Here is a 40,703-nt window from a genome sequence, read left to right as displayed (position 1 = left end):
GGCCAGTACGGCGATCAGCTGCAGTTCGGCGGCAGGCACTGCGTCGACACGTTCGTCGAAGCCGTCACCGCGCTGGCGTGCTTGTCGTGGATGCCGGGCGGAGTGACCTTCGCCGGGCTGCACTTCTGCGTCCGCCACGAGGAGTGTCACACCGCTGCCGCTGAGTCTGCAGGGAGGCGCTGATGGCCCAGCTCACCTATTACGTTGCGCCTTGGGACCGTGACGACAACGACGACCCGGCCTGGACGCCGGCGCCGGAGGATGTCCACACCCTCAGGTACGGCTACAACCTGGCCGACTTGCAGCGCCTCACCAGGTTCTCGATGGGCCGCACCTTCGGCGGCAGCCTCGACTACCACACCCGGCACGAAGTCGCCTGGTCAGCGATCACTGAAGCTCTCTACGCCGCAGACCAGCCTCCTGAGCCTGGTGAGCTGATCGCTGCCGGGCAAGCAGCGATCGCCGAGCACCTCCGTATCGACATGCGCCACCACGGTCGTAGCCTCCGCTACGCCAGCGGCCAGGCGCCCCGGTTCGCGGCCTACTGGACCGGCCTCGGCAGGCACACGCCCTCACCTGAAGAGCGGGTAGTGGATGCCACGGCGCTGTGGCAGATCTGGCCCCGCCTGACCGACCGGCACCGTGAGGCCCTGCTGGCGCTCGCCGCTCACGACGACTACCGGGCGGCAGCGGAAGCGCTCGGCGTCACCCCGGCCACCTTCAGAGTGCTGGTCAGCAAAGCCCGCCGCACCTTTTTCGCGCTATGGCACGAGGGCGAGCAGCCGTCTCGGGTCTGGGGGACCGACCGGCGAGTCGGCTCGTACGCAGATCCCTCCGAACGAGGGGGAGGTAAACGCGGCCCGGTCACCCGCGTCGCAGCCCGGCGCACAGGGCGACCCGTGCACGAACTCGTCCACGGCACGGCATCCACCTACAGCAACCACGGCTGCCGATGCGGCCCCTGCACCCAGGCCGCAGCCCAGAAAGCTCAACGAGGCCGCCGGGCCAGAGGCGTCCAAACCCGGCGCCGCATCACGGTCAGCCAACTCGCCGACATCCGCCGCCGCCAGGCCGCTGGCGAACCCCTGACCGTGATCGCTCGCGAGGTCGGATTCTCCGACGGCTACCTGTCGCGTCTCGTCCGAGGAATCCTCCAGCCTGCCCCAGACCCCGAGGCGGAGGTGACGCCATGATCCACACCGGGTACACCCGCAGCAGCCCCCGGCCCCGCGGAGACCACCATGCCCTGGATCTCGCGCTGCTCCACCTGCAGGAGCCCCGCCGTGCTGATCGTCACCGGCAGAGTCCCCGGCCGGACGCTGTACGCCGCCCTGAGCTGCACGATGTGCGCGCCGAAGCACCGGACGCGAGCGCAGGAAGCCGGGCCCGTCACGGAGGAACCGTACGGGCAGCCCGAGGAGCGGGAGCCGGAGCAGGCCGCCCTGTTCTGACCGCCGCAGAGCCCACACCACCGCCAGGAGCTCTCCCCGGCATGGCCGCGCACCGAAGACAGGCCCCGCTCCGGACCGAAACGACCCACTAGATCAACTGGAGCACCGAACGTGGCATTCAGCCGCAGGCCTCATCGCAAGAAGATGAGGCCCGCACGATTCGCCAGCCTCCGACTGGAGGTTTACCGGCGCGACGGCTTCGCGTGCCGGACATGCGGATGGGCCCCTCCCGTTCCGCAGGGGTACGACGGCAGCTTCGCCCTCTTCACCGTCGAGGAACGCCCTCCGAAGCGTGCGCAGATCCGCCCCCGCCAGGTGACTCGGCAGCTGGAACTCGACCACATCACCCCGTACTCCAAGGGCGGCAGCACGACCCTGAACAACCTTCAGGCTCTGTGCTCGCCCTGCAACAGCCGCAAGGGAGCGAAGCTCTGATGGCATGGGCCCGCGTTGACGACGCCTTCGACGACCACGAGAAAGTGCTCGCCCTGCTCGACATGGACCAAGGGGTTGCGGCGGTCGGCCTGTGGACGCTGTGCCTGACCTACGCCCACCGCAACACCCGTAAGAAGGGCAAGGTCCCCGGCTTCATCCCCACCACCCTGCCCCGCCGCTTCGCCGGCGCCGACGGCAAGGACCTGGCCTCCCTCCTCGTTCACGTCAGGCTCTGGGACCAGGTCGACGACGGGTGGATGATCCACGACTTCGCCGAGTACCTCCCCGACAAGGAGGTGAGCGCCGCGAGGTCGGCGGCCGGAAAAAAAGGAGCGGCCGCACGCTGGGGAAATAGGCAAATGGATGGCAATTTGCCATCGGGCGATGGCAAAAGCCATGGCAAACCGATGGCAACCCATGCCGAGCAGGGCGGCGAAGGGCCTACTGGCCCCCCTCGTGCACCCTCTTCTCCGGCAGGTGAAGGGGGTGATTGGCAAACCGATGGCTCGTTGCCATCCGGCGATGGCAATTTGCCATCCACTTGCCATGAATCCGATGGCAAACCCGTAGCAAACGATGGCTCGCGCGCGGGCGCGCGCTGGGAACGGGTTGATGTACGTACTACGGTGCTAAACCCCAATCCCAGTCCCGAGCCCGTTCCGCCTTCGGCGGGCACGGCTCCGCCGCGCCGCGCGCCCGCCCCGCCCGGTGCCGCCGACGAACACCCCGCCGCCGCCGTCACCGCGCAGACCCTCGTCGCCGAATACATCGACACCTGCCGCCACCGGCCCCCCAGCGACGTCCTTGGCCAACTCGGCAAACGCGTCAAGCAGCTGCTCGACGACGGCATCCCGCCCGACGCAGTCCGCGACGGCATGACCGCCTGGGCCGCCAAGGGCCTCAGCCCCAGCACGCTGCCCGCCGTGGTCAACGAGGTCATGAACGCCAACCCCCGCCCGGCCCAGCCCGGCAAATCCCGCAACGCCCAGATCCTCGACGCCGCCATGGAACGCGCCCTCGCCGCCGAAGCCGCCATGGCCGCCCGCACCGACCCCGTGAGAGGAGAACTCGCCTCATGACCCCCACCGAAGCCGTCCGCTTCGTCCGCCACGTCGGCCGCCTCTGGCCCCAGCAACGCCTCGAAGACGGCACCCCCGACGCCTGGTACGCCGCCGCCCTCAAGGACATCAACCCCGACGACGCAGCCGAAGCCGTCGACCGGCTGGTGAAACTCCACCCCTTCACCTCGCTCGCCGAGATCGTGAGCGAGGTCCGCCGCATCCGGGAGGAGCGCATCGCCCGCCACCCGGTCCCCACACCGCCCGCCGAGCTCGCCGACAACGCCCACGCCTACAAGGCCCGGCTGGCGGCCTCCATCGAGCGTCTCGCCAACGGCGCGCACATCCCCAGAGCGGCGATCGCGACCGGCACCGGCGCCCCACCCACCCCCGAGTACACCCAGGCCCGCGGCGCCGACCGCGACCCGCTCCGCGTCGCCGCCAACCAGGTCCCGTGCCCCTGGCAGCCTTGCCGGGCCGCCGTCGGCCAGTCCTGCGTCAACGCCGCCGGACGCCGCCTGCCCGGAGCCCCCGCCCACGAAGGGCGCCTGGTTGATGCCGGGCTCGCCGAGTGGCGCGACGTCAACGGCGTGCGCCGCGCCGTCCTCCTCGGAGCGACGCCGTGAGCACCGCCGACCTCGACCAGCTGGCCGACCGCATGCTCTGGCCTGCCACCCGCCTCATCGCCGCCGTCCACGACCGCGACGACCGCGCCTCCCACGACGTGCTGAACCGCCTCGGGCTCGTCGAGCTGCGCGCGCTCGCCGTCGTTCTCGCCGCCCTGGTGCCGGACGACCAGGCCCTCACCACGCTCGCCGACTGGACCCGCGGCGCACCGCCCGTCTCCGAACGGCAGGCCGCCGAGCACCGGGCCGCCCTGGAGGCCGAACTGGCGGATGCCGCGGCGCGGAGGCGAGTGGCATGACCCGCGCCGCCGTCCTCGACCAGCCCGCGCTCTGGGACGAACCCGCCGAGCCCGCATGCCCGCCGCGCCGCCCCACCCACACACCCCGGCCCCGCCGGACCCGGGAGAGCCAGGCGCTCGACTGCGAACCCGCGTGCCTCACCTGCGGGAAGGCCGAGGGTCGAGGGCTGTGCTCACCGAGATGCTCGGTCGTCTGCGTCCACGTCGCCCAAGCCGACCTGGTGGAGGTGTGCCTCGTCACCGTCCACGTCGTCGCGCGGGTCGTCGTCGGCATCCACGGATTCGAGCCCGGCAGGAAGCTCGCCGTCGTGACGTGCCCGTTCTGCGAGCGGCTCCACTGGCACGCCGCCCAGTACGGCAGGCGCTACCGGGTCGCCTCCTGCGGACGGCCGTACATCGTCACCCTGCCGCGCCCCCACATTGGCCCCCAGGAGGCGCTGAGAGCCACGGAGACAGGCGGAACCGCGTCGCGCACGCAACGGGCCACCCCCGAGCCTCAACGAGGCTCACAGGCCACCGCAGCCGCGCGAGGCGCAGCAGCCGCACGCGCCGCACTCGCCCGCCACACCACCCGCCTCACGCCCGCCTGACCCCGACCAGCACCACGGAGCACCATGAGCCTGCCCTGCCCCGTCCCGACCTGCACCCGCACCATGCCCGGCAACCTCACCGTCTGCCGGGCCTGCTCCACCGGCCTGCTCCGAGATCTCACTGACGTGCCCTCACTCGACCTGCACCTGGACCTGGCCCTCACCCGGCAGGCCAAACTCGGCACGTCCGGCGGCCGGGCCGAGGCCTCCGACGAGATCGACCCCGAGATCGGACTCACCCTCCGGCGAACCCCGCTGCCGTGGGACCAGCGGGCCCGCGAGGCCAGGGACGTCCTGCGGAGCGCGCTCGTCGGGTGGGTCCGCGTGCTCCTGGCCGACGACGAGCGACCCGGGCCGACCTGCCAGGCCTGCGACCACCCGAGCTGCGTGTGGATCGCCGCCAGCCGCACCCCCGCCGACACGCTGCCCGCACTCGCCCGGTGGCTCATCCGGCAGCGGCGCGCGCTCCTCGCCCACCCGGCCGTCGAAGAGGCCGTCGACGAGCTGGCGGACGCCGTACGGCAGGCCAGGCGTGCCATCGACCGGCCGGCGGACCGTGTCTACGCCGGGCCGTGCAACCAGTGCGGCCAAGACCTTCTCGCATCGCCTGGCGCACGCGCCGTCACCTGTCGGACCTGCGAGCTGGAGTACGACATCCACGGCAGGCAGAAGTGGATGCGCGAGCACATCAAGGACCAACTCGCCCACTCCACCGCCATGAGCGGCATGCTCCACCAACTCGGCGTGGACGTGCCCGCCTCGACCATCCGGTACTGGGGGCAAGGGCGCCGACTACCCTCCCGTGGCACCGACCAGCGCGGGCGCCCCCTCTACCGGGTAGGCGACGTCCTCGAATTGAACGCTCAGCGACTTGCCCGCTCTGCTCACCATCAGTAACCTGTGATCAGCTACGACACGAAGGCCCGCCAAGTGCGGGCCTTTCGCATGAGAACGGCACCCGTGATCGCCACATCGCACCCGCTCACTATCGTCCCCATCCTCGACGAGGACGACGTCATGCTGCTGCCCGCGATGTGGCCGGTGCGGCTCACGCCGGACGAACGGCGAGCGCTGGCAAGAGAACTGCTCGACCTCGACGAGCCCTGACCTCAGACGCGCACCCCTGGCGGGAGTGCGCCCGGCTCCGCACCCAGGCCCCCAACCGTGGCTGCGTGAGCCCCGCGGCCCGGCCCCGGCGACTGAGGAGCGCTGTGGGCCGGGCCGCCTCTCACCCACCGATCGTCAGCGCGAGCGGCTGAGCGACCTGCTCGGCGGTGTACTGCAAGCGCCCGCGGTGACTGACCTCGACGCCGTAGAAGCGATGGCCACCCGGGACGTCAGGGACGTTGAAGAGGAAGACGCACCCGTTGTGTCGATCCCACGACCCGTACGCCAGCCGCCCCAGCGCGATCGTGGTCGACGAGGCGTCTGTCACCACGACCTGCGCGCCCTCCTGGATGTCGGAGTAGCCACCGCGGGTGGAGCACCTGACCTCGTCCATCGTCGTGACGGCGGAGAAGTCCGCGACGGTTACCGTCCCGCTCACCGTCAGAGCGGCAGGCTGAGCAGGTGGCGGTGGCGACTGGCCACAGGCGGAGAGCAAGACCAAGGCGACCAGGGCGACGTATCGAGCGGGCGTTCTCACAGCCGGTACATCGAAGCACCAGGGCCCAGGGTTTCAGGGGCGCCCTATCGAACCGGGCGGGCTGTTCATCCCGGGGCCACATCGCCGGGGACGCACGAGGCGCCCGGCCCGTGCTCGCTCAACCTCTCAGCCACGAGGGTGCAGGAGGTGCGCGATGCCCCTGCGGGAGTGCCTCACCTGCCGGGGGCTACATCGGGGGACCGGGCCACGCTGCGGCCCCTGCACCACCCAGCAGGACCGAGCACGCGACGCAGCACGCGGAACCACCACCGAGCGCGGACTCGGGTGGTCCCACCAGCAGGCAGCCAAGCTCGTCCTCACAGACGCCACAACGTGCGCGATCTGCGGACTCCCACCGACCGAGGACAACCCGCTGACCGCAGGCCACATCATCGCCCGCGTCGACGGCGGAACGAACGAGCTGGACAACTACCAACCCGAGTGTCAGCGCTGCAACTACGGCAAGCGTCAGCATGGACGCTGACGCTCATCGGATCAACGTCCGCGGCGATCCGAAGCGGTTCAGCGGACCGCCGCGGCCCTGAGGGGCGGCCACCCCCACCCCAGGGTCCCGCCCCCGCTCCACCCACCCGCCAGCCGCCCACCCGTCCCGCACGGCAGGACGTGTGGTCGCTCACCAACGCTCGCGTCGAGCCAGCGAGCACGAGCGCTTCGCCCGTTGAGCCGAGAGCGGATCGCAAGATCACGATCGACTCTCCGAACCATGCGAAAGCGGACATACACACCCAGGGAGTACCCCCAGGGGGGTGGGGCGGTCACGTAAGCCAGAGCAGCGCGACCTGACCCGTGTTTCGTGCTTGCACTTTTATCGTCGAAATTCTCGATTCCGGGCCGGGGGTGACTTATGGCACCCGCCGGTCGCCCGCCCGTCCCCAACGAGATCAAGCGCCGCCGCGGGACCGCCCGCCCCGACCGGACACCAGACGTGGCGACCGTGGTCGCCCTGCCGATGGCCGACGGCATCCCCGAACCGCCCGCCGACTTCGGCCTGGAAGCGCGGCGGCTGTGGGAGCGGATCTGGCAGGACGGCGTCACCTGGATCTCACCCAAGAGCGACGCGGAGGCGGCTGAGCAGGCGTGCCGCCTGGCCGACGATGTCGCGATCGCCCGCGACCGGTACCGGGCGACCCGGGAGCCGGCCGACGGCCGGATGGTGGCGACCTTCCACCGGGAGCTCGCCGCGGCGCTCGGCGCCCTGGGGTTCGACCCGGCGTCCCGGACCCGGCTCGGCGTGGCCGAGGTGACCAGAGTGTCGAAGCTGGAGGCGCTGCGTGCCCAGAAGCAGCGTTGAAGGGTGGCCGCCGCGGTGGCTGACGCCGGTCCCGGCCGCCGACGTGAAGCGGGGCGACGGTGAGCACTGCGCCGACTTCATCGAGGCGCTGTGCCGGGTGACGAAGGACAGCGTGGCGGGTGGCGCCGGGTCGGCGATCGCCCTGCGGGGCTGGCAGCGGCAGGTCCTGGGGCATCTGCTCGCGCGCCGGCCGGACGGCCGATACCGGCACCGCCAGGCGCTCATCGGGGTCGCCCGCAAGAACGGCAAGAGCGCGCTCGGTGCGGGCCTGGCCTTGTACGGGCTGGTGATGGGCCCCGAGGGCGGCGAGGTCTACTCCTGCGCGGGCGAGAAGGAGCAGGCCCGGATCGTGTTCGGCACCGCGCGCCGCATGGTGGAGATGGAGCCGGAGCTCGCCGATATCTGCAAGTGCTACCGGGACGCGATCGAGGTCCCGGCGACCGGGTCGGTGTATCGGGTCCTGTCGGCGGAGGCCTTCACCAAGGAGGGCCTGAACCCGACGACGGTCCTGTTCGACGAGGTCCACGTGCAGCCCACCCGTGAGCTGTGGGACGTGATGGCGCTGGCCATGGGCGCCCGGGTCGAGCCGCTCATGGTCGGGATCACCACGGCGGGCGTGCGGACGGACTCCACCGGGTCGGACTCGCTGTGTTACGGCCTGTACCAGTACGGCAAGCGGGTCGCCGCGGGTGAGGTCGACGACCCATCGTTCCTGATGGCGTGGTGGGAGCCGGGCGACGCGGCGGCCGACCACCGAGGCCAGGACACCTGGCGGCAGGCCAACCCCGGCTACGGCGACCTGGTGGCGGCTGAGGACTTCGCCGCGGCGGTGTTGCGCACCCCGGAGGCGGAGTTCCGCACCAAGCGCTGCAACCAGTGGGTTTCCACGGCGAAGGCGTGGTTGCCGACCGGTACCTGGGCGGCGTGCGCCGATGAGCGGCCGATCCCCGACGGCGCCGAGGTGGTTCTCGGATTCGACGGCAGCTTCTCCAACGACAGCACGGCCCTGGTGGTGGTGGAGGTGGGCGACGTGCCGCACATCGACGTCGCGGCGTGCTGGGAACGCCCGCCGGAGGCGGGTCAGGACTGGCGGGTGCCGATCGCCGACGTGGAGGACGCGATCCGGGAGGCGTGCCGCCGGTGGAGTGTGCGGGAGATCTGCTGCGACCCCTACCGGTGGTCGCGCACCTACCAGATCCTCGAAGACGAGGGGCTGCCGATCGTGGAGTTCCCGCAGAGCCCTGCCCGCATGGTGCCGGCCACCCAGCGGATGTATGAGGCGGTCGTGAATCGGCAGGTCACGCACTCGGGAGACCCCAGGCTGGCGCGGCACTTCGACAACTGCACGATCAAGACGGACCAGCGGGGCAGCCGGATCATGAAGGACGCCCGCAACAGCCCTCGGAAGATCGACCTGGCCATCGCCGCCGTGATGGCGCTGTGGCGGGCGTGCGCCCCGGTCGAGGATGGGGCCGAGCCATGGGCAGCGTGGGTGTGAGGAGGACGCGGTGGTGACCCTGAACATCCCAGTCGAGCGGGTGGCCGAGCAGGCTCGTGGTTATGACCCGGCGCGGTTCTTCCTGCTGTGCCTGGCGGCGCTGCCGCTCGCGCTCGGCTGGACGGCTCGCGCGGTGTGGTTCGTGGCGTCGTTCGCGGTCGCAGCGGTCAGGGTCGGCTGGGAGTCGGGCCCTGCGGGAGCGTCGGATGAACGCGGCAGGGGTGCGCGGCGCTGATGAGTGTTCTGGAGCGGATCGCCAACGCTCGGGGCCGCCCTGCGGCGCGGTCGATCACGACAATCGACGAGTACGCCCTGGCGGTCAGCCAGTTCATGTACGGCGGGGCGCTGTACGGCGGCGGAGTGCAGCAGACGATCGCCGGGCAGGCCGAGCGGATCACGGTCGACCTGGCCGGGTTGGCGTCGGCGGCGTACGCCGCGCACGGGCCGGTGTTCGCGCTGATGGCCGTGCGGATGCGCGTGTTCTCCTCGGTGCGGCTGGTCTGGCAGCAGGTGCGTGGCGGCAACGGCCGGCCTGGAAAGTTCTTCGGGAACTCCGATCTGTCGCTGCTGGAGACGCCCTGGGTGGGCGGGACCACCCAGGATCTGCTCACCGCCATGATCGTGGACCTGGACCTGACAGGTAATTCGTACTTCACCCGGGTTGGTGGCGAGCTGGTGAGGCTGCGGCCCGACTGGGTGAGCATCGTGCTGGAGCCGCGCCAGTTCCGTGGCGGCACCCTTGGCTATCGCCGGATCGGCTACCTGTACCAGGAGGGCGGCCTCGGCTACGGGGACGGTGGCGGAATCCCGCTGCTGCCGGACGAGGTGTGCCACTTCACGATGGAGCCGGACCCGCTGGCCACCTACCGCGGTATGTCGTGGCTGACGCCGGTCCTGCGGGAGCTGCAGAACGACAAGCTCATGCAGGTCCATCAGCGGAAGTTCTTCGAGAACGGCGCGACGCCGAACATGGTCATCAGCTTGGACGCCGCGGTGAAGCCCGACATGATGGAGCGCTTCGTCGCGAAGTTCCGGGAGCGGCACGAGGGTGTGGAGAACGCCTACAGAACGTTGATGGTGGGCGGCGGCGCCGACGTGACCGTGGTCGGCGCCAACTTCGACCAGATGGCGTTCACTGGGGTCCAAGGTCGGGGCGAGACCAGACTGGCGGCCGCCGCCGGCGTCCCGGTGACGATCGTCGGCTTCTCCGAGGGCTTGCAGGGGTCAAGTCTGAACGCCGGCAACTTCGGCCAGGCGCGCAGGCAGTTCGCCGACGGCACCATGCATGCACTGTGGTCTTCGGCCGCTGGGAGTCTGCAGCAGATCGTCTCTCCGCCTCCGGGTGCTCGGCTGTGGTTCGACACCAGGGATGTGCCGTTCCTTCGCGAGGACGCCAAGGACGCCGCCGAGATCCAGCAGATCCGGGCCGCCACCATCAGGACGCTGGGAGATGCGGGCTACACCTCGGACTCGGTCAAGGCGGCCGTGGAGGCCGACGACATGTCGCTGCTGGAGCACAGCGGCCTGTACTCCGTGCAGCTGCAGCCGCCCGGAACGAGCACGGCGCCGGCCATCGGTGCTGGCGACGAAGGAGGCACCGGATGAGCCTCGACGAGGAGAGGACGAGGACGTGAGCGCACGCGAGGGACTGCTCAGGTCGGTTCCGTTCGAGATCGTCCGCGCCGAAGGCGACGACACCGACGACGGCCTGACTCTGCACGGCTACGCGGCCGTTTTCGGCCAGGCGACCCGCATCGACTCATGGGAGGGCATGTTCGACGAGTCGATCAGGAAAGGCGCCTTCCGTAAGAGCATCCGGGAGCGGACACCGGTCCTGCAGTTTGACCATGGCCATCACCCCCTCATCGGCTCCATCCCCATCGGCGCCATCCATGACCTGCGCGAGGACGATCAGGGCTTGGCGGTCTCCGCTCGCCTGTCGGACAACTGGCTCGTCGAGCCGGTCCGTCAGGCGATCGCCGAGGGCTCCATCGACGGCATGAGCTTCCGCTTCACGGTGATCCGTGAGGAGTGGCGCGACGTCAACGGCAAACTCGTCAGAGAGGACGAGCTTGGCCGCCTGCTCTGGGACCCAGGCGAGCGCGGCCCCCTTCAGAGGGAGCTGATCGAGCTGCGGGTCGCCGAACTCGGGCCAGTGGTCTTTCCTGCCTACGCGGGCACCAGTGTGGGTGTGCGCGCCCGTGAGGTCGCTGAGCTGATCGGCCGTGACCGGGTCCTGGCGCACGAGGTGCGCGCGTCGCTGGCCCGCGAGACGATTCCCCGCCCGGCCTCCGGCATCGAGGACCTGGGCGACCCGGACACCCGCCGTGAGGTGGCCCGCGCCATCCTCTTCGGCGACCAGGCTTCGGACGCGCCGCCCGATGATGGGCACCCGTCCGCCCCTGAGCCCCGCCAACGCGCGGGGCTTCTTCATGACGAGGGCGCGCCGCTCCCTGACGAGCACCCGCCGACGTCTCCCGACGCGCCGCCCCCCGGTGGGCACCCGTCGGCGCCCCCACCGAATGCCGACCGGCTCCGAGGCCAGATCCGCGAGATCGCGGGCCTGATGGCGGAGCGGCTGGCGACCATTCCGAAGGAGACGTAGTGGAGCTGTCCCACCAGCAGGCGGTGATCCGCCTGAAGGACATCAAGGCCGAGCTGGAGCGGCTCGGCGAGAAGCCGGAGCTCACCGCCGAAGACGAGCAGACCTTCGACGAGCTCACCCGCGAGTTCGCCGAGGTCGACAACCACCGCCGCCAGCTGGAGCGCAAGAGCGCGCTGGAGCGGGTGCGGGCTGCGGCCACCGCGACCGAGCGCGGCCCGGCCGCCCTGAAAATCGAGCGCGGCACGCCGTACGGCGCCGACGGGTACGACGCCGACCCGATCCTGCACCCCGACAGCGTCGACGACCTGAGGTTCCGCAACCCGTGGGACCTGTCAGACGTTCGGACCTGGGGGCGCAGCAAGGAGGAGGTCGGTGCCGAACTGCGCGCCCGCGCTCTGTGCGCCATCACCAAGATGCGCGGCGCGAACGACGCGATCCGGTCGACCGCCACGGACATCCTGGAGCGGTTCGACGACGAGGCGGGCAGCATCGCCCGCATGTGCCTGGCCACGAGCTCGCCGGAGTACCTGAGGGCCTGGAGCAAGATGGCCCGCGGCCTCGGCCACATGATCACCCCGGAGGAGCAGCGTGCCCTGGAGCGCGCGATGAGCCTCACGGACTCGGCCGGGGGGTATCTCGTCCCCTTCCAGCTCGACCCGACCATCATCCTCACCTCCAGCGGATCCAAGAGCGACATCCGCCGGGCGGCCCGCAACGTGGTCGCCACCGGCGACGTGTGGCACGGCGTCAGCGCGGGCGAGGTGACCTGGCGGTGGGCGGCCGAGGGCACCGAGGCGGGGGACAACTCGCCGACCTTTGACCAGCCCACGGTCCAGATCCACAAGGCCGACGGCTTCGTCCCGATCAGCATCGAGGCCCTGAGCGACGAGGCCAACGTCACCACGGAGGTCGGCCGGCTGCTCGCGGCGGGCAAGGACACGCTGGAGGCGGCGGCGTTCGCCACCGGCGACGGGTCCGGCAAGCCGACCGGCATCGTGACCGCTCTGGCGGGTGGTGCCAGTGAGGTGGCGCCCACCACGCCGGAGACGTTCGCGGCAGCCGACATCTACAAGATGGAGGAGTCACTGCCCGCCCGCTACCGGTCGATGGCCTCCTGGGTGGCCAACAAGAGGATCTACAACCTCATCAGGCAGTTCGACACCAGCGGCGGCGCGCAGCTGTGGGAGCGCATCGGCAACGGCCAGCCGAACGAGCTGCTGGGCTACCCGGCCCTGGAAGCCGAGGACATGGACGGCACGTGGAACACCTCCGCGACCGCGAACAACTACATCGCCGTCTTCGGCGACCTGTCCAACTACGTCATCGCCGACAGGATCGGCATGAGCGTGGAGTTCCTGCCGCACCTGGTCGGCGCCAACCGTCGGCCGACCGGCCAGCGCGGCTGGTACGCCTGGTACCGCGTCGGGGCCGACTCGGTCCACGACGGCGGGATGCGTCTGCTGAACCTGGCCACGACCGCCTGATCTGCGAAAGCGGTGCGGGCGGCCGGGAGGTCGCCCGCCCGCCGGGAGGAAATCTGATGATCAAGCGCAGTACCTCCTCGTTCGCCGCCGTGGTGGACGGTGTGCCGAGGGTCGTTCCGGTCGGCCACCTGGTCGAGGACGGCGACCCGTTGCTGGTCGGCCGTGAGCATCTGTTCGAGCCCGTGGAGACGCACCTGGCTCGGCGGGAACCGGCCGTTGAGCAGGCCACCGCGGCACCGGGCGAGCGCCGCTCGATCAGCGGTGTACGGCCCGGCCGCGCTCGCGGCAAGGCGTCCGAGGGTAAGGGCGAGACCGGTAAGGAGGCGGAGGAGTGAGGCGAACCGTCTACAACAGCGTCAAGGTCGTGCAGGTGATCGCTCCGGGCGCGCAGCGTACGAACGGCGCGGTGAACGGTACGGCCGTGGATCGGCTCCAGGCGGGCGTGTGGTTCAGGTCGGCGATGATCGTGGTCCACAGTGGCGCGATCACCGATGGGACGCACACGGTGACCGTCGAGGAGTCCGACAACGGCACCGACTGGACCGCCGTAGCCACTGCCGATCTTCAGGGCGCGCCGCCGGCCATTGGCGGGTCCGACGACAACAAGTTGTGGGAGATCGGCTACGTCGGCTCCAAGCGGTACATCCGCCCGGTGCTCACCACGGCCACCGCGACAACCGGCGGGTACGTGGACGCGCTGGTTCTGCTCGGCGTGAGGCCGGTTCAGAGGCCGTAGGGCCACAAGGTCGTGGGGCCGCCGGCGCGAGCGGCGGCCCCGCCATCTCACTACAGGAGTTCCATGTCTGATCCGTACCTGGTCGCTGGCCCTGCCACCATGGCGGGCATCCTGCACTCCCCTCCCCAGGATCTCTTCACGGAGTGGCTGGCCGCCGAAGAGATCGACCGGACCCGGGGCCCCAGACTCACGGTGTGGCCTGACCGCAGCGCTTCGTACGAGGTGTGGGACCTCGACGAGGAAGGCGCTCGCCTGGAGACAACCCACCCCGAGTCCCTTACCGTCGCGACGCTGCCCCCGATCAGCGGCGCTCCCGCCTGAGAGGTGATCCGCGGTGCCGTTCAACGACCTCGGCAAGAACAAGGCCCTCGACGGGCTCGACGAATCCGTATCTGGCGCCATCACCCACATCGGCGTCGGCAACCTGACCGACCCGGGAACGGGCACGAACTACGCGGGCACCGAGGCGACCGGCGGATCCCCAGCGTACGCCCGGCAGGCGGTCACGTGGGGCGCGGCCTCCGGCGGCCAGAAGGCCAACAGCGGTGCGCTGACATTCGACGTACCCGCGGGCAGCTACGGCTTCCTGCTGCTGTTCAATGCGAGCTCGGGCAACACGAACACCTACCTTGGCTACCTGCCGCTCAACGGGTCGGTGAAGGGCTTCTTCAGCGTGGACACCACGCTGACGAACGACCAGCTCTTGTCCGTCGCGCACGGGCTGGCCGACGGCGACAGGGTGCAGCTGTTCAACGTCTTCTCCGAGTCGCTGCCGACGGGCCTCACAGAAGGCACCGTCTACTACGTCGTCGGGTCGACCACGAACACCTTCAAGGTGAGCGCCACCTTCGGCGGGTCGGCGGTGGACATCACCGCGGTCGGCGGTGGTGAAGGTTTCTTCCAGAGGGTCGTCCCCGAGGTCTTCGGCTCGCAGGGGCAGATCACGGTGGCCATCGGCGCCCTGGTCCTGGACGCCACCGGCATCTGAACCCGGTAGGGGAAGGGGCGCGGTATGGCCACCCGGCGCAATCTCTGCACCAATCCTGCGCTGTCGGTGGACGCCACTGGGTGGGGCGGAGGTGCCGCACCGACCCGTACGGCGGTCACCGGATTTGTCCGGCCCTGGGCCGCCGAGTACGCAAGCGGGACCTTCGCCTCCAGTGCGGCGACTTCCACTGGGGCGGTCACGGTGGGCGCGACCTACACGGTGTCGGCCTACGCGCGGAGCAATACTTTCCAGGTCAATTCGGGCAGCATCTACATCGAGTGGATCAACGGCTCTGGCACCGGCTTCGGCTACCCAGCCGCGAGCTGGTCCGCCCCTTTCAACACGGTGACGCGCATCAGCGTCACGGCTGTCGCCCCTGAAGGCGCCGTCGCGGCTCGCGTCATCATCGATGGCATCAATTTCCCGATCAGCCCGGGGGATTTCACCGCCGTCTTGATCGAAGAGGCCGGGACCCTTGACGCCTACTTCGATGGCGACTCCGCTGGTGCATCGTGGGATGGCACTGCGGGATTGTCGTCCAGCACGCTGACGGACACGTCGGCGTCCGCCGTCACCGCCTACGGGGGCTTCACACTCGCCGGGGCGGCGGGGGCGCGGAAAGCCGCTCCCATCATCGGCCGGGCGGCCGTGAGCATCGCGGGCGCGAGCGCCACCCGCAAGGTCGCCCCCATGATCGGGGTGACGGGCGCGGTCCTGGCCGGCTCCGGAGTGGTTCGCAAGGTCACCGTGGCGGCAGGCGCGCCCTACGTGCTGCTGAGCGGCCGTCACGCGCAGGCGATCAGCCGGGCCGTGGCCGGCATCTCCTCTCTGGCCGCGGTCGGCCGGGGCGTCGCCGCGAAGGTCTCCCGCGTCGCCGACCTGGCGCCGCTGGCCATCGCTGGTTCTGCGTCGGCGCGGCACGTCGCGGCGCCGTCGAGCGTCGGTGGCGTCGCGCTGACGGGCGCCGCGGCGAATGGGCATCGGGCGACGTCGGCAAGTTCGGCCGGTTTTCTCTTGGCGGGGGCTGGGGCGCCGCGCCGGGTCGCCGGGGCGGCCGGGCGCGGAGTGCTGCTGCTGGCCGCCCGCATGGATCTCACGGTCGGGCTCGCGCCTGCTCGTCTCACATCCGGGTCTCGCCCGCTGGCGTCCTTCCGAGGAGGGGTCGAGTGACTTACGCGTTCGGTGCCGCCGTACGGCTCACGCAGGAGGTGCGTGTCGGCGGGGTGCTGACGACGCCCGCGTCGATCGCGCTTTCCGTGATGCTCCCGGACGGCACCGTCACTCCACTGTCGCCGGTCGCCGACGGCGTCGGCCTGTACCACTACGACTACGCGCCGACGCAGGCCGGGCAGCACATCGCCCGGTGGGTGACGACGGGCCCAGCAGGCTCCGACGAGGAGACCTTCGATGTCGCGGCTCAGTGGAGCGAGGCGGGGTTCGTCTCGGTAGCGGACGCGAAGGCGCACATGCGCAAGACGACGACCGAGGACGACGACCAGCTGCAGGCCTTCGTGGTCACCGCCTGCCAGATGATCACTGACCGGATGGGCCAGGTCACCCCGGCCACCTTCACCCACGACGTCACCCGGTACAGCAACACGATCATCCTCCCGAAGCGTCCGGTCATCGCGGTCACCACGGTGGAGCGGCTCCCCGGGGGTGAGGTGCTCCCGGCGGCCGATGGGGTGGCCGGGACGGCGGGCTGGTGGCTGGACGGCTCGGAGGGCGTGCTGCGGCACACCGGCAGCTTCGGCGGTCGGGTGCGGGTCACCTACCGGGCGGGTCGCACACCGCTGCCGCCCAACTTTCGGATGGCCGCCCTCGAGCTGGTCGCGCACCTGTGGCGGGGGTCGCAGCACAACCAGGCCGGCAGCAGGCCCGCGCTCGGCGAGACGGACGCCATCACGGCGTCCGTCAGGCCATTTGCCATGCCTTTCAGGGTGATGGAGCTGCTGGGCCTGAAAAAGCACCAGGAGCACGACGAGCCGCTGGTCGGCTGAGAGGGGCACCATGTCCACGATTCCTGCGGCGCTCGATGCCCTCGTCGCGATCGCCGTTCGGGCGTGGCCGGACGTGCAGGTCCTCGACGGCGGCCCGACGACCGAGGTCCGCGATGACGTGATCGCGATCGGCTACAGCGGTTCCCCAGAGGAGTCGGACGTGCGCAGCACGCTGACCCGGGAGCAGCTGGACATGCAGCCGGACCTGGAGCGCTACGACGTCATGTGTATGGCGTCGGCGTGGCGCGGTGACGCGTACCGTGACGGGCTTCCGGACGCGCGCACGACCAGGCTGCGAGCCTTCGAACTCGTGGAGGGGTTCCGCCGGGAGCTGGCGGAAGACTCGCGCCTGGGCGGGGCGGTGATGATGGCTCGCATGTCGACCCTCGACATGGTGGCCGACCAGACGCAGGCGGGGCCGGTGTGCACGATCCGGTTCATCGTGCACGTCGACGCGTTCACGGAGGCGTGACGGCATGGCGACGGGAAACCCAGCCGAGGAGATCCGCAAGCTGGCCAAGGACTTGGGGAAGATCCCGCCTGAGCTGCGTAAAGCGATACGGCCCGCGCTGAAGGCGGCGGCCGAGCCGATCGCCGCCGACGCACGGAGGCGAGCCTCCTGGTCGCGCCGCATTCCTGCGGCGATCACCTTGGGCGTTCGGGTGAGCGCACGTAATCCAGGCGTGTATGTCCGTGCCCGCCAGACGAAGGCGCCGATCGCGCGAATGTACGAAGGCATCACCGGTAAGGGCACCTTCCGGCACCCGTTCTTCGGCGACCGGAAGCGCTGGGTGACTCAGGCAACGCGCCCGTATCTGGCGCCGGCGGCCGAGGCGGGGATGGGCGGGGTGCTGGACGCGGCGGCCGCCGCGGTGGACCAGGTCGCCCGCGAGCAGGGCTTCCGGTGAGCTTCCGAGAAAGGAAACCAGATGACCTTCAGGCTGCAGTCGTTTTTCCAGCTAGAGGGCGAATTGACCTCGCCGCTGGATCTTTCAACGCCGACGAACCTCGTCAAGTTCGCCAAGCAGATGAATTTGAAGCAGGGTGCGGGCGCGGGCCAGGCCGACATACTGTGGTCCGATCAGCGCACGATCGCCGCGTCCGGCAGTGACGCCCTCGACCTGGCCGGATCGCTGACCGGCCCGTTCGGCACGACGCTGACGTTCGCCCGGATCAAGATGGTCGTCGTGCTCGCCGCGGCGGGCAACACGAACAACGTCAACGTCGTCATGCCCGGCTCGAATGGCGTGCCCCTGTTCCTGGCGGCCAGCGACGGCATCGCGGTGAAGCCGGGCGGGATGCTGTTCTGGTACGACCCGAGCGCGGCTGGGGTGGTCGTGACGGCCGGTACCGGTGACCTGCTGAACATCGTCAACAGCGGCGCCGGGACGAGCGTGACGTACGACATCCACATCGTCGGCGCGAGCTCGTAGGGGGTGCTCATGGAGACCGTGTGGATCTCGCACCCGCGACTGCCGGATTCCCCGCCGGTCGAGGTGCCCGCGTCGTCCCTGGCGCAGCATCAGCGGGCCGGGTGGGAGCAGACCGACCCACCCCCGCCACCCCCGCCGCCGGTCCTCGACCCGGACGGCACATCCGACCAGACCTCAGAAGCCCCGGCGCCTGCCGGGGCTTCTGCATTGCAGGACGAGTCGCCGAGGCGTCGGCGCGCGAGCACTGAGGAGAAGTAGACATGGTCGCCACGCCGATCACCCCCGCGAACAGGTTCTTTCGCCCCGGCATCACCCGGTGCTACTGGGTCGTATCTATCGCCAACCTCAACGCGCCGACCAGGTCGGAGCTGAACGCTGGATCCGACCTGAGCAAGGACATCGCTGACATCTCTGGGTGGATGGTCAGCGGTCAGAAGATCGATACCCCGGACTTGGACAGCCGCTTCGTCTCGAACATCCCGGGCCTAACAAGCGCTCAGGAGTCGGGGGTCACCTTCTACCAGGACCAGCCGGGCGTGGATGTGCGCGGCTTGATGCCGCGTGATGCGGAGGGCCACATTGTGTGGCTGGACGGTGGGGACGTAGCCGGTCGGCTGATGGACGTCTTCCCTGTACGTGTCCTGTCGGTCGGCAAGCAGCGGACCATGGGCGCGGAGGCGGCGCGGCTGGTGGTTCAGTTCTCCATCTCGGCTGAGCCCGCTGAGGATGTGGTGATCCCGGCGTGAGTCTGCGTGAGAGGCTGCTCGCCCGGCCGCGCCCGTTCGATACGTATTCGCTGCGGATCGACGACGACACCGAGCCGCGCAAGGCGCTGGAGGCGGCTCGGACGACCCTGCGGATCCTGCAGTTCCAGGGGGAGGCGGCCGATGAGTCGGCTGTGCGCGCGGCCAAGGCCGCCCTGGCGTCGGCGGAGGCCTCGCTGGCGGCCTGCTACGAGCCGGTGGTGCTGCGGGCGATGCGGCCGGACGACTTCGAGGCGCTGATCGGCAAGCACAAACCGCGGGAAGGGACCGAGGACCGGACCTGGAACCTCGATACCTTCCCGGAGGCCTGCTTCCGAGAGTGCGTCGAGTCCGACCTGACGCCGGCCGAGTGGGACCAGGTCTGGGCGGAAGTCCTCTCGGCCGGTGAGCGGGGCGAGCTGTGCACTGCGGCGATCCGGGTCAACGTTCGGGTCCCGGACACCACGCTCCCAAAAGGCTGGACGCAGACCCAGGCTTGACGATCGAGCTGGCGGTCTGCGCCGCCTACCGCATCCGCCACTCGGAGTTCCTCGGCTGGGATGCCGACGACCGCGACAAAGCAGTCTGGCAGTACATCCGGGAGCGGCAGGCGTGCCGGACCTGTGGGACGCGCCCTGACGAGTGGGACCCCGACAAAGGCGGCGACCACAACGCCTACGTAGCCGAGCCGGAGCGGTGTCGTGGGTGTGAGGTGCGGCAGGCGGCGGCGGCCAGCCTGACGGGCGATGAGGGACGCGGGGTGCACATCGTGCTCGTCCGCAACAAGGAGGTGAAGCCGCATGGCCATCCGTGACCTGATCATCGACATCAAAAGCCGCTGGGACGAGCGCGGGAGCCGTGCGGCCGAGGAGGCGCTGAAGAAGACCGAGGAGGCCGCCAAGCGCAGCCAGCGTGAGCTGGAGCGGATGGAACGCGCCGCGGCCAAGGCTCGCGCTGAGATGGAGGCGACGGGGCAGACCGTCTCGGTCTTCGGCGCGGCGGCGGTGGCCGGGATCGGCATGGCGGTCAAGGCCGCGGTCGACTGGGAGTCGGCGTGGACCGGCGTGACGAAGACGGTCGAGGGCACTCCGCAGCAGATGGCTGCCCTGGAGGGGGCCCTGCGCAGCCTGGCCAGGGAACTGCCGGCCAGCCACCAGGAGATCGCGGCGGTCGCTGAGGCGGCTGGGCAGCTCGGTATCAAGCGTGAGTCCATCATCGGCTTCACGAGGACCATGATCGCCCTTGGTGAGACGACGGACCTGTCGGCCGAGCAGGCGGCCACGGCCTTGGCCCGGCTGTCCAACATCATGGGCACCCCTCAGCAGGAGGTCGGACGCCTGGGCGCGTCCCTGGTGGCGCTGGGCAACGCGGGCGCCTCGACGGAGTCCGAGATCGTCGAGATGGCGCTGCGCATCGCCGGTGCGGGCAAGACCATCGGGCTCAGCGAGGGCCAGGTCCTGGGGTTCGCGTCCGCGCTGTCGAGCGTCGGCATCAACGCGGAGGCCGGCGGTTCGTCGATCTCCCGTGTCATGATCACGATCGCCCAGGCGGTTGACGCCGGCGGCCAGCAGGTGGAGCGGTTCGCCCAGGTCGCGGGCATGTCGGCCGACGAGTTCTCGACCGCATTCCGCGAGGACGCGGGATCAGCTCTGGGCGCGTTCATCGAGGGGCTCGGGCGGGTCGAGGCATCCGGCGGCAGCCTGTTCCAGACCCTGCAGCAGCTGGGTTTCAGCGAGATCGAGGTCCGCGACGCTCTCCTGCGCACCGCGCAGGCGGGCAGCCTGCTGACCGACTCGCTGCGACTCGGCGAGCAGGCGTGGACGGACAACTCGGCCCTGGTGGAGGAGGCGGCCAAGAGGTACGCCACGACCGCGTCGAAGATGCAGGTCGCCCAGAACAACGTGACGGACTTGGGCATCACCATCGGCGAGACGTTCGTGCCGGTGCTCGGCGAGGTGGCTGAGCACACCTCGGACTGGATGGCTCTCCTGCAGAGCCTCCCGGAGCCGGTGAAGGCGGCGGGCGGCATGGTGGCCGGCCTGACGGGGACGGTGGCGCTGGCGGGCGGGGCGGCGATGATCGCCGTGCCTCGCATGGTGGAGTTCACGAAGAGCCTGGAGGGGATGGGCCCGCGCGGTGCGGCGATGGCGTCCCGTCTGGGCGCCGTCGGTTCATTCCTGACCGGCCCGTGGGGGGCGGCGCTGGCGGCGGCCACCGTGCTCACGGTCATGTTCGCCGACGTCCAGGCGGAGGCGGCGGGCCGCGTCAAGGAGTTCACGGACGCGATCATCGAAGACCACGGCGTCGTGGCCGCTCTGACCAAGGAGAAGATCGCCTTCCGGTTGGTCGACGACGGCCTGATCGAGTCGGCGAAGCAGCTCGGCCTGAACCTGGACTTGGTGACGGGGGCGTTCAGTGGGAACAAGGAGCAGGCCGCAGCGCTCACCAAGCAGCTGGACGAGATGTTCGAAGCGCGGATGGGAAAGTCCTCTGGAATCGCGTTCCCATGGGATGAAGACGCGCGGAAGATCAAGAACGAGACGGACGCGATCCTCACCCTGAAGGACTCCCTTGGGGAGTACGGCCGCCAGCTGGACGCGGCCAAGGGCAAGGCCCAGGACCATGCTGACGTCAGCGGCAAGGCCGAGGTGAAGGTCACCAACCTGGAGACCGCCATGAAGGGCCTGTCCGTCGAGATGGGCGGTCAGGGCCGGGTGGCGGGTGACCTGTCCTCCTTCATGCAGGGCCTGGCCACCACGTATGGCCTCGTCGGGGATGACGCCTCGAAGGCCGCCCAGAAGATGCTGGACTCGTGGTCGAGCGCGTTCAGCCAGTTCGGCGACATGTCCAGCGTGCTGCAGGACCTCGGGTCGTCGGGTGGCGGCGGTTCCTCGGCTGCTGACCGGCAGGCGGCTGCTGTCGAGCGCTTGGCGGAGGTGCAGCGCACCAACGCCGACAAGATCAAGCGGGCGCAGCGTGATGTGGCGGACGCGCACGAGCAGGCTGCTGAGCAGTCGGTTGAGGCGCAGGAGCGGATCAAGGACGCCCAGGAGGCACTCACCGCCGCGGTGGAGGAGGCTGCCCGTAAGGAGGCGGACGCGGTCCAGGCGGTGGCGGACGCCCAGGAGCGGGTCGCCGAGCGCAGGGAGGCTCTTGCCACCGCGACGGAGGAGGCGGCGCGCAAGGAGGCTGATGCCGCCCAGAGTGTCGCCGACGCCCAGGAGAAGATCGGTGAGCGGCAGGAGGCGCTCGCCGCGGCCGCCGAACGGGCCGCGCAGCGCGAGGCCGACGCGGTCCAGAAGATCGCGGATGCCCGACAGCGGGTCGCTGACGTCGCGGAGGACTCCGGCCGGAAGATCGAGTCAGCCACCCGTCGCGTTGCTGACGTCCAGGAGGACGCGGCTCAGCGGGAGATCGCGGCGGAGCGGCGGCTGCAGGACAGCCACCAGCGCACCATCGAGGCTGAACAGGACCTGGTTGAGGCCCGAGAGCGGGCCGCGCAGCGCCTGGAGGACCTCGCCCGGTCGCAGGTTGCGGGGGTACTGGACGAGGAGGGCGCGCAGATCGCGCTGGAGCGCGCTCGCGAACGGCTCGACGAGGTCAACGCCGACCCGGAGGCGTCGAGCCTGGATCGGCGCGAGGCCGACCTGGCTTTCCGGCGCGCGGTAGAGCGGCTGGAGGAGATCAAGCGCCGCAACGCCGAGCTGCAGACCGAGCTCGCCGACGCCAACCGGGCGGGCATCGAGGGCAGCACCGAGGTCATCGGCGCCAAGGAGCGCATCGCCGCGGCGATCGAGGCCGAGCGGGAGGCCGAGGCAGCGCTGGCCAAGCAGCGCGAGGAAGCGGCGCGAGCGGTCGCCGACGCCGAGCAGGCCCTGGCTGACGCTCGCCGGGAGGCGGCCCGCCAGCAGGAGGATGCCGCACGGTCTCTCGCGGAGGCTGAGGCGTCGCTGACTGAGGTGCGCCTCGACGGGGCTAAGGACATCCTGAAGGCGCAGAAGGACATCTCCGACGCGCAGAAGGAAGCGGCGGACGCTTCGGCGGCGCTGGACCGGACGCGCATCGAAGGCGCGAAGGACGTCCTCAAGGCTCAGCGCGACATCTCCGACGCGGAAAAGGCCGCTGCGGAGGCGGCGGTCGAGCTGGACCGGACCCGTGCGGCGAGCGCGCAGGACGTCCTGAAGGCCCGTAAGGACATCGCGGACGCGGAGAAAGAAGCAGCCAAGGCCACCCGGGACGCGGCACGGGACATCGCGGACGCCGAGGAGTCGCTGCGGAAGGCTCGCCAGGACGCGGCGCGCGACACGGTGAAGGCCAACGCCGACGTGCGCGACTCGTGGGTTGAGCTGGGCGGCACGGTGGCCGTCACCACGACCCAGTACCTGGCGGAGCTGGAGAAGCAGGTCAAGGACCAGGAGAACTGGGCCGACAACCTCATCAGCCTGGCGGGCCGGGTGCCGGACGAGATGCTCAAGGAGCTCGCCGAGCTCGGGCCGGGCGGGGCGAAGGTCGTCCAGCTGGCCACCCAGATGTCTGGCGAGGAGCTCCAGCGGTTCATCGCCCTGCACGGGAAGAGCGGCAAGGAGGCGGGCGACACCTTCGCCGAGAACCTCGCCGCGGCGGGGCCCGTGCTGCGCTCGATCGCCCAGACCCGAGGTCAGGAGATCGCCGACCGGGTGCGTGAGGGCATGGACGGCGGGCGCACCAGCGTGTTCGAAGCGGCGCGGCGGATCGGCGTCGAGATCGACAACGGCATCGGTAAGAACCGCGAGATCACGGTTTTCGTGAAGACCGACTACCAGGATGATCTGTCCCGTGAGGCGTTGCGTGCGGCCGTCGGCCTCTCTCACGCCTCGGGCGGGATTGACCGGTACGAGAGTGGCGGTATCGAGCGGTACGCGGTCGGCGGGCTGCGCCGGCCGACGGGGCCGACGCTCGCCACCCGGCCCATGGTCCTGTTCGGGGAGGGCCGCGACGACGAGGCGTTCATCCCGTACGACTCGGCCTACCGGCCTCGGGCCGAGAGCTTGCTCGCGCAGGTCGCCTCCGACTTCGGCGGCATGTACCTGCGGCCCATGGGGGCTGTGACGGCCCCAGTCCAGCAGGTGGCCGCGCCACAGTCGCGCCGTGAGCCCGCCACCTTCAACTTCACGATCATCGCCGCTCCTGGGCAGGACACCCGGGCCCTGGCCGAGGATGTCTACCTGCTTTCTACGGCGCGGGGCTACTGATGGCTGGGGAGCTCATCACGGCGCCCTGGCAGCTGGAGTGGGGTGGCCTCCTGATCGGCACGGGCACGCCGTACAGCATCCAGAAGCTGCACGGCTGGCTGGACCAGCCCGGTCTTGACATGGGGACGGCGCCGAAGCCGACGCGGCCCGGATCCTGGGCGGCGCGGCCTCGCCCCCAGTCGAGGGTCGTGACGCTGGAGCTGGAGTTCCGTGCGGGTGTCGATCGGATGGACGAGGTGGTGGCGGCTCTCCGGGCGGCGACGCCGCGGGCGCTGACGGCGGATGAGGCCCCGTTGGTGGTCCGCCTGCGGGGCGAGACGTTGATGGCGTTCGGGAAGGTCTCCAATCGCCTGATCCCCGTCGACCACTCCTTCAGCCAGGCACTGACGCCGTCGGCCACGGTGCAGTGGTTGTGCGCCGACCCGCGGTGCTATGAGCTGACCGAGCGGTCGCTGACGATCACCCCAGGCACCTCCGGCAGCGGCGGCCTCGTCTACCCGCTGGCCTATCCGTTGACGTACGGCACGGCGGGCGGTGCGAACAACGGCACAGCGGCAAACGTAGGCAATGAGCCCACGAGTCCCGTGCTGACGTTCACGGGCCCGATCGCCACACCGAAGATCGTCAACACCTCGGCGGGCTACGGCTTGGAGTTCGCCGTGGATGTGCTGGCCGGGCAGACGCTGACGGTCGATACGGACGCGGGCACGGTGCTGCTGAACGGCTCTGATCGCCTCTACACCCGCAGCAACCTGTCGGTGCCGGTGGAGTACTTCGAGCTCTACCCCGGCGACAACGACCTCACCTTGCTCGCGGCCGCGTTCGGGACCGGGGCGAGTCTGACCGTGACCTGGAAGTCGGCCTACCTGTGAGGAGACGTCTGTGACGATCCGTACGTTGGCGCTGGCGAGCGCCACCACCAGCCTCCAGGACCACCGCCTGGCGCTGGGGGCCTTCCTCGCGCCAGGCGCGTCCGTGCTGGAGCGTCGGGCCGGGGTCTGCTACTACCCGGGGGCGGCGGACCTGACGGGAGCCTCCGCCCTGCAGGCGAACGTCGCGCCGTTCATCGCGGTGGTGGACGGCACCAGCAACAGCCTGCAAGGGCAAATCATCGTCGTGGTGGACGCGAACGAGTTGCTGACCTTCAGCGCGGGTGAGGCGTCCGTCGCGCGCACCGACAGGGTCGTGCTGCAGGTCAGGGACAACGCCTACGACGCGTCGGGCTCGACCGACGCGCGGGTGGTGGTCGTCAAGGGCAACACGAGCACGGGAGCGGCCAACCCAGTCCCCGCGAGCAGCATCCTGCTGTGGGAGGTGACCGTCCCGATCGGGGCGTCGTCGATCACTTTCGCGTCGGCACGGACCGACAAGCGGACCTGGACCGGAACCCCGATGCGAATCCCGGTCAACAGCAGCACCGAGCGGGACGCGCTGCCGACCATCCCGGGGCTGGAGGTTCTCCGGTTGGACACCGGTAGCGTTGAGCAGTACTGGGGTGGCGCGTGGAAGGCTGCTGGCGGCTCAGGAGGAGGCTCCCCGGTCTTCTCCAGGATGGGGACTCTCGCCACGGGAGCGGGAAAATCCCGCTACTACAACGACACGGGCAACACTCTCACCATTTCCGGGGTAAGGGCGTCGGTGGGGACGGCGCCAACGGGGGCATCAATCGTTATTGATGTCAATCTGGGTGGGACAACGATCTTCTCCACGCAGGCCAACCGGCCGACGATTTCCGCTTCTGGAAACACTTCAGGGTTAGTGACCAATATGAATACAACCGCGTGGCCAAACGGGAGCTATATGACGGTTGATATTGACCAGGTTGGTTCCACTGTTGCGGGCGGCGACCTTACTGTCCAGGTTCTGATTTAGGGGATGATCGAACCATGTCGTACAGGTCGGTGGCATCGGCTGCGGTAGACGCCACGTCGATTTCATGTTCAAAACCTTCGGGCACGTCCGAAGGTGACTTGCTTATCTCGTTTTTGGGTGCCGATAACGCGCCGTCAATTACTCCATCGCAGTCATGGAACTTCCTGGGTAGCGAGAGCACTGCCGGAGGTCTCGGTGGGAGTATTCGGTGGAGGGTCGCGGGAAGCAGCGAACCGTCTACATATACATTCAACCTAGGGGCAACCGTTGATGCAGTTCTCTTCATTGTCGCGGTGCGCGACCCGTCTCCTGGCGCGCCGGGGATGCAGTCGGTAAGTAGCCCTACCGGGACGCAGGTGAGCACCCCGTCGATTACACCATTCGGCGGTGACGATCTTGAGATCAGATGCGTTTTCTCAAGCCTGTCTTCAGGTACTGCTGAATGGACGCCTCCGGCTGGATATACAGAACTTGCGGACATATATTCGGGAACAGGGTCAGGGTCTTGTGTGACCGGTTCTCTGGCGATGAAGCAGCTGGCGTCAAGCGCTGCCACCGGCAGTCAGAATTTCACCTGCTCCGTGTCGGCCCCCGGGCTCAACTACGGCTTCACCGTTAATGTTGGAAGTCTGGGCTTCGCCGGTTGGGGCATGCCCATCTAATGGCTGCTACCATCCGCCACTGCGTCATTGCGGACCTGCTCACGGATCAGACGCTGACCGAGATGGAGCTGGCTGTCGAGACGTGCCAGCGCCGGATTATCGTGCCCGGGGCTTTCCGGGCGACGGCCGTGTTGCCGAATCTCGCCCAGACGGAGAAGGCCCGGAAAATCGTCGACGGTAAGACGATCATCCATGTGATGCGGGGCTACGACATATGGGGCTCCTATCCCGTGTGGTACACGGAGCCCGCCATGGACGAGCAGGGCAACCTCACCTTGAAGATCCAGGGGTCCAGCCTGGAGTCGTACGCGTACAGACGGAAGATCCGCGCGAACCTCTCCTACAGCGGCGTCGACCAGATCGAGATCGCACGGCAGCTGCTCACCCACATGGCGGCCCGGCCCGAGGGAGACATGGGCTTCGTGCTCACGCCGGGCAACAGCGGCGTGCTGCGGGACCGGACCTACCGGGCGGCCGAGTCGGCCACGTACGGCGAGCGGCTGGAGCAGCTGGCGAACGTCGCCGATGGGTGTGAGTACATGATCCGCACCTACATCGACCCCGCCACTGGGGAGCGCGTCCGGCAGTGGGTGTGGGGGTACCCGACGCTCGGATCGCCGACCATCACCCGGGACATCGCCCAGCCGGGCAAGATCAAGTCCTGGTCGTACCCGAGTGACGCGACGCAGGCCGCCACCGCCTGGCAGGCACGCGGGGACACCATCCAGGACGACCTCAGCACCGCGAGCGAGCCGCTCATGAGCACGGTGTACGAGGACGCCGCCAAGCTCGCCGCCGGGTATCCGCTGCTGGATCAGACGGCGGACTACTCGACGGTCCGAGACCAGGCGACCCTCAACGGGTACGCGCAGACGCTGGCCGCGACCAGGAGCGGGTCGGTGTCGATCCCTCGGGTGACAGTTCATTTCGATGACGACTTCTCAATCGATCCCAACTTCCTGGGCGACGTCGCGCGCTTCACGCTGGTCAACAACTGGTTCCCTCTCGACGAGTTCGGCGCGCCCACCTTCGTGAAGGAGTGGCGGATCGTCGGTATGGACCTCAAGCCGCCGACGGCCGACGACCAGGAGGAGCGGGCCGAGCTGATTTTCGAGGAGGCGTCCTGATGGCGACACCGCGATACCCGAGGACCGCCGCCGATGAGCTGGCCGACGCGAGGACGGCACGAACCGCGGCGCAGACCGCCGGGCAGTCGAGGGCCCCGTTCGCGCAGGCGTCGAAGGGGCTGGTCCTGCCGAACCTCGGTGCGGACCCTGCCCCGCCACCGTCCGGGGTGATCCTGTACGCGAAGGCCGGCCACCTGTACTGCCGGGAGGCGGACGGGTCGGTGCATCAGCTCACGAGCTGACCTACCGCCCGTAGTGCTGGGGCGGCGGGTATCCGGGCGCCTGCTGGACGGGGATGGTGCGGGTGACCCGCCACCCGATGAAGCTGATCGGGATGGCGACGAGCAGCCAGATGCCGATCGTGAGCAGGGCGAGCCACCAGTGCAGGAATACCCACAGGCACAGGTGGACGATGAAGGTGATCGGGTTGAAGCCTCGCTCTTTCACCTGGATGGTCTGGACGGGCCCGTACCCGTAGGGCTGTGGTTGGTGGCCGTAGGGCTGTTGCGGCGGGTACGTCACGACGTCTCCTGGTAAGCGAGGGGATGCGTGTGTGACGCGCGCTGTGCGTGCGCGGTCTACGTGGTGGCCGGATGCGGCCATGAGCTGGGCGGCGCCCGTTCGCTCCCCGTCGGCGGGCGGCGCCCTCATCTGTTCGATCGGAGGAGTCCATGCTCGACCCGCTCGGTCCCGTGACCATAGGAGCCCGCGAAATCTACGACGAGCTGAAGACGGTCGGCGGGAAGGTTGATCGGGTCGACGCGAAGGTGGACGGGATCGTCGCCGAGGTCGCCGATCACGAGACCCGCCTGAGGGCGTTGGAGCGGGGCCGGTGGCCTCTGCCGTCTCTGGCCGCGGTGCTCGCGTTCGCGTCCCTGGTTTTGGCCCTGATCACGTTCATTCGAGGAGGTTGACGATGCGGTTCGTGCAGGCTGCGAAGCATGGCGGCACTCAGAGCGTGGTGACGCGGATCGTGATTCACGCGACGGTCAGCCCGTGTGTGGAGGGCGGCGCGAAGGCGGTCGCGCGGTACTTCCAGTCGGCGGGTGCGGGCGGGAGCGCGCACTACATCGTGGACCCGGGTGAGACGGTGGCGGCGGTTCGGGAGACGACGATCGCATGGCATGCTCCGCCGAACACGGGCAGCATCGGCGTTGAGCTGTGCGACCCGCAGAAGGGCCCGGCGTCCCGGTGGGCTGATGACGACCACCAGGAGATGCTGCGGCGGGCGGCGGTGCTGGTGCGGCAGGTGGCTGCCCGGTGGGATGTGCCTCTGCGGCGCCTGTCGGTGGCTGAGGTGCGGGCGGGCAAGCGGGGCATCTGCGGGCACGTGGACGTGTCGGCAGCCTTCAAGCAGACGGACCACTCCGACCCGGGGAGCGGCTTCCCCTGGGACGAGTTCATGGCGATGGTGCGGGGCGAGGAGAAGCCCATCAGGGTCGTCGTGAAGGGCGGCGTCGCCCTGTGGCCGGGCAGGGTCCTGGAGGTGCGGGACCCGATGATGCACGGCGAGGACGTGGAGGCGTGGCAGGAGCGTCTCGTCCGGCGCGGGTGGCGGATCGACGCGGATGGCTGGTACGGCCCGAAGTCCCGCACCGTGTGCCGGTCCTGGCAGCGGGCGGTGGGTCTGCCGATCACCGGTCGGGTGGACGAGGCGACGTGGGAGTCGACGTGGTCGTGGCGCCCGCCGGCCGAACCTGAGCCCGAGGAGCCCGCGGCGCCGTGATCGAGGGGGCGCTGCTCGCCTACCTGCTGGGCCGTGATGAACGGCCCGATTTCATACCAGCTCGCATACTGCACAACCCTGACCAGCCACGTTCGGGCTGGTCTTCTTGTTTTCCGCCCCGAGAGGGCGGTGGTCTCCCCAAGGAGGAACGTATGCACGGAGAGCCCATCACGACGTCGCGGCCTGCGGTGGAGGCCAAGGTGAAGTGGGCCACGCTGGGGACCTACCTCGGGTCGGTGGCCGCGCTGAGTGTTCTGCAGGCGGTGAACAGCGATTTGTCGCTGATCGCGTTCTGGCCGGACTGGCTGGAGACCATCACCGTGCCGCTGATCCCGACGGCGATCACGGCGGTGTCCGGCTTCATGGCCCGCCACACGCCCCGCCCGGATTTGCCGCTGTCACAGCGGTAGTCTCAGCTTGTGGGGTCCCGGACGTGCGGCCATGCCGGTCGGGACCCCACCCAGACTGCGGCGCCCCGCTCGTCCTCCTGCGCGGAGGGCGGCGGGGCGCTTTCGTCATGTCTGGGGTCGGTGCGTAGGATCGCCTCGCACCAGCACCACCCCGGGAGACCCGCCGTGTCCGACTACGACTTCCCGCCCGACCTGATCGAGGCCCAGCGCGCCTTCTGGGAGGCGGACGCCCAAGTGCACGCGCTGGCCGACTCGTTGCCGCCCTCCCTGGAGATGAGCCCGGAGCAGCACGCCGAGCTGGACCAGCTGCGCGCGGCCCGGATGGATGCGCTGAAGGCGCTCAACAATCACTCGTGGTGGGGTGGTACGGGCCAGCGTCATGCCCGAGAGATGGCGTTGAAGAAGAAGGCCAAGGCCTGACCTGAAGACCCTTCCCGATCACTTCTCGATCGCCAGAGGGTGTTCTCCGGTCAAGGCGGCCCGGTCCTCGTCCAGCAGGTCCAACGCGAGATCGCGGCGGCATGCGAAAAAGTAGATCTTCTCCGCCTCTTCCATTTCTTCCAGGGCGGCTTCTGCCGCTGCGCGATCGTAATGACGCCCAAGGTAGGCATCGGTGAAGATCGGCTCGAATGCGTTGTGTGCCGCGTAGAGGCGAGCGATGCTGGGCTTGACCTGACCGCTTGCGTGGATCTGGACGATGGCTTCTGCGTCGGCGAGGTTGGCGACCAGGTTGTTGCTCTCGCCGAGGATCCGCTTCTCGGCCTCTCCCATCTTTCGGACGCCGTCTCGCTGGTGCAGGGAGAAGAGGAGCTGTCGCTCGTGGCGCCCCAAGAGGCGGCTGGCTCGGGCGAAGGCGGCGTAGGCTTCACGCCGCGCCTGCAGGCTGATCATGTTCTGTTGGTGTCTGAGCTGGCGCTTTTCCCTCTTCCCGGAGAAGACCTGCGTCAATGCGACGCCGCCTAGGGCGAGTAAGCCGCCGGCCACCGCCGGAAGTATCTGTTCAAGAACGTTCATCGGCTGGAAGACGGCTCGACGCGGTGCGGGGTTGACGGCTGGGCGAGATGGAATTCTGGGGCGCCTCGCCGGGCAGAGCCTCGCCCCGCATGATGGCCTCCACCTCTTCCTGCGTCCCGCCTGCGGCGAGGCAGAGCCGGGCCCGGGCGGCGCGCCGGTCGAGGTCGGCGAGGTCGGCGATCAGCTGGTCGAAGTCGTCCACGCGCTCATGGTGGCCCGGCGGGGTGATCGTGCGCAGGCGGACAGTAGGACGCCCTCACCGTACAGAGATAGCGGTTTCGTGCCCGTCTGGCCACTTCTACCCCCCGTTGGGCGGACCCCGGCCTGTGCCTACGCCACGTAAGGCCAGCCTGTCTGCCTCGAAGCTACGGAGAGCAGTCCGACATGTGGAATCATCGGCTGTCATGGTGAAGTTCCCCTCGATGAAGGCAAGCAGGTTCCTTGCCGTCCTGATGCGGGAACCCCTGAACTATGAGGTCGCACGCCAAAATGGATCTCATCGGACCCTCAAGGCGGTCGGCCTTCCTCCTCTCCTTTTCTCATTCCATGACGGGGCCACTGTTCCACCCGGCATCATTCGCAAGTACCTTGTAATCGAGATTGGCTTGTCCGAGGCGGAGGCCTTGGACCTCCTGGGGTAGGTGATCCGATGCGTAAGGTGACCGTCGTCTACCACCATGAGGACAACATCTGGTGGGCCGAGTCGCCCGAAACCGATCTTCAAACCTTCGCAGCTACAGGTGACAGCCTCGATGAGGTGAGAGAGCTTGCCAGGGAGGGCATCGCCTTCTATCTGGACAACGCCGAGATAGAGCTCGACGAACGCTACGACCAGGCCCGACCGGTAGTAGTGCACTTCCTCATGCGGTCAGCTACAGGCATCGCCGATGCTCTCACCGTCTCGGCTGGGTTCGGTCGAAGCAGCGACGTTGTCTCGTCTCATCCACGCCTCCTCACCTGCTGAGCGGTCTACTCTTAGCCGACATGAAGGTCACGCTGTTACTCGCCGATCATGTGCAGGTCGCTGAAGGCAAGCTGTTCGTCTCAGGTGGCGGCTGGAGCTTCGTTGGTCCTGGGAGACTTGCCTGCGGAGTTGGAGTGATCTTCCATGTTCCATGGGATGAGAGTGGTAAGCGGATCACCTTCAGAGTTCGTCTGGTGACAGAAGCTGGGGAAGTCGTTACGCGCGGGAACCCCCACGAAGACCCCATCGAGGTGGCTGGGGAGTTTGAGATCGGGCGGCCAGCGTATGCCCAGCCTGGTGATGATTTGTACATGCCTGTGGCATTCAACGCGCAACTGCAGCTGAAGCCCGGTGTGTACGCATGGCAAGTTGAGGTTGATGGCCGTACTGATGAAGCATGGCGATCTTCGTTCCGTGTGTGCGAAGTAGCGCCCACCCGCGCCGACAGCTGAACGCTCGTTCCGGTTTTCCGGACGTGTACTGATTTCTACCAGCGCAAGCCTTGCAAAAAGCAGTGCCCCCGCCCTCCGTGTTGGAGGCGGGGGCACTGCTCGTTCAGGCAGTCAGGGGCGGTGGGGGTTGAGCTCCCTCAGTGCGGCGAGGAAGGCCTCGGATGGCGGTGGGGCCGCGATGTAGGCGCCGGTGTCCGGGCTCAGGTAGCCCCACCCTCCGCGAACTCCGGGGGCGTCCGCCACCATCAGGGTGAGGGTCCGGCCGGGCTCGTGGATCTCGGTGACCTCGTGGAAGAGCTCACGGTGCAGCACGTTGGCTCTTCCAGCGCGGTGGCTGGCGGCGCCCTGGATGATTTCGTAGCCCTTGCGGACGTAGCGCTCCTCGTCGTACCCGCCGAGCAGGACGTGGGCGGTGAACGGCCACGGGTGAGAATGCGGTCGCGGCGCGGCGTTCCCGCGCAGGTCCGCCTCGAACCAGACGTTGATCCTGCGCAGAAGGTGAGGGTGTTCCTGCAGCGTCAGCTCGGCCTTGTAGGCGCGGCCGGTTTCCTCGTCGGGGACAAGCGTCCAGCCGGAGGGGGCGGTGAACTGCTCCCAGGAGAGCGCGCCGAGTTCGGGGGCGTGTGCGGCGACGCCTTCGGCCGCGGCCTCGAACAGCGCCTCGTCGAGGGTGAGGCCCGGGGCGACGGTCAGTCGCTTCACCACCATTCCCCCTCTTCTTCATCGCCGTGCAGGTCTGGCCCGGCGGCGAGGCGCTCTTCTTCCCAGCACTGTTCGCACAGGCCGGTGTTGCTGTCGATGTGGACGGCGCCGCACCCGGCAGCGCAGGGGGCATGGATATACATTCCGGTCCTTTCTGGGGCTGGGTCCAGTGTGGAAGGCGAAGCGGTTTTACGCCCTCCACCTGCGGAAACTGTCTGGAAACTGCTTGTTCTTGTCAGGTCTGACAATCCGGACGGGCAGGCGGGGATGGAAGGAGCGACAGCGGCCCAGTGACAGGCCACCTCCAAGATCGCGAGGGCCGCCGCATAATCGCGGTTATCAGGTGGTCAGCTCTCGGGCGCCTGTCGACCGGAGTTCCGGCACGTGCTTGTACAGCGTCGAGCGGGACACGCCCAGCAGCTTCGCGATGCTCGTCACCGTGGCGGTCGGGTTCGTCAACAGGTGCCGCGCGTGCTCGACCTGTTCGGGCGTCAGCGCGGGTGGCCGGCCGAGGCGTTGGCCGCGGGCTCGGGCGGCGGCCAGGCCCTCGTTGGTGCCCTCTACGATGAGTTCGCGGATGAACTCGGCGAGGGCGGCGAAGACGTGGAAGATCAGGCGCCCGCCCGGAGTCGTGGTGTCGAGCGCTTCGTGCAGGGAGCGGAAGCCGATCTCGCGGCGGCGCAGCTCGGCCACGATCGTGATGAGGTCCTGCAGCGAGCGAGAGAGCCGGTCGAGGGCCAGCACCACGAGGGTGTCGCCGGGTCGGAGGTAGTCGAGGCAGGCGGAGAGCTCGGGGCGGTCGGTGTTCTTGCCGGACAGCTTGTCGGTGAACACGCGAATGCAACCCGCCTCTTCGAGGGCGCGAGTCTGCCGGTCGAGGATCTGGTCCCGGGTGGACACGCGGCCGTAGCCGACGAGGGTGCCGGTTCGGGCCGCGGGTTCGGCGGCGAAGAGGTCGTCGGTGGCGGTCATCACGCTTCCGTGTCGGTAAAAGGGTGGTGGCGGCCTTGTTGACCACCAAGATTTTTCAACGGGTTTCTCGGACGCCTGCGCGGCCTTGAGGGGGTCACCCAAGCGTCCGGAGTGATCTTGTTCGGAAACGGTCGATTCTCAACAGGGTCAGGCCGGGGCATAGAGGCCGCGGTCCAGACGCTCGACGTCGCCGCGGTCGGCCAGAGTTCCGAGGGTGTTGCGCAGCCCGCCCTTCGAGACCTCCCGGCCTCCGTCGGTGTTGACGGCGTCGAGGATGTCGGCGGCGGCCATCGGGGCGTCGGCTGCGGCCAGGGCCGCCATGATGCGGTCCGCGAGGAGACGCGACTTGCCGGAGCCGCCCCCGCTTCCTCCTTCGGCCGTACCGCCTCCTGCACCCTGGCCGGCGCCCCCCTGCTGCTCCTCCGCTACGGCCTGGCACAGCACGGCCATGGCGGCCGAATCGTGACGGGAGGCGTACGCCTCACCGGCTGCCCCCCAGGACGCCTTCTCCAGGCGGGTGGGCTCCTCGGGTCCGTACAGGGCGAGGATCTCGGGGTCCAGGCCCGGCAGCGGGGCGATGGAGCCGATGCGCAGGTGGCGCATCATCGCGGTGGGCCGCGGGCCTGACAGCAGGTAGCCGGTGCCCTGGGTGCCCGGCCCGTCATCTTCGTCGTCGAAGTCGTCGAACTGACTGGTGAGGGTGCGCACGCGCAGCGTTTTGGGAATAGGGGCGAGCTGTTCGCCAGCGGGCAGGAGGCCGTCGCCGACCAGCTGCCGCATCATGCTGCTGCTCCACCTGAGCAGAGTGATTTCGCCTTCCTTGAGCATGGCCCTGAGCGTGTCGCTGCCGCCGAGCTCCTCCAGGTGGGATGCCTGTGCGGCGAGTCCAATGCCGACGCCCACGCTCCGGCCCGTGCGCCCGAGTTCTTTGATCAGGTAGGTTCCCTCGTCCCGGTAGGGCGCGCCCCTCTCCAGGAGCCGGTTGGCCTCGTCGACCCGCACGTGCAGCAGCGGGTCACCGCCGCCCAGCAGGAAGGAGTTGCGCCCGGCCGCGCTGTAGCGGCGCATCCGCTCCTTGGCCACCTCGACCCCGGCCCGCAGCATCAAGATGGCCGCTTCCTGGCTGGTGCCGTAGAAGTCGACCTGGCCGCGCGCCTCAGGCACCGACTGGCCTTCCTTCAGGTCGACCAGCCAGCTCGCGATGCCGTTGACCTTCTCCGCGACCAGCTCAATCTGCAGGGCGCGGGACTTTCCTGCGCCGGTGGTGCCGAACAGCAAGAACCTTTGGGCGCTGCCGGTGGAGGGGTCGTAGAGCCGCTTCTTGACCGGCCGCCCGTTGTGGTAGAGCCCGGTGACGATCCGGCCATGCCGGTCCATCACCAGGTCCTGGCGGGTCACCGGGCGCACTTCGGCGAGTGGGTTGCTGGGGTAGATCGTGACCAGTGCCCGCCGGGAGCCGTCGGTCTCGACCGCCACCCGGGTCGGGTCGTCGACGCCCAGGGCCGAGCACAGCTTGGCCAGGTCGTAGCTGATGGTCTGGCCTTTCGGTACTTCGAGCATCAGCTCGGTTACCTCGTCAGCGGCGACGGCCACGGCGCTCACGAGGCGCCTCCGCCGGGGCGGCCAACGCGGATGCCGGTCAGCACCGTGCCGGGCATGGCGACGGGCGCGATCTGCTGGGCCCACACGGTGGCCGGGTCCGTCTGTGCCTCGGCCTTGCCGATGGTCAGGCGCCGCACTCCCGCGCCGCGGCCCGGCACCTGCGTGATCGCGATGTCGTCCTCGGGATGGTCGAGCAGGGCCGACAGGTGCCGGATGGAGATGTCCGGCACCGGCGTGCCCGGGGTCGTCGAGCGGATCATCGCCCGCATGGCCCGCTCCCCGGTGACCTCGATGCCCTCCAGGGCGGTACCGGCCGCCGGACCACCCTCGCGGGCGACGTTCGTAGCCCACCATCGGGCGGCGGGGTGGCTGCCGAGCGGCTCCTCCACCTCGTCCTCGTCGGCTAGGACGACCGGGGCGGGCAGCGGGGCGAGCATGCGGCGGGCGAGCTGGGCCGGGCGGACCACCCACGTCCAGACCGTCCAGGCGGCCAGCGCGAGCGCCTCACCCCAGTGCGGCCCCTGCACGATCCGCTCGGCGACCAGCAGAACAGCCAGACCCGCGCCAGGCATCAGGTACAGCACGCTGGCGGTGGCTCGTTGGTGCCCGACGGGCCGCCAGGCCCGCAGGGTCACCAGGCCCGCCAGAGTCGCCGCGGCGGTCGCGACGAGCCCGGGGACGGTGACGGCCTGGTCGGCCAGTAGCCCGGCTCCGGCCAGTCCGGCGCCGGCCACGGTCGCGGCCCGGCCAGTGGCGTCCTGCAGGGCGGCCAGATGCCAGCGCGCTCGGTCCACCGCAGGCCACGCGGGGACCTCGATGTCCACCTTCAACAGGGGTCGGGAAGGCATCGTCATCTCCTCAGCGGTTGCCGTAGAACGCGGCGTTGGCCATCGGGACCGGCATCGTGCGGGCGGCCTCGGCGACGGGCCCGTATTCGGCCTCGTGTTCGGCAGCTGCGGCGGTGAAGCCGATCGCGAGGTCCTCGGCCGTGGCGGCCATCCGCTCGGCGTCAGCGAGGGCACGCCGCATGAGGGCGGCGGCCTCCCGGTGCTCGGCCACCGTGTCGACGTCGACCTCAAGGGCCGCCATCTGGTCGGCCAGCCGATCGACCGTGGCGCTACACCCGTCCACGTACGAGTACGCGGAGCGCACCTGCTCACCCAGAGAGCGCAGCCTGGCTCCGGCCAGGGCGAGCTGGACCACGACGAGGCCGTAGGCCACGACATCCATCACGCCAACAGTCGTGCTGGTCTCGTTCCGTTCCAGTTCCATGGGGTTCTCCTACTCGTCGTGGTATTCGCGCTCGGCGGGGCGGGCGTGGCCCATGTCGCGGGTCACGTCGGCCAGCTGCCGGTGCCGGGCTGCGGCGTTCGCTCCTGCGACGGAGATCGCCTCCGCCGCGGCGGGAAGAGTGGACGCGATGGACTGCGCTGCGACCCGGATCGTGTCGACCTGCTCCATGAGGGTCAGCACCCGGCCCTTCAGACTTCCGGGCACCTTCAGGTCGAGGATCTTCGCGTGCAGGACCTCCAGGCGGGTCCTGAGCTGCTCGCAGCCGTCCGCGGCGGCCAAGGCGTCGGCGACGCCGTCGGTGATCTCAGCGGCGGCGTCCTCGTCGGCCTCGATGACGTCGTAGACGGTCAGGTCCACCTGCCCTCCGGAGGAGTACGGGGCCGTCCTGGCGAGTGTGCTCACGGGTGGTCCTTCCTGCTGCGCGGGCTGCGGCGGTTCGGGGTCGTCTGCGACGTTGACCGGAGGGCCCAGAGCGAGCCGTCCCGTCGGAGGCGCCCCGGTGACCGCCTCCGGGGTCCGCGGTGGCGGCGGGTCCGGGAAGATCTGCTCGGCCGTCCACGTCGTCTCCTGGGTCGCCCCGGGTGGCGGTCTCATGCCGCCGGGCCCTGGAGGAGGCGGTGGCGGAGGAGGAGGCGGGGAGGCCTCCGTCTGTTCCTCCTCCGGCGCCTCTGGCCGCGCCTCCTCCTGCTGCTTCGCCGCCTCCTGGCCGTCCTCGTCCGCGGTCGGCTGCGACGCCTCAGCGACCGGGTCGACAGCTGGGTCGGGTGCGGCGCCGCGGTTCTTCCAGCGCTTCCACCAGCCGCCGAGGCGCCGCTTGACCTTCGAACCGCTCTTGCCGCCGCTGCCGTCGTCGTCCTTGCCGGTGCGCTTCCAGCGCTTACGGCCGGCCGCCTCTTCGCCCTTCTTCGGGGCCTTCCAGGTCAGCTTGCGACCTCGGGGGCTGGCGGGCTTCTTGTCCGGCGTGGTCTTGTCGGCGCCGTCCTTCTTGCGTCCCGGGGTTCCCCCGTCCTTCCGCTTACCGTCCCGCCCCGCCTTCGGGGCCGCCTTGCCCGGTCCTCCCTTGCCATCGGGGCGCCCCTTCCGCGACCCGCCGGGACCCTTTCCGCCGCCAGGCGGCCTACTGCCTCCGCCACGCCCTTTCGGACCACCAGAGCCCGGGGGCTTCTTCTTCGGGGAGGTGCCGCCCGGGGAGCGCAGGAGAGACGGGCTCGAACCCTTGCCCGACCCTCCTCCGTTCTTCCTCGTCCGCCCACCGCCGGAGCCGGCGCCGTCCCCACTCCCGGACGTCTTGCCCGCACCGCCACGGGCCCGCTCGGTGCGGGCCTGGCGCTCCTGAGCGCGCTGCCAGACGGCCCGGGCCGCGGCCACTCCGAGGGCTGTCAGCAGGGCGACCGCGACGGCGAGCGTCTCCCGCATCGTCGGGGCGTTCGGGTCAACCGGTTCCGGCAGAACGAGCTCGCCGTCTCCGTCGCCCTGGCCCTCGTCGTCGACGGGCGCAGGCGGCCTGCTCGGCGCGGGCAACTCGGGCAGCGGGGGCCGCATGCCGGTGGGCGCCGGCAGGCTCGGCAAGGCGACCTCGACGTCCCCCTCTTCGTCACTGACCGTAGGCGGAGCTGCGGGGGACGTCGGGGGGTCGTGGCGGAGAGCGGGCGGCATCGAGGGCGGCAGAGGCGGAGGGGCCGAGGCGCCGCGGGGCCGTAAAGTGATCACATTTTCGGTGTCGTCAGACACGGCTTCTCCTCTTGACGCCAGACGCTCGATATGGGATTCGCGCGCGCGTGCGTCCGCGCGCGTCCGCGTCCGCGCGTCCGCATAATGCGCGCGCGAGGCCGCCAGAGCCGATGATGAACATGAACATGTGAATCACCCGCCGTGCAGGTTCTGCAGCGTCCGCGCCAGGTCGGCCCAGCCCTCGTCGCCGTCCTGGTCGCCGGCCACGGCGCGGGCCCGGTCCCACCACGCCAGCGCGATGGACTTCGGGGGCGCGCCAGCCAGGGCGGCCAGCCGTGACTCCCAGTGATGGAGCTGGCTGGCCGCCCGCCGGGTATCGCCCGGCTTGAACCGGCTGCAGAACACCTCCAGCGCCTTGGCAAGGGCGATCCAACCGCTGTGGTCGCCGCGGCGGGCCTGGGCGGCGGCGACGGCGCGCACCTGGTCGCCCCACGCCAAGGCGACGCCCTTCGGGCCCAGCGTGAGGTGCTGCTCACGCCGGGCCGCCCAGTGCCGGGCGCGGGCGTCGACGCTGGCTTGTGCGAGCGTTCGGTAGGTCACTGCTCTCCTCTCAGGCCGTCCGGTCGCGGCGCTCACGAACCAGATCCATGAAGTCGGTGGACTGTGGGGCGGCAGCCGGGGCGCGAGGTTCGGCCCTCGGCGTCGGCCGCCGAGCGGGCGCCGTACCGCGGGTGAGGGCCGCCTGTTGCTGGGCGGCGGCCTGCCTGGCCTCAGCGCGAGCAGCGGGAATCTCGTGCCGCTGCCTGCGGTGCTGGGCCGCGAGTTCGAAGGTCAGCTTCACCGCCTCCTCCAGGTGCTCCTGGAGTCGGGCGAACGGCGCGGTGACCCGGTGGTGCCGCCACCACGCCTCGAACGAGCCGTACTCAGCCGGCGGATTCGCCCGCCACATCGCCTCGGCGTCCCGACGGATGCGAGCCACGTAGTCCACGTACTCCGCCAGGCGGCCACGGAGCTGGCCGGCGAACACTTCCATCGCTTCGGGGCGGTCCAGCATCTCCCCGGACCACCCGGACTGCTTCTCACTCATCAGAACCCCTTTCCGGCGATGGCCAGGATCACGGCGAGGACCCCGGCGGCCACGGCCGTCCTCAGCAGGTCCACCGCCCAGCGCAGCAGGACGTACTTGGTGCGGGCGATCCGGGACAGCAGCACCAGCTCGGCACGCCGGTCCTGGATGTGCTGGACCGTCGAGGTGGCGGCCAGCGCCTCGGGGGTGCTGTAGGCGTAGGCGACCCATCCGTGCCCGGCGCCGGGCCGGGGCAGGGACGGGCGGATCGCGCCAAGCAGCACCAAGACGGAGCCCACGAGCAGGGCGGCCATGGTCCACAGGGCGATCAGCGCACCACCCGGCAGCCGGGCCACGCTGAAGGCGGCCGTTCCGGCGACCACGCTGGCCGCGGTTCCGGCCAGGCCCAGCAGGGCGGTGGCCTTGGTGTCGCTGCGGCCGAGTTCGGCCCGTACGGTGGCGATCTCCTGGGGCAGGTCCATCACGCCTCACCGCCCGCCGGACCGCTCGCGGTGGCCGATCCGTTGACGGCCAGAACCTTCCGCGGCTCCCCGCGCATCTCCCCACGCAGCTGCGCGATCACTTCGGCGGCCTCCTGCTCGGCCGCTTCCCTCTGGGCCGCTTCGGCGCGCTCGGTCTCGACGTCGACCTGGACGTAGCCCGCCTGCCGCTTGCTGATCCGGGCGAGCTCGCCGAGCTTGGCCTGAGACAGCTTCACCCCGCCGTCGAGGCACGCCCCGTAGATCAGGCGGGCGAGCTCGCGGCCGTCAGCTTCGGGCCGTGCGGCCTCCTCAGTCTCCTCGGCCTTGGTGTCCTGGACCGCCTGCGGATCGGACATCGCGGGCGATCCAGGGCGCTCGGCGGGCGGTGCGGCGACCGGTACGGCGGCCACGACCGCAGCGGGCGCCGGGGCGGTCTGGACGTCGAGCGCCTCAGGGAACAGGTGCCGGAAGACGTGCATCAGGATGTGGCTGCCGAACGCGATCGCGCCGACCAACTGGCCGGCGATCAGGCCGACGACCACACCCGGCAGGGC

At 69.7% G+C, this 40,703-nt stretch carries 54 protein-coding genes (1 of these 54 running past the window's edge); 40 read left to right on the top strand and 14 right to left on the bottom strand.

The features are described from left to right. The 10 genes from ABT340_RS35940 to ABT340_RS35895 form a co-directional block, all read left to right on the top strand. The coding region (locus ABT340_RS35940; protein WP_352015370.1) for a hypothetical protein at positions 1 to 183 on the top strand (183 nt) is incomplete at its 5' end. Then, positions 183 to 1,193, top strand: a complete 1,011-nt coding sequence (locus tag ABT340_RS35935; RefSeq protein ID WP_352015369.1) for an RNA polymerase sigma factor — start codon at positions 183 to 185, stop codon at positions 1,191 to 1,193. The genes ABT340_RS35940 and ABT340_RS35935, both read left to right, overlap by 1 nt. A gap of 48 nt (positions 1,194 to 1,241) precedes the next feature. Beyond that, positions 1,242 to 1,451, top strand: a complete 210-nt coding sequence (locus ABT340_RS35930) for a hypothetical protein (protein WP_352015368.1) — start codon at positions 1,242 to 1,244, stop codon at positions 1,449 to 1,451. Positions 1,452 to 1,595: 144 nt separating this feature from the next. Continuing rightward, a complete protein-coding gene (locus tag ABT340_RS35925) occupies positions 1,596 to 1,886 on the top strand; it encodes an HNH endonuclease (RefSeq protein ID WP_352015367.1) in 291 nt (96 codons plus the stop codon). Continuing rightward, on the top strand, positions 1,847 to 2,965 hold the full coding sequence (locus tag ABT340_RS35920) for a hypothetical protein (RefSeq protein ID WP_352015366.1): 1,119 nt from the start codon (positions 1,847 to 1,849) through the stop codon (positions 2,963 to 2,965). Before ABT340_RS35925 ends, ABT340_RS35920 begins: the two co-directional genes overlap by 40 nt. Then, on the top strand, positions 2,962 to 3,570 hold the full coding sequence (locus tag ABT340_RS35915) for a zinc finger domain-containing protein (protein ID WP_352015365.1): 609 nt from the start codon (positions 2,962 to 2,964) through the stop codon (positions 3,568 to 3,570). The genes ABT340_RS35920 and ABT340_RS35915 overlap by 4 nt, the downstream gene beginning before the upstream one ends. Next, positions 3,567 to 3,869, top strand: a complete 303-nt coding sequence (locus ABT340_RS35910) for a hypothetical protein (RefSeq protein WP_352015364.1) — start codon at positions 3,567 to 3,569, stop codon at positions 3,867 to 3,869. Before ABT340_RS35915 ends, ABT340_RS35910 begins: the two co-directional genes overlap by 4 nt. Further along, positions 3,866 to 4,459: a hypothetical protein gene (locus ABT340_RS35905; RefSeq protein WP_352015363.1), complete on the top strand. Its 594-nt coding sequence runs from the start codon at positions 3,866 to 3,868 to the stop codon at positions 4,457 to 4,459. Before ABT340_RS35910 ends, ABT340_RS35905 begins: the two co-directional genes overlap by 4 nt. 24 nt (positions 4,460 to 4,483) lie before the next feature. Further along, positions 4,484 to 5,356 carry a hypothetical protein gene (locus ABT340_RS35900; RefSeq protein WP_352015362.1) on the top strand — a complete coding sequence of 291 codons (873 nt, stop codon included), beginning with the start codon at positions 4,484 to 4,486 and terminating at the stop codon, positions 5,354 to 5,356. A gap of 63 nt (positions 5,357 to 5,419) precedes the next feature. Then, positions 5,420 to 5,566 (top strand): hypothetical protein, encoded by a 147-nt coding sequence (locus ABT340_RS35895; protein WP_352015361.1) that lies wholly within the window; start codon positions 5,420 to 5,422, stop codon positions 5,564 to 5,566. Between the two features lie 121 nt (positions 5,567 to 5,687). Here ABT340_RS35895 and ABT340_RS35890 read toward each other — a convergent pair whose 3' ends face one another. Next, positions 5,688 to 6,005: a hypothetical protein gene (locus ABT340_RS35890; RefSeq protein ID WP_352015360.1), complete on the bottom strand. Its 318-nt coding sequence runs from the start codon at positions 6,003 to 6,005 to the stop codon at positions 5,688 to 5,690. A gap of 253 nt (positions 6,006 to 6,258) precedes the next feature. Here ABT340_RS35890 and ABT340_RS35885 point away from each other — a divergent pair, with 253 nt between their 5' ends. The 24 genes from ABT340_RS35885 to ABT340_RS35770 all read left to right on the top strand — a co-directional run bounded on the left by ABT340_RS35885 (position 6,259) and on the right by ABT340_RS35770 (position 28,037). Further along, positions 6,259 to 6,588: an HNH endonuclease gene (locus ABT340_RS35885; RefSeq protein WP_352015359.1), complete on the top strand. Its 330-nt coding sequence runs from the start codon at positions 6,259 to 6,261 to the stop codon at positions 6,586 to 6,588. 381 nt (positions 6,589 to 6,969) lie between these two features. Further along, positions 6,970 to 7,416, top strand: coding sequence for a hypothetical protein (locus tag ABT340_RS35880; protein ID WP_352015358.1), 447 nt, complete (start codon positions 6,970 to 6,972; stop codon positions 7,414 to 7,416). Further along, the gene (locus tag ABT340_RS35875) at positions 7,397 to 8,914 is read left to right on the top strand and encodes a terminase large subunit domain-containing protein (protein WP_352015357.1); all 1,518 of its coding nucleotides are present in this window, start codon (positions 7,397 to 7,399) and stop codon (positions 8,912 to 8,914) included. The genes ABT340_RS35880 and ABT340_RS35875 overlap by 20 nt, the downstream gene beginning before the upstream one ends. A 13-nt stretch (positions 8,915 to 8,927) precedes the next feature. After that, entirely contained in the window at positions 8,928 to 9,149 is a 222-nt protein-coding gene (locus ABT340_RS35870; protein WP_352015356.1) for a hypothetical protein, read from the top strand. Then, complete coding sequence (locus ABT340_RS35865; protein ID WP_352015355.1) at positions 9,149 to 10,519, top strand: phage portal protein; 1,371 nt, start codon at positions 9,149 to 9,151, stop codon at positions 10,517 to 10,519. Before ABT340_RS35870 ends, ABT340_RS35865 begins: the two co-directional genes overlap by 1 nt. A gap of 25 nt (positions 10,520 to 10,544) precedes the next feature. Next, positions 10,545 to 11,519 carry an HK97 family phage prohead protease gene (locus tag ABT340_RS35860; protein WP_352015354.1) on the top strand — a complete coding sequence of 325 codons (975 nt, stop codon included), beginning with the start codon at positions 10,545 to 10,547 and terminating at the stop codon, positions 11,517 to 11,519. Continuing rightward, the gene (locus ABT340_RS35855) at positions 11,519 to 13,003 is read left to right on the top strand and encodes a phage major capsid protein (RefSeq protein ID WP_352015353.1); all 1,485 of its coding nucleotides are present in this window, start codon (positions 11,519 to 11,521) and stop codon (positions 13,001 to 13,003) included. Before ABT340_RS35860 ends, ABT340_RS35855 begins: the two co-directional genes overlap by 1 nt. A 56-nt stretch (positions 13,004 to 13,059) precedes the next feature. Beyond that, complete coding sequence (locus ABT340_RS35850) at positions 13,060 to 13,338, top strand: hypothetical protein (RefSeq protein ID WP_352015352.1); 279 nt, start codon at positions 13,060 to 13,062, stop codon at positions 13,336 to 13,338. Then, entirely contained in the window at positions 13,335 to 13,739 is a 405-nt protein-coding gene (locus ABT340_RS35845) for a hypothetical protein (protein WP_352015351.1), read from the top strand. Before ABT340_RS35850 ends, ABT340_RS35845 begins: the two co-directional genes overlap by 4 nt. A 63-nt stretch (positions 13,740 to 13,802) precedes the next feature. Next, positions 13,803 to 14,060: a hypothetical protein gene (locus ABT340_RS35840; protein WP_352015350.1), complete on the top strand. Its 258-nt coding sequence runs from the start codon at positions 13,803 to 13,805 to the stop codon at positions 14,058 to 14,060. 13 nt (positions 14,061 to 14,073) lie between these two features. Continuing rightward, positions 14,074 to 14,727: a hypothetical protein gene (locus ABT340_RS35835; RefSeq protein ID WP_352015349.1), complete on the top strand. Its 654-nt coding sequence runs from the start codon at positions 14,074 to 14,076 to the stop codon at positions 14,725 to 14,727. A gap of 24 nt (positions 14,728 to 14,751) precedes the next feature. After that, positions 14,752 to 15,897, top strand: coding sequence for a hypothetical protein (locus ABT340_RS35830; RefSeq protein WP_352015348.1), 1,146 nt, complete (start codon positions 14,752 to 14,754; stop codon positions 15,895 to 15,897). Then, positions 15,894 to 16,727 (top strand): head-tail connector protein, encoded by an 834-nt coding sequence (locus tag ABT340_RS35825; protein ID WP_352015347.1) that lies wholly within the window; start codon positions 15,894 to 15,896, stop codon positions 16,725 to 16,727. Before ABT340_RS35830 ends, ABT340_RS35825 begins: the two co-directional genes overlap by 4 nt. Before the next feature lie 10 nt (positions 16,728 to 16,737). Continuing rightward, positions 16,738 to 17,199 carry a hypothetical protein gene (locus ABT340_RS35820; RefSeq protein ID WP_352015346.1) on the top strand — a complete coding sequence of 154 codons (462 nt, stop codon included), beginning with the start codon at positions 16,738 to 16,740 and terminating at the stop codon, positions 17,197 to 17,199. 4 nt (positions 17,200 to 17,203) lie between these two features. Continuing rightward, the gene (locus tag ABT340_RS35815; RefSeq protein ID WP_352015345.1) at positions 17,204 to 17,635 is read left to right on the top strand and encodes an HK97 gp10 family phage protein; all 432 of its coding nucleotides are present in this window, start codon (positions 17,204 to 17,206) and stop codon (positions 17,633 to 17,635) included. A 21-nt stretch (positions 17,636 to 17,656) separates the two neighbouring features. Then, a complete protein-coding gene (locus ABT340_RS35810; protein WP_352015344.1) occupies positions 17,657 to 18,160 on the top strand; it encodes a hypothetical protein in 504 nt (167 codons plus the stop codon). Between the two features lie 260 nt (positions 18,161 to 18,420). Continuing rightward, the gene (locus ABT340_RS35805) at positions 18,421 to 18,906 is read left to right on the top strand and encodes a phage tail tube protein (RefSeq protein ID WP_352015343.1); all 486 of its coding nucleotides are present in this window, start codon (positions 18,421 to 18,423) and stop codon (positions 18,904 to 18,906) included. After that, a complete protein-coding gene (locus ABT340_RS35800; protein ID WP_352015342.1) occupies positions 18,903 to 19,403 on the top strand; it encodes a hypothetical protein in 501 nt (166 codons plus the stop codon). The genes ABT340_RS35805 and ABT340_RS35800 overlap by 4 nt, the downstream gene beginning before the upstream one ends. Beyond that, positions 19,400 to 19,717: a hypothetical protein gene (locus ABT340_RS35795; protein ID WP_352015341.1), complete on the top strand. Its 318-nt coding sequence runs from the start codon at positions 19,400 to 19,402 to the stop codon at positions 19,715 to 19,717. Before ABT340_RS35800 ends, ABT340_RS35795 begins: the two co-directional genes overlap by 4 nt. Next, positions 19,704 to 24,134, top strand: coding sequence for a phage tail tape measure protein (locus ABT340_RS35790; RefSeq protein WP_352015340.1), 4,431 nt, complete (start codon positions 19,704 to 19,706; stop codon positions 24,132 to 24,134). The genes ABT340_RS35795 and ABT340_RS35790 overlap by 14 nt, the downstream gene beginning before the upstream one ends. Beyond that, complete coding sequence (locus tag ABT340_RS35785) at positions 24,134 to 25,006, top strand: phage distal tail protein (RefSeq protein ID WP_352015339.1); 873 nt, start codon at positions 24,134 to 24,136, stop codon at positions 25,004 to 25,006. Before ABT340_RS35790 ends, ABT340_RS35785 begins: the two co-directional genes overlap by 1 nt. Positions 25,007 to 25,016: 10 nt before the next feature. After that, positions 25,017 to 26,006: a hypothetical protein gene (locus ABT340_RS35780; RefSeq protein WP_352015338.1), complete on the top strand. Its 990-nt coding sequence runs from the start codon at positions 25,017 to 25,019 to the stop codon at positions 26,004 to 26,006. 859 nt (positions 26,007 to 26,865) lie between these two features. Continuing rightward, the gene (locus ABT340_RS35775; RefSeq protein ID WP_352015337.1) at positions 26,866 to 27,795 is read left to right on the top strand and encodes a hypothetical protein; all 930 of its coding nucleotides are present in this window, start codon (positions 26,866 to 26,868) and stop codon (positions 27,793 to 27,795) included. Next, positions 27,795 to 28,037, top strand: coding sequence for a hypothetical protein (locus tag ABT340_RS35770; RefSeq protein ID WP_352015336.1), 243 nt, complete (start codon positions 27,795 to 27,797; stop codon positions 28,035 to 28,037). The genes ABT340_RS35775 and ABT340_RS35770 overlap by 1 nt, the downstream gene beginning before the upstream one ends. Before the next feature lies 1 nt (position 28,038). On the opposite strand, the gene ABT340_RS35765 is transcribed toward ABT340_RS35770, so the two are convergent. Continuing rightward, a complete protein-coding gene (locus tag ABT340_RS35765) occupies positions 28,039 to 28,317 on the bottom strand; it encodes a hypothetical protein (RefSeq protein WP_352015335.1) in 279 nt (92 codons plus the stop codon). A gap of 149 nt (positions 28,318 to 28,466) precedes the next feature. On the opposite strand from ABT340_RS35765, the gene ABT340_RS35760 reads away from it, so the two are divergent. The 4 genes from ABT340_RS35760 (at position 28,467) to ABT340_RS35745 (ending at position 30,351) form a co-directional block, all read left to right on the top strand. Continuing rightward, entirely contained in the window at positions 28,467 to 28,709 is a 243-nt protein-coding gene (locus ABT340_RS35760; protein ID WP_352015334.1) for a hypothetical protein, read from the top strand. A 2-nt stretch (positions 28,710 to 28,711) separates the two neighbouring features. Further along, positions 28,712 to 29,521 (top strand): peptidoglycan recognition protein family protein, encoded by an 810-nt coding sequence (locus tag ABT340_RS35755; protein ID WP_352015333.1) that lies wholly within the window; start codon positions 28,712 to 28,714, stop codon positions 29,519 to 29,521. Then, positions 29,518 to 29,931 carry a hypothetical protein gene (locus tag ABT340_RS35750; protein WP_352015332.1) on the top strand — a complete coding sequence of 138 codons (414 nt, stop codon included), beginning with the start codon at positions 29,518 to 29,520 and terminating at the stop codon, positions 29,929 to 29,931. The genes ABT340_RS35755 and ABT340_RS35750 overlap by 4 nt, the downstream gene beginning before the upstream one ends. A gap of 165 nt (positions 29,932 to 30,096) precedes the next feature. Next, positions 30,097 to 30,351 carry a DUF8825 domain-containing protein gene (locus tag ABT340_RS35745; RefSeq protein WP_352015331.1) on the top strand — a complete coding sequence of 85 codons (255 nt, stop codon included), beginning with the start codon at positions 30,097 to 30,099 and terminating at the stop codon, positions 30,349 to 30,351. 18 nt (positions 30,352 to 30,369) lie between these two features. Here the strand turns inward: ABT340_RS35745 and ABT340_RS35740 are convergent, their stop codons facing one another. Both ABT340_RS35740 and ABT340_RS35735 read right to left on the bottom strand, forming a co-directional pair. Beyond that, positions 30,370 to 30,945 carry a hypothetical protein gene (locus ABT340_RS35740; RefSeq protein WP_352015330.1) on the bottom strand — a complete coding sequence of 192 codons (576 nt, stop codon included), beginning with the start codon at positions 30,943 to 30,945 and terminating at the stop codon, positions 30,370 to 30,372. Beyond that, on the bottom strand, positions 30,932 to 31,147 hold the full coding sequence (locus tag ABT340_RS35735; RefSeq protein WP_352015329.1) for a hypothetical protein: 216 nt from the start codon (positions 31,145 to 31,147) through the stop codon (positions 30,932 to 30,934). The genes ABT340_RS35740 and ABT340_RS35735 overlap by 14 nt, the downstream gene beginning before the upstream one ends. A gap of 447 nt (positions 31,148 to 31,594) precedes the next feature. Here ABT340_RS35735 and ABT340_RS35730 point away from each other — a divergent pair, with 447 nt between their 5' ends. After that, a complete protein-coding gene (locus tag ABT340_RS35730; RefSeq protein ID WP_352015328.1) occupies positions 31,595 to 31,909 on the top strand; it encodes a type II toxin-antitoxin system HicB family antitoxin in 315 nt (104 codons plus the stop codon). A 20-nt stretch (positions 31,910 to 31,929) separates the two neighbouring features. Continuing rightward, the gene (locus ABT340_RS35725; RefSeq protein ID WP_352015327.1) at positions 31,930 to 32,361 is read left to right on the top strand and encodes a DUF6941 family protein; all 432 of its coding nucleotides are present in this window, start codon (positions 31,930 to 31,932) and stop codon (positions 32,359 to 32,361) included. A 111-nt stretch (positions 32,362 to 32,472) separates the two neighbouring features. Here the strand turns inward: ABT340_RS35725 and ABT340_RS35720 are convergent, their stop codons facing one another. The 10 genes from ABT340_RS35720 to ABT340_RS35675 all read right to left on the bottom strand — a co-directional run. Next, the gene (locus ABT340_RS35720) at positions 32,473 to 33,063 is read right to left on the bottom strand and encodes a hypothetical protein (protein ID WP_352015326.1); all 591 of its coding nucleotides are present in this window, start codon (positions 33,061 to 33,063) and stop codon (positions 32,473 to 32,475) included. A 339-nt stretch (positions 33,064 to 33,402) separates the two neighbouring features. Beyond that, positions 33,403 to 34,035 carry a recombinase family protein gene (locus ABT340_RS35715; RefSeq protein WP_352015325.1) on the bottom strand — a complete coding sequence of 211 codons (633 nt, stop codon included), beginning with the start codon at positions 34,033 to 34,035 and terminating at the stop codon, positions 33,403 to 33,405. Between the two features lie 147 nt (positions 34,036 to 34,182). After that, entirely contained in the window at positions 34,183 to 35,637 is a 1,455-nt protein-coding gene (locus ABT340_RS35710; protein ID WP_352015324.1) for a hypothetical protein, read from the bottom strand. Next, on the bottom strand, positions 35,634 to 36,485 hold the full coding sequence (locus ABT340_RS35705; RefSeq protein WP_352015323.1) for a hypothetical protein: 852 nt from the start codon (positions 36,483 to 36,485) through the stop codon (positions 35,634 to 35,636). The genes ABT340_RS35710 and ABT340_RS35705 overlap by 4 nt, the downstream gene beginning before the upstream one ends. Before the next feature lie 10 nt (positions 36,486 to 36,495). Continuing rightward, entirely contained in the window at positions 36,496 to 36,909 is a 414-nt protein-coding gene (locus ABT340_RS35700) for a hypothetical protein (protein ID WP_352015322.1), read from the bottom strand. 9 nt (positions 36,910 to 36,918) lie between these two features. Next, positions 36,919 to 38,499 (bottom strand): hypothetical protein, encoded by a 1,581-nt coding sequence (locus ABT340_RS35695; protein WP_352015321.1) that lies wholly within the window; start codon positions 38,497 to 38,499, stop codon positions 36,919 to 36,921. Positions 38,500 to 38,793: 294 nt separating this feature from the next. Continuing rightward, positions 38,794 to 39,201, bottom strand: coding sequence for a hypothetical protein (locus ABT340_RS35690; RefSeq protein WP_352015320.1), 408 nt, complete (start codon positions 39,199 to 39,201; stop codon positions 38,794 to 38,796). 10 nt (positions 39,202 to 39,211) lie between these two features. Next, positions 39,212 to 39,688, bottom strand: coding sequence for a hypothetical protein (locus ABT340_RS35685; RefSeq protein WP_352015319.1), 477 nt, complete (start codon positions 39,686 to 39,688; stop codon positions 39,212 to 39,214). Continuing rightward, the gene (locus ABT340_RS35680) at positions 39,688 to 40,149 is read right to left on the bottom strand and encodes a Pycsar system effector family protein (RefSeq protein WP_352015318.1); all 462 of its coding nucleotides are present in this window, start codon (positions 40,147 to 40,149) and stop codon (positions 39,688 to 39,690) included. The genes ABT340_RS35685 and ABT340_RS35680 overlap by 1 nt, the downstream gene beginning before the upstream one ends. Beyond that, positions 40,149 to 40,703 carry the final stretch of a DUF2637 domain-containing protein gene (locus ABT340_RS35675; RefSeq protein WP_352015317.1) on the bottom strand. The gene runs 573 nt beyond the window's last position, so the window shows 555 of its 1,128 coding nt (coding positions 574–1,128); its start codon lies beyond the right edge, outside the window; its stop codon occupies positions 40,149 to 40,151. Before ABT340_RS35675 ends, ABT340_RS35680 begins: the two co-directional genes overlap by 1 nt.

The organism is Streptosporangium sp. NPDC000239 (assembly GCF_040300765.1).
In the GTDB taxonomy this organism is placed as follows: domain Bacteria; phylum Actinomycetota; class Actinomycetes; order Streptosporangiales; family Streptosporangiaceae; genus Streptosporangium.
Note: the sequence above shows the minus strand (reverse complement) of the source record. Positions and strands in the feature narration are given on the sequence as shown.

Coding starts and splice junctions, on each gene's coding strand:
- ABT340_RS35935 (WP_352015369.1), top strand. CDS start 183: ATGGCCCAGCTCACCTATTACGTTGCGCCTTGGGACCGTGACGACAAC.
- ABT340_RS35930 (WP_352015368.1), top strand. CDS start 1,242: ATGCCCTGGATCTCGCGCTGCTCCACCTGCAGGAGCCCCGCCGTGCTG.
- ABT340_RS35925 (WP_352015367.1), top strand. CDS start 1,596: ATGAGGCCCGCACGATTCGCCAGCCTCCGACTGGAGGTTTACCGGCGC.
- ABT340_RS35915 (WP_352015365.1), top strand. CDS start 2,962: ATGACCCCCACCGAAGCCGTCCGCTTCGTCCGCCACGTCGGCCGCCTC.
- ABT340_RS35905 (WP_352015363.1), top strand. CDS start 3,866: ATGACCCGCGCCGCCGTCCTCGACCAGCCCGCGCTCTGGGACGAACCC.
- ABT340_RS35900 (WP_352015362.1), top strand. CDS start 4,484: ATGAGCCTGCCCTGCCCCGTCCCGACCTGCACCCGCACCATGCCCGGC.
- ABT340_RS35885 (WP_352015359.1), top strand. CDS start 6,259: ATGCCCCTGCGGGAGTGCCTCACCTGCCGGGGGCTACATCGGGGGACC.
- ABT340_RS35880 (WP_352015358.1), top strand. CDS start 6,970: ATGGCACCCGCCGGTCGCCCGCCCGTCCCCAACGAGATCAAGCGCCGC.
- ABT340_RS35865 (WP_352015355.1), top strand. CDS start 9,149: ATGAGTGTTCTGGAGCGGATCGCCAACGCTCGGGGCCGCCCTGCGGCG.
- ABT340_RS35850 (WP_352015352.1), top strand. CDS start 13,060: ATGATCAAGCGCAGTACCTCCTCGTTCGCCGCCGTGGTGGACGGTGTG.
- ABT340_RS35840 (WP_352015350.1), top strand. CDS start 13,803: ATGTCTGATCCGTACCTGGTCGCTGGCCCTGCCACCATGGCGGGCATC.
- ABT340_RS35830 (WP_352015348.1), top strand. CDS start 14,752: ATGGCCACCCGGCGCAATCTCTGCACCAATCCTGCGCTGTCGGTGGAC.
- ABT340_RS35820 (WP_352015346.1), top strand. CDS start 16,738: ATGTCCACGATTCCTGCGGCGCTCGATGCCCTCGTCGCGATCGCCGTT.
- ABT340_RS35815 (WP_352015345.1), top strand. CDS start 17,204: ATGGCGACGGGAAACCCAGCCGAGGAGATCCGCAAGCTGGCCAAGGAC.
- ABT340_RS35810 (WP_352015344.1), top strand. CDS start 17,657: ATGACCTTCAGGCTGCAGTCGTTTTTCCAGCTAGAGGGCGAATTGACC.
- ABT340_RS35805 (WP_352015343.1), top strand. CDS start 18,421: ATGGTCGCCACGCCGATCACCCCCGCGAACAGGTTCTTTCGCCCCGGC.
- ABT340_RS35790 (WP_352015340.1), top strand. CDS start 19,704: ATGGCCATCCGTGACCTGATCATCGACATCAAAAGCCGCTGGGACGAG.
- ABT340_RS35785 (WP_352015339.1), top strand. CDS start 24,134: ATGGCTGGGGAGCTCATCACGGCGCCCTGGCAGCTGGAGTGGGGTGGC.
- ABT340_RS35775 (WP_352015337.1), top strand. CDS start 26,866: ATGCGGGGCTACGACATATGGGGCTCCTATCCCGTGTGGTACACGGAG.
- ABT340_RS35770 (WP_352015336.1), top strand. CDS start 27,795: ATGGCGACACCGCGATACCCGAGGACCGCCGCCGATGAGCTGGCCGAC.
- ABT340_RS35760 (WP_352015334.1), top strand. CDS start 28,467: ATGCTCGACCCGCTCGGTCCCGTGACCATAGGAGCCCGCGAAATCTAC.
- ABT340_RS35755 (WP_352015333.1), top strand. CDS start 28,712: ATGCGGTTCGTGCAGGCTGCGAAGCATGGCGGCACTCAGAGCGTGGTG.
- ABT340_RS35740 (WP_352015330.1), bottom strand. CDS start 30,945: ATGAACGTTCTTGAACAGATACTTCCGGCGGTGGCCGGCGGCTTACTC.
- ABT340_RS35730 (WP_352015328.1), top strand. CDS start 31,595: ATGCGTAAGGTGACCGTCGTCTACCACCATGAGGACAACATCTGGTGG.
- ABT340_RS35725 (WP_352015327.1), top strand. CDS start 31,930: ATGAAGGTCACGCTGTTACTCGCCGATCATGTGCAGGTCGCTGAAGGC.
- ABT340_RS35715 (WP_352015325.1), bottom strand. CDS start 34,035: ATGACCGCCACCGACGACCTCTTCGCCGCCGAACCCGCGGCCCGAACC.
- ABT340_RS35705 (WP_352015323.1), bottom strand. CDS start 36,485: ATGCCTTCCCGACCCCTGTTGAAGGTGGACATCGAGGTCCCCGCGTGG.
- ABT340_RS35700 (WP_352015322.1), bottom strand. CDS start 36,909: ATGGAACTGGAACGGAACGAGACCAGCACGACTGTTGGCGTGATGGAT.
- ABT340_RS35685 (WP_352015319.1), bottom strand. CDS start 39,688: ATGAGTGAGAAGCAGTCCGGGTGGTCCGGGGAGATGCTGGACCGCCCC.
- ABT340_RS35680 (WP_352015318.1), bottom strand. CDS start 40,149: ATGGACCTGCCCCAGGAGATCGCCACCGTACGGGCCGAACTCGGCCGC.